Genomic DNA, 57671 nt, shown 5'->3' with positions numbered 1-57671 from the left:
TGAAGAACCGTATCCGGGAAGCTAGCTCCTAACTCGGATTTACTGCTTTACTGCTGATATTGCCCCTTTGGGACGAGGAATTATGGAAACATTAGCTTATCTTCATCTTTCGCTCTGGTACGAAACTGCTTCGCGTCCATCTCAGCTTGAGACACCGAGAACAAGCCAATCAAACAATGCAGAACAGTCCTTGCTTAAAAAGCATGGATGTGTTGAACGTAGTGCAGTTAATCAATGGCAACTGCTCCAGCCAGGCAACACGGTGTATGTGCTGATGCCTTAAAAGCAAAAAGGATGAACCTGAGTTCACCTTTTCTTAAAGCTTGAAATTATAAAGATGGCTACCCGTTGCAGTCGCTAGGAGAGAACGCGCTCCAGTCGTGGTGCTTCGCCTGCCTGGTCGAGCTGCTTAAATGAATTAAGTGCGAGGAAGCCAAAACCAACTTTGGCAACCAGATCAAGAATGGTGTAGGAAGCAGTTTCCACCGTGCTGCTGATTAAATTGAATCCTGTTCCGCCCAAGATCCAGATCACGGGGTAGATTAGCCACAGGATCAGATGTACGGTGATGAGTTTAGTGAAAACACGACGCGATCGAGGATGTTTTGCATTTGCCTGCGATCGATATTGATTAAACAGCATGTAGAACATGCCGATAAAAAATCCACAGCTCACGATGTACCAGATATAGCTGATAGGTTTGGGTGACATTGTGGCCACAAAGCCCGTGGCAATCATCAAAATATCTGCGCCAACCACTGCACCTGTGAATGCCAAACTGGTTCCGCCCAGATAAGTAACCGTAAGAATTTGCAATGGAGTTGAGAGAATCCAGGTGACGTATCTCACCCAATAGGTGGGACGATCGTAGACAATGCTCTGACCATGCCCTGTCCACATTGCAAGATACAGGACGGAAGCGATCGCCGCAATAAAAAAGTTAAGAGTAAAAAGAATACGCCATCGCTCATTCTGGGCATTGTGTGCGCCGAAGCCAAAGATCAATGCTCCCAGTGCCATCCCCAAACAGCCGATCGCAAACCAGATTTGATTCATATTTTCGATACTTTCCCTAGCCAAGTCTTTGTCTCTGATAGAAGAGACTCTAGACAGAAAATAAACGCAAAGCGTCTAACTGAGGAAGTATCTCGATCGCAGCAGAAAAAACAGTTCTCATTCTCAAAACTGCTCAGCTTCGCCTAGCTGCGAAAAAGACGAGAATATAGCGTTTCGTGATTCATACTGGCGATCGCTAAGCCCCAGCTACAGCAGAACAGAGAATCTGCTGAACTTTGGATAACGTCTTGAGCGGTCGATTCAATTGCTGGATACAAATCAAGCAACAGCTTTTGTCCCTGCGTTTGTCCGAGCGGAATGAGCCGAACTCCAGCATTGACTAGATTTGCGCTCCAGCTTTGGAGGTAGCCCAATACAGCAGAAAAGGCATCAATTTGCCAGTGGACAGCGGCGATCGAAAAGGCAGTTACAAAGTGATGGGGTTCTTTGATTTCAGCTAAAACTTCCCGGAATTGAGGATCAAGGTCGATCAGCAAGCGTGCAAGCGATCGTCCCATCTGCCAGCTTTGTTCGCGCAATTCTTCCGTTTCCCGAAACGCAGAAAGCCACTGATTCCAGTTGTTGAGCTGCTGGAGATCCTGCTGTTTCGCGCATTCATACATTTGATAAAGCACTGCACTTTCTACCCGCACCGCGCCATACTGCAATTCCTGCATGAGCCACGGTTGAAGCGTCGCTGCTCCTGTAATTTTTTCAGCCTGCACCAGCGTTTCTAGCCCTTCAGAATAGCTAAATGCGCCTACAGGCAAAGCAGGACTCACAAGCTGCAACAATCGCAGCAAAGGTTGAGATGAATGGGTGAACATGAGTGTTGAAGCAAGAGGGGAAGGAAAAAAGCAAAATCAGTGGGAATGAGCAGCCTGATGAGTGTGATGGGCAGCGTGATGTCCAGACTCTTGAGTATATGCGCCTGCCTCAGGCTGAAAGGGAACGACTTCCTCGGTGATATGCAGCCCCATACGCTGAATCAAATCTTTGAGGACGGGATCAGGGGCAAGACGTAGATAAGTTTCCGTCACCTCAAGCGCGATGTGTCGATTTCCCAGATGATAAGCAGCCCGCAGCAGTTCTAGAGGCGTATGCGCCCGCACGGTCATCACGGGCTCGGGCTTTGCAATAACCTGCACGATCGTCTCACCGTCTTCAGAGTAAAGCAGATCCCCGTTTTGCAGCACCGTTCCTCTAGCGAGCCGCAGATAAACGCCTTCGCCTTCTAGAGTTTGGAAATAGTAGCGCGATCGCGTTCGCTCTTCCGCAGTTAAGCTCAACATTAATTGAGGGACAGAAGAAGAAATAGCCTGAGACTCTTTAGAAATGCGGTGCGTCAAAACGATCGACATAGATTTGAGAATCGGAAATGTGCCAGGTTTGAGCCTGATTAGAGGATATTTGAGAAGTCTCAGGGCTCCTGCACTGCCCCCTAAATCCCCCATAAATGCGGGACTTTGAAATCAGCAGAATGCCCTTTCCCTACTACGGTATCTCTGATTCGATCGACTGTTGCTTACAGCAAGGTTAAGAATCATCAGACGCGATCGCAAACCTTCTTTAAGGTTCAAAGTCGCTCGAAATTAGAGGATTTAGGGGGCTGCAAAACCTTTCAGACCTATCCACAAACCTTCTGCACTAACGGAAGCTGACTAACCTTCTGCCACCAGTCCTTCAGCTTCGGAGTCTGAGCCGTCACTGTATCAAATTCAGGCGTGTTCGCAAAATAAACGAAAACTGGGATCAGGTGAAAATCAGCCAAAGTGAGTTCACTACCCATGAGATAGGGGCTACAAATCGCAATTGATTCGATCGCCTCCATTGCTTTCTTCGCAGGATCGATTCCCCCTTTCACCACCTCCTCATCCGTTTTGCCGCCCTGACTTGGCACAATGACCCGCTGAATGACGATCGATCGAATAGTTGGTCCATACAAATAGCTATCCACAATCGCCATGATTTGCCGCATTTTCGCCTTCTGGAGAAGATCAGACGGGCTAAATTTGCCGTTCGCGACAGCTTCATCGAGATATTCATTGATCGCGACTGTTTCGTACAGCGCAGTTCCGTCTATATCGAGTGTTGGAACTTTACCAAAAGGATTTTTCGCCAGGTATTCAGCCGCAGTGTTTTGACCGTCAAAAATTCCGACTTCCTTCAGGTCATAGTTCGCGCCTGCCTCTTCCAGCAAAAGCCGAACCGCACGAACATAAACACTAATCGGAGTTCCGTAAAGCGTGAGGGTTGCCATTATTAATCTCCAAGCGAATCACGATCCCATTTTTGGGATACAGCTTATCGCAAGCTACTTGCTACAGTTTGTATAAACCTCTGCCGAAAGACTTGTTGTGAGAAACGTGAAACCATCAAAAAAGCCCTGGAATCGACTGTAGGCGATCGACTACACCTGAAATAAACTGCGGCAATTGCTCATTCATACTGGGCACTCTATATCAGTTTCACTCAATGCCAATCCAATGCCGCAATCTCAACGAGGAGCTGGACAAAATGTCCGCCAGCTTGCAATCAGAAGAAGGATTAAGGCGATCGCTTCCTTTTCCTCAGCCGCTTTAGCCATTGCCTTTCCATTTCTTCTGGAGAGGCTTTTCGAAAATTTCCTGAAACAGATGTCCGCTCTGAATCCTACTCAAACTCAGCCCTCGCTAAATCTGCCACCAGCCCTTTACGCTCTCCTTATTGTGATCGCGATAGGCTCAATGGCAAACGGAATCTATCTGTGGAAGCGTGCTAATCATGCTGACCAGGGGGCTAAAGGTGAGGAAGACATGGCTCAAGCGATGCTTCCACTCCAGCAGGCAGGCTGGCAGATTGAGTACGGAATGCATTTAGGAAATCGACTAGGAGATGCTGACATCGTTTGCATTTCTCCTCAAAAAAAAGCTTTTGTCATTGATGTCAAATCGCATCGCGGCACAGTCATCACGGACGGAAAACAGCTCCAGCGTCAGATGGGAAAAATGACTTACCCGTTCGAGAAGGATTTCCTGACGCAGGCGACGAAGCAGGCTTTGCAGGTTAGGAAGAAAAAGAACCTGGGTTATGTAACTGCGATCGTCGCTTTCTCAAATGCAGAAGTTTCAATTCGATCGAACAAAGTCCAAAAAGTTTATGTAGTTGAGAAATCGAAACTCATTCCTTTATTACAATCTCTGGATAAATGATGGCTCGATCGCTAAAGGCGTTGGTAACACTTGGGTTAACTTTGTTCTGATGGTAACAGATAGAATGCTGGCAGGTTCGAGGTTAGGCTGGCTCAAGGGGAATGAGGGCGATTGCTTCCTCCCGCTAAGTAGCGTTCCCAGTCAGCTGTTGCGACAACTTTTGCAACACCACAAGCGGCTTTGATCAACCTGCCGCACCGGGGTTATTAGCCTGCACTATAGCTCTCTCTGCCCAGAAATAATTGCAATGGAGTTTACAAGCGAACGAGTAGCTTCTACACAGAGAGCCGCCTCTCGGAAAGTTGCATTCCGTTTGTGTTGAAGGGTAACAGCTAATTGATAAGCATCCTTAACATACTTCCGTAAAGCCTCTTTTGAACCGCCAGCTAATTCAACAGCAATATAGCTTTCAAGCATTCTTTTTGCATCAGTTTCACTTGGAGCCACCCCATCTAAAGAGGAATACTTCTCTGGGTCATATACTGCTTGCGCTAGAGATATGATTGTCTCTCGACATAGTAATCCTGCTGCTTGGTAATCCTCCTCATTATGAGCATTAGCTAATGCTCTTACTATTTTGTCTATATTGCGATCAACTCTAGCCCAACCTGTAGGCTCTAGGAGCTGTTGAGATTCTACTTGTTGCAGTAGAACTATTAAATTATCAACAAGTTGTTGATATAAATTAGAAATATATTCTCGCCGAGATCCATAAGTTGGCAAGCTCCCATCACTCCATTTGTTATACCAACTCCATAGATCTGAAAATGGATTAGGGTCTTGAAGACCCATCGTTTGTAATTTTGACATTACTGAAATTCTTCTTTCTTTGTATTCCTCATTTACTTCTTGGATACGTGAACCGCCAGTGGCAACATTAATCATCACAGCTTTTTGCTGATTAATGTTCTGTAAAAGGTCTTTTATCTCAGCACGGGTAAACTTTGTTACGCCAGGATTATTTACGGAGTTAATTCCGAGATGAGATGCCAAACTCAATAGGGTTTGATCATCCCCTCCTTCAATCATTTCAATAACGTAGCTGGTTTTGTCCCCATTCCATTGGTCTGCCCAAGGAAGCCCAAATTGTCGGAGTATTAAATCTATTAACGAATACTCTTCAGAGTCTAGGCTACGCGCAATTTCTGAAATTATTTTTATCCGGTTTGAGGGCTCCATTATCAACTTAGCCTACCAATATGCTTAACCTCTCAACTTATAAAATCATACCCATCCGCTAAAATACTTGCCATTTCTAATCTAAGGTTCGCAGACCCTACAGGGTATCCCTCAATATCTTTCTGGGCTTTACCCTATGCTTGCTCTGCGTAAGCTTACCTGTAAAAGGCGGGTGAATCAGGAAGAATGTATAGAGTCGCTACCCAAGAAGTTGCTGGATCAGGAAGTTCCAACAGAAAACTATAGCCCGATCACCTAATGATCGCCCTCATCATTCTTCATCCGGCACATACTCAATCAAATCAGACGGAGTACAGTCCAAAAACTTACAGAGTGCGTCTAGTGTTTCTGCGCCAATGCGCGGCATGATGTCCTGATTCTTTAAATGGGATACCGCATTTGGGTGAACGCCCATCAAGTCGGCTAAACGCTTATTCGTCATGCGTTGCCGAGCCATAATTTCCCTCAGTCGCCACCGGATTGTCAACGCTCTAAATCTCAAACAGGCACGATCGCTTCTAAAGGTCTAACCTTGTATATACAAGGTGACGTTGTGTGGTACAGTGCTCATAGCTAAAAACCAGTGCGTCCCCTGAGAAGTTCTGCACTGGCTCAAGCTCCATTGTTAATTTAGGAGACAACCTATTATGACTTATAGCGATCGCTTACGGAAGCGGTGGGCTGTCGTGCGCCTTTTGCCCCAGATGCGGCGAGTTGACGTGGGCTGGTTTTATCACTACTCCGATGCGGACGGCTACGCCAAAATTTTGCGTCGTCTTGATCCGGGATGCAAATTTGAAGTGGTGTTTGATGCCCTAGCAACTGAGCAGCAGGATCTTTATATCTAGTCCAGAAATAAAAAAACGGTAGCCCGATCGCCTGACCGAACTACCGTCCTTCAATTTAGCTTTTGTTAGCCTTCAAGACTCAACGACTATTCAACGGCTTGAGGCAACAGTTCGCGCTTCTCGCCCTGACGAACCTGCACCTGTCCGTCTTCGTTGATGTCCACCACTGCGGTGTCGCCGCCCTTGACCCGACCGGATAGAATTTCTTCTGCGAGCGAGTCTTCCAGCAAGCGCATGATTGCCCGACGTAGCGGACGTGCCCCATAGCTGGGGTTGTAGCCCTCTTCGATCAGACGCTCCATGAAGCGTTCGGTCACTTCGAGGGTAATGCCCTGCTCGGTGAGGCGACCCGTAACTTCCTTCAGCAGAATATTGGCAATCTGCTTGATTTCCTCTTTCTTGAGCTGACGGAAGACGATAATTTCATCCAGACGGTTCAAGAACTCAGGACGGAAGTACTGCTTCAGTTCTTCGTTCACCAGCGATCGAATGCGGTTGTAATTCGCTTCGTCCTGGCTTTCCGAAGTAAAGTCGAAGCCCAGACCACCGCCGCCCTTCTCAATCACCTTAGAACCAATGTTCGAGGTCATGATCAGCAGCGTGTTCTTGAAGTCCACTGTGCGTCCTTTCGCATCGGTCAGGCGACCGTCTTCCAGGATTTGCAGCAGCATGTTGAACACATCCGGATGCGCTTTCTCGATCTCGTCAAACAGAACGACGGTGTAGGGACGACGACGCACAGCCTCAGTCAATTGACCGCCTTCGTTATAGCCCACGTAGCCTGGAGGCGAACCAATCAGCTTAGAAACGGTGTGCCGCTCCATGTACTCCGACATATCCAGACGAATCATCGCTTCTTCAGAGCCGAAGAAGTAGGAAGCCAGCGTCTTCGCCAATTCAGTTTTACCTACCCCAGTTGGACCCGAGAAGATAAAGCTTGCGATCGGACGGTTGGGATTCTTCAGACCCACACGGGCACGACGGATAGCGCGAGAAATTGCCTTGACTGCCTCTTCCTGACCAACCATGCGCGTATGCAGGGTGTCTTCCATGTGCAGCAGCTTCTCGGATTCAGATTCCGTCAGCTTATTCACCGGAACACCTGTCCAGGAAGCAACAATGTGAGCGATATCCTCTTCATCCACAACCGGTGAATCATCACCTTCAGTGGAATCAGTCTTGCGGTTCTGAGCGATCGAGCGAATTTGCGCCTTAATTTCCATTTCCCGATCGCGCAGTTCGCCTGCCCGGTCAAAGTCCTGAGAACGCACCGCATCGTCTTTTTCTTTCAGAACTTGGCGCAGTTCTTTGTCGAGTTCCTTCGCGGCCGGGGGCAGCTGGGAGTTGATCAAACGAACGCGAGAGCCTGCCTCATCAATCAGGTCGATCGCCTTGTCCGGCAGATAGCGATCGGAGATGTAGCGGTCAGACAGCTTCGCGGCAGCTTCTAAGGCCAGGTCAGAAATTTTCAGCTTGTGGTGCTGCTCGTAGCGATCGCGCAGACCGTGAAGAATTTCAATCGTTTCATCAACCGTCGGTTCACCCACCATGACAGGCTGGAAACGGCGTTCCAGGGCAGCGTCCCGCTCGATGTGCTTGCGGTATTCGTCCAGTGTCGTCGCACCAATACACTGGAGTTCGCCCCGTGCCAAAGCAGGCTTCAGAATGTTGGCAGCATCGATCGCCCCTTCGGCTGCACCTGCTCCAATCAGGGTATGAACCTCGTCGATCACCAGGATGACGTTACCCGCTTGGCGGATCTCATCCATAATTTTCTTAAGACGTTCCTCAAATTCACCCCGATACTTGGTTCCTGCTACCAGCAAACCGATGTCTAGCGTGACGACACGCTTCTCTTCGAGGATATCGGGGATATCGTTGTTGGAAATGCGCTGTGCCAGACCTTCTGCAATCGCCGTTTTACCTACACCGGGTTCTCCAATCAACACCGGGTTGTTTTTGGTACGACGACCGAGGATCTGAATTACGCGCTCGATTTCTTTCTGGCGACCGACTACGGGATCGAGCTTGCCTTCGGCTGCCATTTGGGTCAGGTTGGAACCAAACTCGTCCAGGGTGGGAGTCTTGGTGCGTCCTTGACTTCCTCCGGCAGACACTTCGGCGGTTTCGCCCAGCATTCGAATGACTTGCGTCCGAACCTTGGACAAGTCAACGCCAAGGTTTTCCAGCACTCGTGCAGCAACCCCTTCGCCTTCGCGGATGAGTCCCAGCAGCAGATGCTCTGTACCAATGTAGTTGTGTCCAAGCTGTCGAGCTTCCTCAAGCGATAGCTCTAGAACCCGCTTAGCGCGAGGCGTGAAGGGAATCTCAACTGCGACGAAGCCGGAACCTCGACCAATGATTTTTTCAACTTCAATCCGGGCATCTTTAAGATTGACACCCATAGATTTCAGCACTTTGGCGGCGACGCCGGTCCCTTCTCCAATCAGACCCAGGAGGATCTGCTCTGTACCCACGAAGTTATGTCCCAGGCGACGGGCTTCTTCCTGGGCAAGCATAATCACCTTAATGGCTTTTTCTGTGAAGCGTTCAAACATGGCGTTCCTTTATCACCTGGTGCGTGCCGGTACGCTGATTTTAGCATAGGAAAATTCTCAAGCTGTCACTGATGAACAGCTCGTCCAAGGTAGGGATCTCCGAATCAAGCGGGCTGCTGATCCCCTGAAATCCTGATGGGTTAGCCGATGAAGAGAGAAAACTAAGAAGCTACCTCCAAAGGGGGATTTTTATTAAAAACAGCATCAAAAGTCAAGCGGAAAATTTAGGAAATTTCAGTAAAAGAGGTTTGCAGGGCAGGTTCTAGCGAAATTTCGTAGTTAGACTCTCGTAATCGATCGCGCACCTCCCGATCGCCCTCCTGAACCCACAGCCGAAACTCCGGTTTTTGCAGCCCGCTTCGCCACAAAATCAGCGCGTCTTCACCATCGGAGTAATACCTTTTGCGCCGCCCCACTTCTCGGAAGCCAAATTTCTCGTACAGCCGGATTGCTGCCGCATTTCCTGCCCGCACTTCCAGCGTTGCCCACTCCAAGCCACGTTTATTTGCCGAAACAAGGAGCGCGTAGAGAATTGCCTGGCCGAGTCCCAGTTGCCGATAAGCGGGATCGATCGCCAGAACGGTAATATGTGCTTCTTCAGCGATCGCCCACAGGCAGCCCAAGCCAATCAGGGAAGTTGAGGACTGCTGAGTTGAAGTTGGAAGTCCTGCATCACCCCCTAAATTCCCCATGCAGGGGGAGCTTTGAGATGGGGAAAGATTTTGATGGCTCAAAAGTCCTCCGCTCGGAAGGGGTTGGGGGGCGGGGCAATGCTCTGATTCAGCATCAAAACTCTCCCCTTCGATCGCCTCTTGCTTCAGAACCAGCAAATCGCTGTTTGGACTTTCAATTTCGCGACGGTAGCCTTCGATCGACCACAAACCACCTAGACAGCGGCGATCGAGTTCAACCACATCGGGTAACAGATCTTCAGTCAGCAGCTCTAACTTGAGGAAATTCACAAAGGTCTTTGAAAATCAGTTTCAGGATGCACAGCCCCCAATTGTACACTGAGTATTAGGTGAGGCAGGAACGCGAATCGACATTCAGCGATCTAAAGACTGCACCCCTTACCTTGGTAAGCAAGTTCAGCCAGGACTTTCAGGCAAGTTTCAGCGAGTTTAAGGATAGAGATATAGGAATGGTTTCAACTCCGACTGTCGAGGTTGTTCAATCCGGTCGTCAATATGTGATGACTGAGATTTCTAATAACGCCTCACCCAACCAATTTTTGCTGCCGTTGACGGCACGCGTGAATGAGCAAGACCATCTAGAGATTGGTGGCTGTGATGTTGTCAATCTAGTGAAACGCTTTGGCTCACCGCTTTATATTCTGGACGAAGAAACGCTCCGCACCGCTTGCCAGCAATATCGACAAGCCTTCCAAAAATACTATCCGGCAGAGTCGCTGGTGATCTACGCCTCGAAAGCCTGGAACTGTCTGGCAGTGAACGCGATCGTCGCTAGCGAAGGCTTAGGGATTGACGTGGTATCCGGCGGCGAACTGTACACAGCACTCAAAGCCGGATTGAAACCTGAGGTAACCTATTTCCACGGCAATAATAAGTCGATCGAAGAGCTTCAGTATGCGATCGAGTCAGGCTGTACGATCGTTGCTGACAACTGGCACGAACTCAAAACCCTGGTTGCCCTCAAGCCGAGCTCCTCAGTTCGAATCATGCTGAGGATTACGCCTGGTATTGAGTGCCATACGCACGAATACATCCGCACCGGGCACATCGACAGCAAATTTGGCTTTGACCCCGATCAGCTTGAATCTGTCTTTCAGTACATTAGCCAGCAGCCGGAGCTGAACTGTGTCGGCTTACACGCCCATATTGGCTCTCAGATTTTTGAAATCCAGCCCCACGGCGATCTGGGTAGCGTGATGGTACAGTGGATGAGCAAGGCGGCACAGTACGGCTTACCAGTTCAGGAACTCGACATCGGCGGCGGTTTGGGCATTCGCTACACAGAATCCGACGATCCGCCCAGCATTGATGAATGGGTAAAAGTGGTGTGTGAAGGCGTGGTGAAAGCTTGTGAAGCTCAAGGGGTGCCCTTGCCCAAGCTAATTGCTGAACCGGGGCGATCGCTGATTGGCTCTGCCTGCGTCACGGCTTATACGATCGGTAGTCAAAAAGTGATCCCAGGTATCCGAACATACGTTAGTGTGGATGGCGGGATGTCGGATAATCCACGTCCGATCACGTATCAGTCGATTTACCGGGCAGCAGTCGCAAACCGGATGTCTGCACTGATGACAGAGACGGTTAGGGTTGCAGGCAAACACTGTGAATCTGGGGATATTGTGATCAAGCAGGCAAGCTTGCCCGAAACTAAGGCAGGGGATGTGCTGGTTGTGATGGCGACTGGGGCATACAACTACAGCATGGCATCCAACTACAATCGGTTGCCTCGTCCGGCGGCAGTCCTGGTTAACCAGGGTGAAGCCAGCGTGATTCTGCAACGGGAAACTTATCAGGATTTAATCCGACAGGATTCCTTGCCAGAGAGATTAGTCTGTTCGAGAGATTAGTTTAAGCGAAATACAAGAATCAGGCTGAGGCATGAAAGACCCATGAAGTTTTTTCGCCTCACCCTCGTCTTTCCGGTTCCTAAGGTCACTTGGAGAAGGGTAAACCAGAATCAATCCGATGGGTTCTTTTTTGAGGCAATGGCTGACACACCTTAGCTGGGCTTGGTCCTTGCTGCTGCCCGTCATCGATGTTGGCTTGGTGCTGGTATTGACCTATATGATCCTGGTGATTATCGGCGAACGGCGAACGCTCTGGATGGTGCGCGGCTTGATCATTCTGATGCTGGCTTCTGCGCTGGGAAGTGCGCTGCGGCTACGGCTGCTCACTTTTGTGCTAGAAAAGCTGGTGATTGGCTCTGCGGTGGCAATGGCGTTAATTTTGCAGGGGGAGTTTCGCCGATCGCTCGAACAACTTGGGCGGGGTGAAGTCCTTCAGCTTATCCGTCCTGCAAAGGAAGCCGTTCCTAAGGCGGACAGCGTGATTGACGAAATTGTTGATGCGGTCAAAGAATTGTCTCAAAACCGAACCGGGGCACTGCTCATCTTGGAGACTAATGGGACGATCGACGAGCGCGATTTTTCTGTTCCGGGGGTGCGGCTCAATGCCGAAGTCTCTAAGGAACTGATCCAGACCATTTTTCAGACCTCGACGCTGCTCCATGACGGCGCGACCTTGATTCGTGGGTCGCGGGTCGTTGCGGCAGGCGTAATCTTGCCTATCTCGGAGCGAACGGCTTCGCGCCAGTTAGGCACTCGTCATCGAGCTGCAATGGGCATTACGGAAAGAGTCGAAAATTGCGTTTGCGTCGTTGTATCTGAAGAAACGGGGTCAATTTCCCTGGCAGAACGGGGTATCCTCAATCGACCCTTAACCAGCAGTAAACTGAGGGAGTTGCTCAGGCAGAAATTTTCTCAAACGGTCGATCGCGAAGTGGTCGCGCCGCAGTTGCGGAGCCTTGGTCGTCAACTCGGTACTCGAATCGCCGCGCTGGTTTCACGCCTGTTTCGCTTTTCATCATCGGCTTCACGGGAGAAAAAATGACGGCACAATCGATCACGGCACAACAGACCTACCTGCAAGTTTTACCGCCTGACCTTGATCGGGCACGGTTACCCAAGCACGTTGCGGTGATTATGGACGGTAACGGTCGCTGGGCAAAACAGCGCGGTCTGCCTCGAATCATGGGGCATCGGCGCGGAGTCGATACGCTGAAGGATTTGCTGCGCTGCTGTCGGGATTGGGGCGTTGAGGCACTCACCGCCTACGCCTTTTCCACGGAAAACTGGGGTCGCCCCCTGGAAGAAGTCGATTTTTTGATGACCCTATTTGAGCGAGTTCTGCGGCAAGAGCTGCGGGAAATGATGTCGGAGAACGTCCGCATCCAGTTTGTCGGCAATCTGCAAGCCCTGCCCTCCTCGCTTCAAGACGAGATTACGAAAGCAGTCGAAACAACCCGCAATAATCCGGGAATTCAGTTTACTGTTGCAACCAACTACGGCGGACGGCAGGAGATTCTTCAGGCTTGCCGATCGATCGCGACCAAAGTCCAGCAGGGCTTAATTGACCCTAGTGAAATCGACGAAGCCCTGTTTGAGCGACACCTCTACACCGCAGGCAACAGCGATCCCGATCTGCTGATCCGAACCAGTGGCGAGATGCGAATCAGTAACTTCTTACTGTGGCAGGTTGCTTACGCAGAACTGTACGTCACCGACACCCTGTGGCCCGACTTTAACCGGGCAGAGTTTCACCAGGCACTTTCGGCGTATCAACAGCGCGATCGGCGGTTTGGCAAGGTTTAATTTCCTTATAGCCGTTTAGGGACCGGAGAAGATGGCTTCATCGAGATCCTGACGGCTCAGGGAATATTTGAACGATCGCTGAATATCCCCTCCGTCTTGAGCAGCTTCCAGGTAGCGAACCAGCAGCGAATCGACCTCCATTGAAATTTCTGCTGTCCAGGCGGGCTGCTGAATATGCCAGCGGTGAATATCGTTTTCGTCCTGCTCACAGCCCTTTGACTGAAGCCAGGATTCGATATCGGGTAGAGGATGGTTGTAGAGTGGCGTATCGGCTGGAGGAAGTGCCATCGAATTAGCAATGGGAGTGAAGGTGAACAATTGTTAAGACTCTCTGTGATTTTATCGCAGTTCACTCCCCCTGTTGAAAAGCTGCCGATCGACTATCGGTGAAAGGCGATCGCCTACTTGCCTATTTCCTACTTGTTTATTTAAAGTAAATCAGCAGATTCAATCCGGGAATCGTCCGCGAAAGCGTCCAGAGCAGCAGCGCAAGATAAAGCAGTCCGAGGCTCCACTGATACCAGGCAAGGGTCGTAATCAGTCCGGGTACGTGTTCATCGCGTAGGCGGATGTCGTTGAATCCAAATCGCAGCAAATTATTTAAGCTGAAATCGAAGTAGTTGAGCCAACCCCAGCGACGTTTCCACAGGATAGGCATATAGCGTTCGCGAAAAAGCGGGTAGGCGGGGATCACGGGCAGTCTGCCGATGAGAAAGCGCAACTGGCGCAGGGTCGCATCTTCAACGAAATAGCTGACATCCATCAGGTCGTGGTAGCGTCCTTGCCAATAGATGAGCGCGACCAGGGCGAGCGGGATGGGCAAAGTCACCAATCCCAGACAAAATAGCGTCAGCATTGGCTGTTCGGCACTGCGAAACATGGCAACCAGTCCGCCGATCGTAATCACACTAAACCCGCTCAAAATCCACCCTACCTCGATCCGGTCAGGCAGAATCGGTTTGGGGTAGCGACGACGAACGCGATCAATCAGCCAAAATACCAGCCCAAAATAGGCAACTCCGACAATGCCCACGCCGAAGATTAGCCAGAAGCTCGTGCCATAGCGAGTTAGCAGTAGCAACAAACTCAGACCCAGCCACTTTAAGCCATCGCCCAGCCAGCCTGTTGCAGAAGAAAAACGTCCGACGCTAATGCGATCACGCACTTTAACATAGGTTGCCAGATCGACCGCTTCGAGGCGCAGCACATCGTTAATTGTGCGAAACGGCGTTTGGCTGCGGACCTGCAGAATTGCTTCTGCCTGTTTTGCTGAAAAGCCCGCCCGCTGAAGCTGCTCTGTGCTTGCTGTATTCAAATCCGTGCCCACAATGCGCTGCCAGATCTGGCGCGATCGAAGTTTTTGCGCCGTGTATTCGATCTGATTCGCATCGCTAATTTGCTGCATCTGACGAAAGTTTTGCACAAGGTTTCGCAGCAGCGTCTCGTTGCCTTGCAGCGTAGGGACGGACAGCACCGCTCCGATCTGTCCTGGATTTCCCAGGATCGAAGCATGGCGAGGATCAAATTGAAGGTCAGGCACATTCAGATGTACACCTGACGCAAAGTTTGCATCGCCAAAATCTGCCTGATCGAGGACACTGACTCCGCGCAAATTGACCGATCGATCAAACTGCGCCTGCCGGAAGCTGAGCAGTTTTTCGAACGTGGATTCGGTCAGAAAAAGGGCTTGAGCAAATTTGCTGCGATCGAAAAAAGCAGCACTCTGCCAGCGCGTCTGGGCAAAGTCGGCGTTTTGCTGCCACAGGGTTCGGGTAAAGTTTGCCGTCTGCTGAAAAACGGATTGGTGAAAGCTTCCGGTCGCTCGAAATTCGCTGTTTTGAAAGGTGACGCTCGCGCCAAACTGCACCTGATTTGCCCGCAGGCGATCGAACCAGAGAATGCTGCGAAAGCGAGCTTCACGCAGAAACAGGGCATTGCTCAAGGTGAGAGGCTGGCTAAATCGTGCCTCAGACCAATCAGTCTCTTGCTCAAACCTGGCTCCCTGAGCGTTGACCCGCCCCAAAAAGAAAGTGTTTGTAAAATTCACAAAGCCCTCGAACTGCGTCTGCACCAGATTGAGCGAACCGCGCAGCACCGTAATCTGCAAAGGCGGTAACTGAGTTTGAAGCAGCAATGATTGGGAAAGCTGGTTGACCTGAGACAGACGGCGACGATCGCGATTCAGCTGTGCCTGCTCCCGTTCGGTGAAAAAGGGCGGTAGGGTTTGCCCATACAAGGGCGTGCGAATTCCCAGATCACTCATCTTCAGTTCGCCCCGCACCAGGGAATAGCTCAAATCTAGCCCCAGAGGAAGGGTTGATCGCTGGAGCTGAGTTTGGATCAGGCGGTAAAACTGATCGCGAAACGTAGCATTTTCAGAACGCAAGTCGATCTCTAATCGCCGCAGATCGACCAGGCGAGTTCCCTCAGTTTCAGTAGGAGCTTTTAGCCGTTCCTGCAAAAGTTCGAGCGTCAGGGGGGTTCGCTGTAAGGTTTCCACAATCGACGTTGCAGGTAAGGGAACTGCCGCAGCCTGGTAAACCCCAATCCCGAACTGACCCCCCAGGAAACAGACGATCGCCAGCCCGAAAACGCAGAATTGTTGAATTGCCTTTTGGACAATTTTGAATCGAGCCGTCCTCCAATGTTGAGCCTTAACCAGAACAATTCCTCACGCACAAGAAACCCGCAAGAAATCAGTTTAACTCCGATCGATGAGCTGTTTTCCTTTGTGGGTAATCGCCTGCAATAATGACCGAGGGGAGCGCGTTGAAGAAAAACTTATGCCAGGCACTCAAACAAGAACAATCCAAGTTGGAATCGTCGGTACTGGATATGCAGCGACACGACGAGCAGAGGCGATTCAGGCAGACGATCGATCGCAGCTCATTACCATTGCTGGACACAAGCCTGATCAAATCGCCGCTTTTGCTCAAACCCACGGTGTTTCTGCTGTTAAGTCCTGGCAAAAGCTAGTGGAGCGATCGGATGTCGATCTGGTCGTGATTTGCTCTGCCAATTATGAGCATGAAAAAATTGTCCGGACTGCGCTGGAATACGGAAAGCACGTTGTGGTGGAATATCCGCTTGCGCTAGGGGCGATCGAAGCATTTGAGCTAATCAACCTGGCAAAGCGTCAGAACAAACTGCTGCACGTCGAGCACATCGAACTGCTGAGCGGCATTCACCAATCGATCAAGGCTGCCCTGCCCGAAGTCGGGATTCCTTTTCATGTCCGCTCTGCCAGCCTGATGTCGCAGCAGCCCGCTCCTGAGAAGTGGAGCTATCACCGAGAGCAGTTTGGCTTTCCGCTAGTCGGAGCCGTTTCGCGAATTCATCGCCTGACCGATCTTTTTGGCAAAGTGGCAACCGTGAGCTGTCAAACTCGCTTCTGGGATAGCTCTAAAGCCTCCGGCTATTTCTCTTCCTGCCTTTGCATTGCTCACCTGCGGTTTACTAGTGGACTGCTTGCCGAAGTGATTTACGGCAAAGGCGAAGCGATCTGGCAAACCGATCGCACCCTGACCATTCAAGGCGATCGAGGTGCGCTCACGATCGACGGCGAACAGGGAAAACTCACCACCGCAGCAGGCGATCGTTCACTGGAAGTTGGCAGTCGGCGCGGACTCTTTGCCAAAGATACTGCCCAGGTGCTGGATTATCTAACGATCGGGACCCCCATTTACGTCAGCCTGGACTCCAGCTTCTACGCGCTTCAAGTTGCAGATGCAGCAAGGCGATCAGCAGAAATCGGAGAAACGATCGAAGTGGAATAATTCGCTCCCCCGCTCACTGACTGACTCATCCACTCACTGACCCATCCACTCATCTACCCCCTACTTCGCATCCGTCACGCGCCAGCTCAACTTCAAATTGAGCCAGAAATTCCAGAACGTTACGGCAGCGATCGCCATCAGGTTTGCAATATAGCGATTGATTCCGAAGACGTTGAACAGCACATTCAGAATCAAAACGTTGAGAACCAGTCCAGATAAGCAAATCGCGTTGAATTTCAGAAACCGTTTCAGCCGCTTTTGCCAGCCGTGCTGATAGCTCGACAAATCGCCAAACGTCCAGCGATCGTTCCACAAAAAGTTATTCAGAATTGCGACCTCTGCCGCCAGGATTTTGCTGCGCGTCAGGTTCCAGCCCAGCATCGTTGGGTCGCTCAGCAAATACAGCATCGCCATATCGACAAAGACCCCGCTCAAACCGACCAGCCCAAAGCGCACAAATCGCTCGATCGGGAAGCGTTGCCGCAGCCGCCCAATTCTGCCCTGACTGGTTCGCAGCCGGACTAAGTGACCCACGTAATCCAGATACTGTCGCCAGGTGACTTTGCTTTCGCCCTCCTGCCGCTCCTGAAACACATAGCCCACTTCTGCCACTTCGCCGATCGTGCCTCGCCCTAGCACTTCAAGCAGAATCTTGTAGCCGATCGGACTCATCGGTCGTTCTGCAATTACCGATCGCCGCACGAGAAAGTACCCGCTCATCGGGTCAGACACTCGCCCCACCACATTTGGCAGCATCAGCAACCCTAACACCTGCGCTCCGCGTGACAAAAATCGGCGCGTCGGACTCCAATCACTCACGCCACCCCCGTCTACATGGCGGCTGGCAACCGCTAAATCTGCTCCTTCCTCAATTGCCTTAAGCAACTGATACAGCACTTCCGGCGGATGCTGCAAATCGCCATCGATCACGCCCAAAATTTCGCCTCGTGCCGCCTGCCAGCCGCGAATCACTGCCGTCGAAAGCCCTCGTTCCTGCTGTCGCCGCATCACTTGCAGCATCGGATAGGTTGCCATGAGGGACTGAGCAATTTCCCAGGTGCGATCGGGGCTGTCATCATCGACCAGGATAATCTCATAATCATTGCCCAGAACTGGATTGAGCAACCGGGTCAATTGCTGAACGATCGCTTCAACATTCGCCGCTTCTTTATAAGTCGGCACAATGAGCGAAAACTTGAGTTTTTGAGCACCCCCGATTAACCCGCCCTTATGCTTCTGCAAATTCTCGGATGCAGCAGGTTGAGCCGCAATACAAAGGACGCCAGTTGGAACGGGCAACAGCAATGAAGTTCCGATGATTTTCATGAGAAACCTACTTAAAACTCAAAACACCCTGACTCGACCCAACGAACTCAGAAAATCTACTCCTTTACTTTGGCTTGTCTGCTTGGCTTGTCTGTTTGGCTTTTCTGTTTGGCTTTTCTGTTTGCTGCAAGTTTAAGTGCTATGGCGAGGAAAACACAAATCTCGTAACGCTTCAAAGTTCTGGAGTAGCATTATGGCTCAAGAACTGATGGAGAAGCTCAATCGTGCTGAAGCTTTAATATTACAGGGGGAGCAACAACTGAAGCAGGCAGCTCTGGATTTTGGGGTGCAGTTTGCTCGGAACCTTCGTCAGGGTATTGAAACCTTGGTTAGGCAGTTGCGGGAGAGTTTAATGCACAGTGATAACGTCCGCATTAAACAATACGATGCTGACCTCCAGTCAAAATTAAACGAGCTAAATTAACAAATGCGTCAGCACAGCACACTAGATCTCCGAGGTCTCTGAGGCTGTTAGGAAATGAAGGAAAGATGACAGCTCTGATTGATCGCTTTTCGGGTATTTCTGCTCTGGTGTAATGGTGTCCTTTGTGACCGTGCAGGACGGTTCATAGCAGCAGGGCATCAAAGCGAGCGATGGGTTAAGTCTGAGTCGTCAAGCAGGCAAGCGCAATCTACGTCCTGAATTATGTCTCTCATTCGGTAGGGCACTTTGCTCCCTCCCATTGCGTCAGCCTTGATCACAAGCAGTGCCTTGCCCCCAGCCCTTAGTTCCTGAACAAACCCGATTCCGTCCCCGTAAAGATGACCGGAAACCGCAGGCAGTCAAACCATTCTCCATTCAACGGGCCGCTCGGCCATCAAGCATTCTATGCCTGGGTCAGCCTGGGCTTGTTGCTGCTGCTCACCATTGCCAGCGGCGTATTTGTTTATCAGGTCTCCCCGCTCCGAGACCCCGCCTTTCAACCCAATAGTGCCAATGCTGGGTCACTCATTCCGGGGGTGCGACAGGTGCAAGAGAGTTACTGGCTCTGGGGAGCAGCAGGGTTAGCAGGACTCTTGTCAACCAATCTTGTTCTATTACTATGGCAGTTGAGCCAGCCCTTCAATACAGTAGATATTGCTGGACAACAGCTGCGAGGGACAAAAGTAGTCCGGTGGATGGTATTGATTGTGATGCTTGGGACGTATGTAGGGCTAGGGCTTGTGCTATTCGCAGGGCTGTATTTTTTGTTTATGGGGTATTTGATAGGACAGTGGCTAGTTGATTAGGTCTTAGACAAGGGACAGCAAAGACAGGATAGTTCTAGAAAGGAAGCTTTGTATTTCCAGGACGACCCTCTGGCAAGGGCTAAAGACTTTATAAAAGCCCAGTTACAAGCAAAGGTTTCAGATACAGCCTGAAATTACTAAACAATAAACGGTCGCTTTTTGCAGATTTTGTTATGAAGCGACTAAAAGCTTTGTGCCAAGCGATACAAGTTTATATTCAACTTTTATATTCAACACTATTTTGGTTGAGATTTAGTTTGGGTCGATCGAAAATTATGGGATTGCAATATCACAAGGATTCCCAACAGAATCGCCGATTTTCAATACTCAAGATTTCTAATTTCGATTAATTTCTGAATTAGCAATTTGGCGATTGTATCTCTTGCTGAACTCGTTCTGTAACAAACCACACTGCACCGAATTAAACGCAAGGATTTGCAGCCGCCCTAGCGATTTAATCGGTTTGGGATGCCTTCGCAGCCGCCAGGAATCGTCGATCGCGTGGCTGACCCGCCCCAGGCACAGCAGTAATAGCGCTGCTCGGCTGACAACTGCTGAACCCCGGTGAAATCGGCTCCCTCCACGACAGCCCCCGTAAATTCACCTGTTTTGTAGTTGGGTAAATCGGTCAGCGATCGAGGCGTTGCTGTTTCTACCGAACCGTAGAATAAACGCACTCCGCGTAGATCGGCTTCAGACAGATTCGCCCCGCAAAGGATCGTTCGCGATAAGTTGACGCGCACCAGTTCACAGCGGCTCAGGTTTGCCCGAATTAAGTTAATGTCGCTGAGATCCACCCAGCGCAAATCCGTTCCTTCTAGATCGGCGTTTGCCAGCATTACCCCCAGATCGATTACGCGCACCCCCAACTCCCGATCTTCGGCATAGCTGCCCAGTCCATCCAGAATCGGACGACCCAATCGCCGATCGCGCTCTAGCGGGGTAAGCAACCTCGATCGCGACAAAAAGCGCAGCACTTTTGCTTTGCCGTTGGCATCAACACTGCTGAGAATAGCAGCCGTGCGTCCTTCAGCAATGGCTCGTTCCTGGGGCCAATCTTCGAGCAGCCCTTCTTCATCAAGCACCAGGTCAGAAACTCCCTGAAAATAAGTGTCGATCGTCTGCTGCTGCGTGATTAAATTTTGCTGAATCGTCAGATTTTTGGAAATCACATACTGCCGCCACGCTACGTAAACCGCCAGCAGTGCAATCAAGATTTGCCCGACGGCTCCGATTACTTCTCCCGCCGCTCCCACCGCATCCCAGTTAAGCTGGCTGAGGAATTCGCTCAGCCGATCGGCTCCACCCGTGAGGTAAACAAAGCCGATCACGGCTGCAATCAGTCCCACAATGCCGATCGAGAGGGTGCGCTGCTGCGGAGAAAGCAGTTCGATCAGGACATCTGCGGTTGCCACCCACAGTACACGCAGCGAAACCAGAAGCGCGACGGTTGCCCCAGAAAATCCCAGCCAAAAGGCGTTGAACCATAGCCCTGCAACCATCAAACTGACCGCGATCGTAATAATTAGCCCTAAGGGAGGCTGAACCTGACCGCGCCGGGCGATCGACAGCGAGATGGGCATTGCAGAAGCTTCATTGAGCAGCAGGGCATCGGGCATCAAAGCGTCTACCGGAGCAGGCTGACGAGCCGATATACTCGAAGCCTGGACGACTTGCCGCTCTAACCCTGGTTGCCCTGACACAGCAGAGGCTTGATCTTCTGATTGAGCTGGATTGCTGGAAGAATTGAAAATTGAAGGCATGAATCGCAGTTATTCACCACAGCTATGGATTACAGAGGCAGACCGCAGAGCAACCCTTGCTGACCGCTGACTTGCCGACCACTGATAGGACTCAACTTATAGGATAGCCGCGACTTCTGAGCAAAATAATCTTGCTTCTCGCCGAAATTCTTGCAGTAAAGTTCTTCAAATTCAAAGCATGGCAATAGAATAAGTTACTTAGCTGCTGCACTGGACTGAGATCATCCTCAGCAGGTATCGCTGAAGCGAGATGAATCAGCAGATGGTAAGGGCAGAGCAACTGATCGGGAGGAGTGAAGCAGATGTCCAATTTAGAAAGCTCTTGGGAAGAGACGGTTGTGAAGCTAGCGCGGGCGGGCAATTTGCGAGCAGTCGCATTCTGGTTGAACCGCGATCTGGTAGCGCAGGGGATTTGTGTCCAGGCGACGACCAATCAGCCCGGACATCTCACCCTACAAATTCTCTGCCGTCAAGCTCCCGATCGCGATCGCTTAGTTCACTTTATTGGTGAGCGGTTGAGCCAGCTTTATTCCCCTGTGATTCAATCGGTTCACTTTAAGGTGCAGCTTGTCGGCTCGGCAGAAATACTCTGGACCCAAACCGCCCATCTTGCCCCCGTTTCTCCTTTCCCAAATGTGGCAGAACCAATAGGGACAGAGACAAGGCTGACAGCCCAAGCAGCCGATCGTGGGACAGTTCCCCAGGCGGGACATCGCTCCACAGTTCTCCAAGCGGGACATCAAGATGTGAATTCCTTGCAGCCTGTGCCGATCGCGGTTGCTGCCTCGACTGCTTCAAACGTTGCCTTACAAGACTCTGTGGCTCCAGTTTCAGAGCAAATGCCTGCGGTTGCTGCCGCTTCTGTTGCTGCTTCTGGCAGTATGCCTGCCACGATCGCCTTTCAGCCCACGGTGCCGAAAACCCAACCGGGAACGAAGCCGGAAACGAAGCCGGGAGCATCGTCTAAACCAAAATCGCTCAAGCGAAAAACGGCTCACTGGCTGAAGCACAGTCAGCAGCAAATGCAGCAGAGCGGTCGTCAGCTTCGGCAGACTACTGAGCAATCGATCCAGTGGTTTCAGCGGCAAAAACCGCGCCAAAAGGCAGTCATTTTAGGCGGTTCTGCGATCGCAGCGTTTTTGCTGGGCTGTGGCTTTGAGCTATTGCGCTATCAAGTGACTCTCTTTACTGCCAAAAGCCAAAATCCCGAAGCGGCGGCAGGAGCTCGCTATGAGGGCATGGTAAAAACGGCGCTCGAGCAAGTTCCGGTGGTTCAGCTGCCAGCTGCGAATGCCAGTGATCCCGCCATTACTCTGCTGTTTAGCAATGCTGTCACGCTCACTTCAGCCTCAGGTCAGTCAGGCATCGCCGCGCAGCAAAACGTCGATATGCTGATTTCCAGTCTCAATGCGCCTTTAGCTGGTTTAGCTGGAACTGCTGCTCAAACCGAGCATTCTGCCAATTCTTCTACAAATCCTTCTGTAGCTCCTTCGGTCAGTCCTTTGACCAGTCCTTCTGAGACTACGCCTGAAGCTGCGACTCAACCAGCGATTGAGTTTGACCAATCTGCTTCAGCCGATTCAGCCGGAGCCTTTGGACCTTTTCCTCAAGCAATGACGGATGGTTCTGACTTGTCTGAATCAGATTTATCCGAATCTTCATCCGAAGCAGACCTATCCGAATCCTCGATCGATTCTGCAGAAACAGATTCAGTTGCAGAACCGCCTCCTATCAATTTGCCGCCACTGACACTGCAACAGCTCCAGGCAAATCGGGTCAATGTAGTCAACCTGGCAAGCAACCCGCTCATTCAATCCGGCGGCGACGCGCTCAACGAGACAATCAAATCGCTCAGCCAAGCCAGCATCTATCCGATCGGGGCAGGAGCCAATCAGCAAAGTGCCCGTCGTCCGCAAATTTTTTCGATCAAGGGTAAGCGGATCGCTTATCTAGGCTATTCCGATGTCAGCCTGCAAACTGCGGCACAGAATGCTGCTGGACTCAACACCAGCGTTAATGAACAGGTTGAAGCAGACATCAAATCAATTCGCAATCAGGTGGACTGGGTCGTCGTCAGCTATCACTGGAACCAGAATTTGCGATCGTACCCGGAAGACTGGCAAATCAATATCACCCATGCCGCGATCGACCATGGAGCAGATCTGGTCGTTGGCTACCATCCGACGGTGACGCAAGGGGCAGAAGTTTACGGCGGACGGGCGATCGTTTATTCGCTGGGTTCCCTGCTCGACCCGTATCAAGCGCAGGATGCCGAGCCGCTGAACCAGCAGTACGAAACCCTTGCCCTCAAGCTCAGCCTTCAGGAGCAGCAGATGCAGCTTGAACTCCTGCCTGTGCGCGTCAGCGGCGGACAAACCGAAGTTCTCACTGCCGAAGCCGGAACCTCGATCCTGGATTACCTCAAGCAAGCCTCCAGCCTATTTCGTCAGCCGTTGAGATCGCCCACAACGCTAGATGCCCGAATTCGCCTGACCCTTCCTGCCGCGCCCAACTCCGATAAGCCCTTTTCCGAACCCTTCACCGTAGACCCGACCCAACCCTAGCGCGTAAGCTTAGTAATTGTTATGGCTTTTTCGATCGAGCAACGCCAGTTTCTCACCTGCATTCTCACCGACGAGGCAACCTCAACTCGCCTGGAAGTCGTGCCCGAACGGGGCGGAATCATCACACGCTGGCAAGTGCAGGGGCAAGACATTCTCTATTTAGACGAAGCGCGTTTTGCCGATCCCAGCCTCAGCGTCCGGGGCGGAATTCCCATTTTGTTTCCCATTTGCGGTAACTTGCCCAACAACACCTACACCCATCAAGGCAAGTCCTACTTAATGAAACAGCATGGCTTCGCCCGCGACCTGCCCTGGACAGTGGTTAACCCTTCCCCAGCTGACGCAATCCAGCTTGTGCTAAGCAGCAGTAACCTGACTCGATCGCAGTACCCGTTTGACTTCGAGTTACGGTTTACCTATCGCCTTCTGCCCAATCGCCTGCGGATCGAGCAGCAGATTACCAGCCGTTCCGCTGAACCGATGCCCTTCTCGATCGGCTTTCATCCCTATTTTCCAGTCAATGACAAGGCTCAGCTTCAGTTCGAGATTCCGGCGATCGCGTATCAGGATCAGCAGACTCAAACCGTGCATCCGTTTTCAGGACAGTTTGATTTCGATCGCGATGAAATTGACGTTGCCTTTCGCCAGATTTCTCGCGAGTCTGCAAGCGTTGCCGATGCTGCCCGTCGAATTGACCTGACCCTCGCTTACGATCCCCTGTTTTCCACGCTGGTTTTCTGGACGGTCAAAGGAAAAGACTATTACTGTCTCGAACCCTGGAGTGCCCCACGCAACGCGCTAAACACCAGAGACTCGTTGACGCTGCTGCCACCGTGCGATCGACTAGAGACAGCGATCGAGCTATCCGTCGCGTTTCGATAGATGCTCTGCTCGAAGGCTGCTCTGCCCCTCAAAGGCTGTACCTTGAAAACACCTCGAAAGTACGTTTCAGAAGCGATGTTCAGAAAGTTCGCTCATCTTCAGGCATTTCTCTAAATGGTGCGACTGATAAAGTCGTCTCATGTGGGGCATGAGGGGCAGATGTTTAATCTTCCAGCATTGGATTCGGAGGCGGAACATGTTCATGGGCATTGGAACTTAGATTCGATGGTAGTAATGACGATTCGTGAGGCGGATACTTTATTGCTGCTTAGAATCGCGTGTTTCGTAATCCGCCCCAAGGGAGGAAATTATTTCAGGCGCAGTGTAAGCGCGAGTAAATTCCTCCAAGGGCTTAACATGATGATTTTCGCTACCCGTTAAATGGGGGAATTTCCAGAAAAATTAATTGCCCCCAACCCAGCCAGCTCAAACTGGATACAGCGTTTTTCACTCCCGTAAGGTACGGGGAGTGCAGGGGCTATGCCCCATTTTTTGTACTTCAATCGCCTGAACAAGGCTGTAAGCATCGGCTGAAACGAATCCAAAACCTCAAGATTTGTTGCTGTCTGCCCTCAAGCGAATGAGTTAACGCGCTGCTGCGAGGCTGCCCCTGGGGGTGCTGGCAGATCCGCCAGTGATCTCGCTGCGAGAGATGTCATTCCCAGGATGGAGAGAGTACCATAGGTCAGGAAGTAGTGCTCAGAGAGGATCGCTAAGATCTCGCTAAGATCATTGCCTGGATCGCTTCGATCACGATCGTCATTCGATCGATTGGCAAATCAATCGGCGATCGCCGGAGTAATCTCAGTCTGAGTAATTCAACTTGGTTTCTAGGAGGCTGACTTTGTCCTTTTCTACTGACGACTTTGCTAAAGCCCTCGAACAACACGACTATCAGTTTCAGAGAGGTCAGGTCGTGCGGGGCAAAGTAGCGGGCTACGATTCAGACGGAGCCTATATTGATATTGGCGGCAAATCGGCTGCATTTCTACCGATCGAAGAAGCCTCCCTTAAGCGCGTGACTAACCTGCCTGAATTTCTTCCCGAAGGCGAGGAGCGCGAGTACCTGATCATCCGTGAGCAAAACGACGACGGGCAAGTAACGCTATCGCTGCGCCAGTTTGAAATCAAGCAAGCTTGGACAAGACTGCAAGCCCTGCAAGAAGATCAGCAAACAACGCAGGCAAGAGTCAGCGGCATTAATAAAGGCGGCGTGACCGCAGAAGTTCAGGGCATTCGCGGGTTTATTCCCCGATCGCATCTGGTCGAGCGCGATAATCTAGAAGCTCTGATCGGCAAAGCCTTAAACGTTGCAGTGCTCGAAGTAGACCCCGATCGCCGCCGTTTGGTGCTGTCGCAGCGCATGGCCTCCCAGGCAGTCAGCCTCAGCCAGCTTACGATCGGTCAACTTATCGAGGGCAAGGTCGTCAGCATGAAGCCCTTTGGAGTCTTTGTTGAATTTGACGGCACCACAGGCTTGCTTCACATCAACCAAATCAGCAAAAACTATATTGCGGACCTGAACCAGGTCTTTGAAATCGGACAGCCCATTAAAGCCCTCATTATCGATCTGGATGCGGTGAAGCGGCGAATTTCGCTTTCCACCAAGGTGCTGGAAAACTACCCTGGCGAAATGCTAGAAAAGCTGCCTGAAGTCATGGCAGAAGCCGAAACCAGAGCCGAAAAAGCTCGAAAGGCGATCGATCAGCGTGGGGTTGAGTAAAGGTTGAGGGAAGGGGAGTAATCATTCATCTACTCCCTTACTCCCCCCTACTCCTCGCTCAGCTTCAGCTCATGCAAATTCCACAGCGAACCGCCGAGCGCAGAAAACTTCACGCCTTCGATTTCGTTTCGGACTGCGGAGAGGGCAAGTGGATTGACCAGATATACCATTGGCACGTATTGCTGAACCAGCTTTTGAATTTCGGCGTAGATGGCTTTGCGTTTGTCGTCGTTTAGTTCCTGGCTTCCCTTGACATAGAGCTGTCCGATTTCGGCTTCCCAGTCTGCCACGACTCGTTCTTCGAGCGGCGTTTTTCCTTCACCCGGTTTCTGGTTAAACAGGTGAAGCTGTCCATCGGGCGACCAAACATTTCGACCGCCATCGGGTTCAATTCCTGCGCCGCCCAAGCCCATGATCATCGTGTCCCAGTCCAGGCTGTCTGTCATTTGGCCAACCAACGTGTTAAAGGCGACTGGCTGAAAATCGACCTGAATCCCAATTTTTGACAAGTCTTGCTTAATTTGAGAACCGCTGGCTTCACGAATTTTGTTGCCCGCATTGGTAGACATGGTAAAGCGCACCCGATTGCCGTCTGCATCAAGAAGCTGTCCCTGGGCGTTGTATTTGAATCCGGCACGCTGCAACAGAGCCTTTGCCTGCTCGATGTTGTACTCGTAGGTGGGCAATCCTTTTTCAGGCGGAAGATAGTAAGGACTCTGGATATAAATCGGCGAATTTTGCGGAACGCCCAAACCCTGATAGATATTGTTGATCATCGTGGGGCGATCGATCGCCTGAGCCACTGCCTGCCGAAACTCCAGCGTATTAAACCAGCGTGACTTGATTGGGTTAACGAGGGGTTTACCGTTACGTTTGCCCTGATTGAGATTGAATGCCATGAAAAGGGAGCTGAGAGCAGGACCCCCCTCATAAATTGTGAAATCGCCCCGGTTTTCTTCGCGTTTGATCAGTCGGAAATAATCTGGGGTGACCGCAGCCGTATCCAAACCGCCCGACCGAAACTGGGTCAACTGAGCATCGGTCGATTCCACAATCTGGATCACAAACTGATCGATATACGGCTGAGGATTGCCCTGAGCATCTTTGCGCCAGTAGTTGGGATTGCGATCGAAGATCAGGCGCTCTCCCACCCGATAACTCGTGAGTTTGTAAGCACCGCTGCCTACAATTTCCGCAGGATTGGTACCCGTGCCCCAGGTCGAAAGAAACTTGGGCTGGTTGTTTCCATCCAGAGTCGAAACAGACTCGGCTAGAACGTGCTTGGGCAGGATTTCTACACCGCCCGCAAACCGCAAAATCGGCGCAAAGGGTTCGGGAACAGTGAATCGAACGCGGCGATCGTCTACTTTCTCAACCGTCGGAAATTTGCCCTGTTCGCCCACTCGCAGAATATCTGCTGAGCTGCTGGGAATTTTGGGATTAAACAGCACATCGTTAAACGTGAACAGCACATCATCTACTGTGAGCGGTGTGCTATCCGACCACTTTAGCCCCTCGCGCAGGGTAAAGGTAATTTGCTTCTGGTTAGGCGAAATTTCCCAGCTTTCCGCTAATCCAGGCTCCAGATCCCCGTTCAAGCCGTTGGTAGACAGCAAGCTGTCTAGAATCAGCCCAAAAACACTGGTGGTTTCCTGACTGGTCACGGGGTTAAATGTCTTGGGTTCGCTTAGTTCACTGATGACTAACCGGGGCACGCTGGCTGCCTGCGATCGTAGTTCGCTCGGATTACAGGACGACAGCCCGATCGCCATAATCAGCACCAGCCCGATTACCCCCTGGGGAAACCTGCTTCGCATCGCCAAAAAGCGTCGCCCAAGCTGAGCAATTTCAGAAGAGATTCCAGAAATTATTCCTGCACGCATTGCATTGACCCCACTCTGTCTCTCGATCATAAAAGATTCGAGCATCAGCGATTTGAGGAAATGGAGCGTGAGCAATTTTTGCGGCTAAACAATCTTTGGAGGATGTTTGAGGCGTACTCAAGATCCTGTACTCAAGATCCTAGAGTGCGAGCCAGAAGAAGCCCGACTCGATCGGATAGCCTACTGCTTTCCAGGCAGGTAACCCACCCTGAAGCTCAGACACATTGAGGTATCCCGCAGTTCGCAAAATCGCTGCTGCCTCTGCGGCTTCTTCGTTTATATCGCTGTACACGTAAATGTCCCGCGTCCGTTCCAGGCTGGTCAGTACCCGATCGAGTAATTCTTCAAGCGGCATATTTATCGCGCCGAGCAAATGGCTAAGCTGAAACGCCGATCGATCGCGGACATCAATAATCGTCAGGGCAGGCTCGCCCCAATCTAATCGGGCTTTCAGGTCATAAACACGAGACTTGGCTTGCAGCGGTGACGGAGTTGGAATAATGCCGAAAAGAAGATTCATACAGGCAGGAGGTAAGGAGCAAGGTTTCCTGCACTGTAACAATTCTTCTTAATTCGTGCAAAATTTTGTGAGGAAAGCTTTACTAAAAGCACTGTTTATGAAACAACAGCTTAGGTATTCATCGATCGTTTTCCAGCCGATCGCTAATTTTGCCGCGCACCGCAGAGATCGCCACCGTTCGGGGAGATGCCAGATAGTTGTGCGCCGTGGGGTCACCACTACGTCCTTTAAAGTTACGGTTGGTGGCGTAAATGCCTGTTTCCTGTTTACCTAACACGCCGAATCCAGCATTGATACAGGCTCCGCAGCCCGATTTCAGAATTTGCGCGCCTGCCTGTTCTAGAATTTGCAGATCTCCTGATGCTTTTGCCTGCTGACGAATTTGTTGCGATGCGGGAACCACAAACAAGCTGACACCGGGGGCAACTTTGCGTCCCTTCAAAACGGCAGCTGCCTGCTGCAAATCGTGGAACTTACCGCCCGTACAGGAACCGATAAAGGCGCGGGTGATGGACACATCCGACAGTTCGCTGATGCTGATCACGCGATCGGGCTTGGGTGGACAGGCAATTTGCGGTTCCAGGTTCGAAAGATCAAAAGAATAAACGCGATCGTACTGGGCATCTGGATCGGCTGTGATTTCGAGAAACTCCGTTTGTCCTCGATCGCGCAGATAAGCACGGGTGGTTTCATCAACCGCCATCAAGCCACACATTGCGCCACACTCGATCACCATATTGGCTAGAGTCATGCGTTCATCGATCGCAAGCGCATCGACAATACTGCCGCAAAACTCCATTACTTTACCCACTGCCCCATCGCAGCCAATCTGCCCCAGAATAAACAGCATGATATCTTTCGCGCTGACGTGATCCGGCAGGGTTCCCGACAGATCAAACCGCAGCGTTCCCGGGACGCGTAGCCACAAATCGCCCATTGCGAACAGGTTTGCCATATCCGTTGTGCCCACGCCCGTCGAAAAGCAGCCAAACGCGCCGTAGGTGCAACTATGGGAATCAGTTCCGGCGATCACCATACCCGGGCGAATCAAACCCTGTTCGGGCAGAAGCACATGACAAATTCCCGCCGCTTCACCAGGAGAAACCACATCAAACAAGCGGCAATTCTGGGCTTGGGCAAACTGCACCATCTGCTTGTGCATTTGAATCGCGCCTGCATCCGATCGAATGTCGTTGATCTGGATAAAGTGATCCGCAACAAACACAATCCGATTCGCATCCCAGACTTTTGCATCTGCGCCAAATTCCTGATAAAAGCGTTCTCCAACCGTAGCGGCGATCGCATCGTGCGACATTGCCAGATCGACTGTTGCAAATATCACTTCTCCAGGCTGCACAAATTCATTGCCTGAAGCGCGTGCCAGCAGTTTTTCTGCCATTGTCATCGGGCGGGGCGGGGTTTGGCTGGGGGGAAGGGTAATTTTTCCGGCGCGGCGGCGTTCATTGAAGGAGGAGAGTCCGCCGGAGTGGGTGATGGATTGAATCAGGGGAGCGGGGGTGGATGAGGAAGTGAGGGAATGGAGGGATGGGGAGAGGAATTCGAGGGGAAGCCCGATGTTGATGCTGTTGCGGTAAAAGATTTCGGCGAAGGAGCGGGCACGGACTTTTTGGATCCCTGCGGCTTGGATGGCGATCGGGGCAAACTCGCGGCTGGAGCCACAGCCAAAGTTGTCGCCTGCTTCAATGATGTCGTATTCCATCAGTTTGCCTTCGCCGATCAGGTGTTCAAAGGCATAGCGTTTCAGGTGGTCAGGTTCGCCGTTTGTGCCGCGCTTAGCGGGGATAATGTCATCGGTGTTGATGTCGCTGCCGAGGTAGAGAATGCGGGGGGAGGGTTCTTGCTGATTCATAGATGGATTGATTTAATCGCTTTTCAAGTCAATTTTTAGTTTATTGATTGGCTTAAAAACTAACGTTTGACTGTGGCTAATAGGTGCTGCATATTTGCCTGATTTTACAGTTCAATACCCTTTCGATCGGCTCTAGTTCACTGTCAGTTAAATTTCTGCCCAAATTTGGATTACGGGCAGATAGAACAAATCGAGCAAATCCGGCTGGCATCCGATAATCAAGATCATTCAGAGATGTTTGTCGAGTACAACAGGGTAAAGTAACGGACAAGTTTTCGAATAGATTTTTGTAGGCTTCATCCATTGCATCTTGCCACCAGTCCGTTGCTAGCTCACTACCGCAAAATGGACAAGACACCTGCTCAAAGTTTTCTCCCTGATCGATGAAGTGGGCTGTATCATAAACAGAAATTTCGATCTCCACTCCTGCCGGAAGTAAACGGGAGAATTCTTCCAGCGCTACGGATTAGTTTTGCGCTGGGATATAGTATGGATCTTCTGGAATCAATCGAAGATAGTCAACTGTCATCGTTGAATTTCCTGCAAACAGCTCTGAAATATTATTTCACTGCTATCTAATCCCCCACCATCATCTCAATCAATCGAACTCATCATCTCCAAAAACCGATCGACAAACTCCTGCGTATTCACAAATTTATCCTCCGATCGCGTCATTAAATCAGCCGTGCGGTATCCCTGCGCCAGTAATTCTTCCTGAGTTTGCATTAGACAATTGGCGGCTTCAATTTCGCCCCATTGCCGCAGCATGAGTTCAACGCTAGCGATCGTGCCCATTGGATTCACAATGCCCTTGCCTACGAGATCGGGGGCGGTTCCGTGGATGGGTTCATACAGTCCAGATCCAGCGGCGTTAAGGCTCGCTGATCCGAGCACTCCGATCGACCCGGTCAGCACTGCGCCCAAATCGCTGAGAATATCACCAAACAAATTGCCTGCCAAAATCACGTCAAACTGCTGCGGGTTCATCACGATTTGCATTGCCAGCGTATCCACCAGCATTGGCTCGATCGTCACCTCGGGAAAGGCGGCGGCTTCACTCTGCACCAGACGAGTCCAGGGAAGGTGCGGTAAGGCGTTTTCTTTGTGGGCGATCGTGAGATGGCAACGGCGATTTTGCGCCTGCTTTAGCGCAACTCTAGCAACCCGCCGGATCTCTCGATCCCAATACTGCATCGTGTGATAGCCGTAGGAGCCTCGCTGGTCGATACCGCGCCCGGATGCCCCAAAATAAATGCCGCTCACCAATTCCCGCACAAACAGCAAATCCACATTGTCCAGCTTTTCGGGTTTGAGGGGCGATCGCTCCCGCAAATGAACTGAAGGACGCACCGGACGCAAATTAGCAAAAAAATCGAAGCGTTTTCGCAGTTCCAACAACCCACCCTGAGTCACTGCCCCAAACAAGATGCCGTCTTTGCCTTCGCAGAGCTGAGCTGTTGCTTCTGGGAAAAAATTGCCGTGCTGCTGTTGCGCGGGTTCACCGATCAGCCCCCGATCGATCGCCACGGTAAAGCCAAACTGCTGAGCTGCTTGCTGCAGAATCACCAGCGATGCTTCCACCACTTCTGGACCGACTCCTTCTCCGGGCAATGCCGCAATTTGATAGTGTTTCATCCGCCTTTCAATTGTCTTTCAGGTATTTTTTGCAGGGATCTTTTGATTATTTTTCAATTTTCAGAAATAAATGTTCGTCATTCTAAAAAACTAATCATTGTTAATTTAAGCAAGCTGATCGATCGCCTGCGCCAGTTGCTCGATCGTGTATCGAATTTGCGCTTCGGAGTGAAGGCAGGTGACAAAGAAACGCAAACGCGACGCATGATAAGGCACAGAGGGATAGACCATTGGCTGCACATCAATACCGCGCTCAGCTAAGAGATGGGAAAGTTGAACAGCTTTATAGGGTTCGCCCACAATCACGGGAATCACAGGTGAACTGTGGCTTGCGCCCGTATTTAATTGATGCTGCTGTGCCAATTGCAGGAAAAGCTGCGATCGCTGATGCAGTTTTGTAACGCGATCGGGTTCCTTCTGAAGCACCTGGAGTGCTGCTAATGCTGCCGCCGTATTTGCCGGAGACATCCCAACGCTAAAGACAAATCCGGGAGCGGTGTATTTCAGATATTCAATCAGTGCTTTACAGCCTGCAATATAGCCACCGCAGCTTGCAAACGATTTGCTCAGCGTCCCCATCCACAAATCGACCGCATTGGGCACGATGTTGAAGTGTTCACCAATGCCGCCCCCACGCCGCCCCAATACCCCGATCGAATGCGCTTCATCGACCATCAAAAACGTTTTGAATCGCTGCTTCAAGGCAACAATTTCAGGAAGCGGCGCGAGATCGCCATCAGTACTGTAAATTCCCTCAACGACAATCAGCACTTTTTCGTAGCGATGCCGATGCTGAATCAGCTGCTGTTCGAGCGATCGCACATCGTTATGGGCAAACTCGATCGCCGTTGCACCCGAAAGATTGCAGCCTTCGCGCAGGCTATTGTGGCTTAATGCGTCATACAAAATCAGATCGCGACTGCCCAACAGATGCCCGATCGTCGTTACATTCGTGGCATGACCGCCCACATACACAATGCAGTCTTCTGTGCCCAGAAAGCGGGCGATCGTTTGCTCAAGCTCCCGATGAATCGGACGTTCGCCTGCCACCACACGACTTGCAGAAACCGATGTGCCATAGCGATCGATCGCTGCCTTTGCCGCCTCAGAAACGATCGGATCGCCAGACATCCCGATATAGTTATAGCTGGCATAGCTGATGAATTCACGACCATTGAGCCGCGTCGTTTCCCGCGCAATTCCCTCGTAAATCTTGAAGAATGGATTGCCGAGCTGCTCCACTCGTGCCAGATCGTGTTTCAGATTGATATACTCCGGCATCTGAGCAAACTGATAAAACTCAACCGGAAGCGATTCTAAATCAACATTAATTTCAGCAATTTCAGCATTAATTTCAGTATCGTTCCGGGGTTCATTTGAATTTGATTGTGTTTCGCTCGTCTGCCGACTGTTATGAATTTCTAAATTATCGATTTCTAAATTATCTGAAGTATCAGAAATACCATTTCCTGAGCGGTCAACCGAGCCAATTGCTTTTTGCTCGATCGCATCCTGATAGGCAGAATTCGATCGCCCGCCTACGGAGAGCTTTCCAGAATCTGACGCTATCTCTGAACCGTTTGAACGATTTGTCTGAAGTTCTTGCTCTAACTCAATAAAGCCGTTCCGCTGGGCTAAGCTTTCCACCGTGTCAGCGCGATGAACCGCTGCCGAAGGCATTGCCTGAACGGCTACTCGATCGTCCTCTCCTAAAAGCGTGAGCAGATAGGCAGACAGAGCGGCGATCGTGGCATAGTCAAACAGAACCGAGGATGAAATTGTGCAATTCAATGTTTTTTGCAGGCGATTGTTAAACTCTACTGCCATCAGCGAGTCCATACCCAAATCGGCAAAATTATCGCTGAATCCGATCGCATCCGCTGTACTGAATCCCAATACTTTTGCCAGTTCTGCTTGCAGATGGGCTTGCAATTGTTCCAAAGAGCGGGGTGCTTCAGAAGCTGCGGCAGCAGGAACGGCGCTTACACTTTCCGCAATATCTTCTGATTGCTGGTTAATAAACTGCGATTTTGATAATTCTTGATCAGGGTTCGTGAACGTCCTGGAGGATGTCTCGGATAATGTCCCGGATAACATCCCAGATAAGGTCTTCACTGACCTCTCGGAGGAGATTTTTAATAATGGCTGAGCGAATGCCTCCAGGAACGGTGGAACGTTAACCTGACGTGCCAGAAATACTGACCAGTCTACAGGCAACACCCCCACCTGAGCCGATGCGAAGCAGTTCCCTTTCTGAGGTGATCGCATCCGCAGCAGCGTTTCGAGCAGTGTTATTCCCCGATCGCTTGGAATCAGAGCCATTCCCTGCGCGGCCAATCGCTGCTGATCGCGTTCTTCTAGCCGAGCTGCCATGCCCACTTCTGCCCAGGCTCCCCAGTTGATGCTGAGTCCCGGTAAACCGAGCTGACGACGATAGTGCATTAACCCATCAATCGCTGCATTTGCCGCCGCATAGCTGCCCTGACCGGGTGAGCCAAACAGAGAAGCGATCGACGAAAAGCAAACAAAGAAATCGAGCGACAGCGATCGGCTTGCTTGATGCAAATGCCACGCTCCCGCTACTTTGGGAGCCATTACCTGAACAAATCTTGTCCAGGTGAGATTTTGCAGCATCCCGTCATCCAGGATTCCTGCCGCATGAATGATGCCTCGTAGAGGAGCCGGATGCTCCGCCTGATAAGGCAAAAGCAACTGCTCGATCGCCTCGAACCGGGTGATATCCACCTGGGCAATTGTGATCGATGCGCCGTGAGCCTGCATTTGCTCGATTGCCTGCTGTGCCTCCGGCGAGGGTGGTTTGCGTCCCGCTAAAAGCAAGTGCGTTGCGCCGTGATCGATCAAGCCCTGGGCTGTTTTGAGTCCAAGTGCGCCGAGTCCGCCTGTGATCAGATAAGTGCAGTTTGGAAAAACAATCGGCTGACCTGGGGAAAGGGGCGGCAGCGTGATCACAACTCTTCCAATATGCTTTGCCTGTGCCATATAGCGAAAAGCATCTGCCGCTTGCTCGATCGGAAAAACAGTATGCGGCAACGGGTTTAACTTGCCTGACTCAAATTTGGGCAGCAGCGATTTCAGCATCGATCGAATCACAGCCGGATTTTCCTGCCCCACAGTCCACAGATCAAACGGGAGATAAACGACATCCGATCGGGTCTGCTGCACTTGTTCTGCCGTCCAGATGCCCAGCTTGCCGATCTCAACAAATCGCCCACCCGCCGCGAGCACCGACAAACTTGGCTCGATGAACGCTCCGCTGAGGCTATTCAGCACCACATCCACGCCCTGTCCATCAGTGAGGTGCATCACCATTTCGGCAAAGTCGATCGTGCGGGAATTCATGATGTGCTGCACGCCTAAAGACCGGAGAAAATCCCATTTCCCCGGACTCGCAGTCGCGTAAACCGTTGCGCCTACCTGCTGAGCAATCTGAATTGCCGCCTGACCCACACCGCCCGCCGCTGCATGAATCAAAACCCGTTGACCCCGCTTGAGCTTTGCCAGATGCTGCAAGCCGTACTGAGCGGTGAGGAAAGTTGTGGGCAGGGTTGCCGCTTCCGCAAACGTGAGCCGCTTCGGTTTTAGAATCACAAACTGCGCCTTCACCGTGACAAACTGCGCCAAACTGCCGAGTGCCTGCGCTGCAATCACTTCATCCCCCACCTGCAAGCCGCGCACTCCTGCCCCGACTGCCACAATTCGCCCCACACATTCGCCGCCAAACGGAACCACCGCCGCTTCTGCATAGCCCATTTCTTGCAGCACGGGTTGCAGCATTCCCAGTGCGTTGAGAACATCACGGAAGTTCACCCCTGCCGCAAAGACCTGAATCTCGACCTCGCCTCGCTGAGGAAATCGCCGCTCACTGGGCATCAGTGCCAGGTCATCCAGCACACCATAGGCAGAAATTCCCAGCCGCAAAGGAGTTTCTGGCATCGGGGTCTGAGTCGCGATCGATCGCACCAGTCGAGCAACATAACGTTGCTCCTGCCGATAGGCGATCTGGTCCTCACCGTCCGGTTGCTGCAATTCCTCGACCAGTTGAGCCAGCGTTGCATCCGAAGGTTGACTGCCTAGGTCGATGCAGGTGCAGTGCAGTTCTGGCTGCTCTAAGCGAATCGTCCGTGCCAAGCCCCAAAGCGAACTGTGTGCTGCATTAAGCCCGATTGAGTGTGAATCCATGCTTCCAGACGGGGAACTGTCTGGTATTGCCTGCGTTGCCTGCGTAATCAGCCAAAGTCGCGAGCGGGAAGGCATCGCTTGCAGCAGGTTCAGAGCTGTGCCACAGCCCATCGCCTGCTCATCGAGCCAGGGCTGCCCAGAAGGGGAGCCAGAACAGGAGCCATTCAAGCTCCAGAGATGCACAATGCCACAAGACCCGATCGAATTGGCGGGACCCAGTTCGCGCATTAGCTGTTGAAACTGCTCCGGGCAAACGGGATCGATCGCATACTGGTCTGCTTTAATCCGGCGATTGCCGTCCCCCGCCCAAACCAACACCGATCGATCGCCCTGCTGCTTCAGCAAATCGGCTAATTTCTCACCCACGCCGCGATCGTCTGCAAAGATAATCCACAGTCGATCGCCGGAACGTGTTAATTCAAGCGCATGATGATCCTGTGGCTGCCAGACCAGCTCATAGAGCCAGTTTTGTGATTCATCGGATTTGTGCGGCACTTGCAGCAGTTTTTGCAGGGTCGTATCGCTTACCGCTTGCAGCGTCAGCCCTTCGATCGTCGCGAGATTTTCGCCGATCGCACTGAATAGCATCAGATTTGCTTTGAGTGAATGCGGGCGACTCTGGTTCGTTTTAGACGGAGCCAAATCAGCAGCCTGAAGCTCAACCCAGCACCAGATAGAGCGATCCGAGGCTAAATTCTGGCTCAATTCTGTATGGAAATCCGTATGGGAAGGAGCGTTTGCCTCCCGATCGAACCCATTCTGGGGGAAACCGAGCCGATGAGGCTGACGTTCAAAGCCCTCCAACCCTGGGGAATTTAGCCCTGAAGAATTTAGCCCTGAGGAATTTAGGGGGCTTTCCAAAATTCGATCGATCGATCGAGCAAGCGTCAGACGATCGATCCCCACCGGCAAATAGACCGACAAATTGAGGGTGGACCGAACTTGAGCCACTGCCGCACCGACCGTCTGAAAACAGGCATCCCACACGACCGGATGGAGAGAATAAGGGGATGCGTCCAGACCTGCCGGGAGCTGGATTCGACTCCAGGCAACATTTTGCTGCTGCCAGAGCTGCTGAATTGCCTGAAAAGACTTTCCATAGTGAAGATGCTGCTGCCGAAGCTGCTGGTAATAGGTGTTGGACGATAAGCCTTCGCGCTGCTGAAGCTGCTGAATGTCCTGCCAGAACTGGAGCGATCGGTTCAGTTTTTCCGCCTGCTGAACGGCTCGAATTTTGCCTGTCGCGTAACGTTGGCGATCGCCTGGCTGCAAAGCAGAATTTCCACTGCAAATCTGAAACCGCTTTCCGTTTCCTGATTCATCCGAAAGCACGATCGTCTGAATTTCAACTTTGCCACCCGCATCACCGGCAGGAAAGAGAAGCGGCTGTTCGATCGCCAGAGACTCGATGCAAATTTGCCCACCCGAAAGCGTTTGAGCGGCAGCTGCCAGCGCAATTTCGACATAGCCTGCTGCGGGGAAAATGATTTGGTTAGCAATGCGGTGATCTTGCAGGTAATCGGGCTGATGGGGGGCGATCGTCGCTGCAAATCGCGCTTCTGCTGAATTCGCTGAAAGAAGCTGACCCAGCAAAGGATGATTGCATTTGGGGTGAACGAAATTTACATTGTCTGCATTGTCTGCATTGTCTGCACGATTCGTTCCCCTAGCCTCCCCATCATGAGGAGAACCGAGCCGTTGATTTTGCAGTTCTTCGTAGCGGTAATCGTTCTGGCTCTGCGGCTGAAAGGTTCCTGGCAACACCGCTTCGTCCCACCAGTATCGCTGTCGCTGAAACGGGTAAGTGGGTAAATGAAGAACCTGCCGTTCTTCTGCGCGATCGAATGCTGCCCAGTTTACCGAGAATCCCATCGCGGCGATCGCACCCAGGCTAAGCAGCAAAACCGTCCAGTCTGACTGACGCGGATCAAGGCTAGGCAACCACTGGACATCAGACGACGACACACAGGTTCGTCCCATCCCGCACAAGATCGGCTTCGCCCCAATTTCTAGAAAGGTGCGATAGTTTTGCTGATACAGGGTCGCCAAGCCTGCCGCAAACTGCACGGGCTGACGGATATGCTCACACCAGTAGTCCGGCGTCGCGATTTCTGCACCGACCAAACGACCTGTGACATTCGAGACGATCGCCCTGTGCGGTGGATGATAAACGATCGTTTCCGCAACCTGGCAAAACTGGGCGATCATTGGCTCCATCAACGGCGAATGAAACGCATGGGACACCTTGAGCCGCGTGGTTTTGATGCCCTGAAGCTCAAACTCGATCGCTAGTAAATCGATCACCTCTTGCTCACCGGAAATCACCGTACTTTGAGGGCCATTGATCGCTGCGATCGAGACAAATTCTGAACCACAAACAGACTGCATCAGCGATCGAACCGTTGACGCTTCTGCCGCCACCGAAATCATCCCGCCATTTAGGGGTAACGCTTGCATTAGCCGACCCCGTGCCGCAATCAGCCTTAAGCCATCCTCCAGGCAAAACACCCCCGCCACGCAAGCCGCTACATACTCACCCACGCTGTGACCCATAACCGCATGGGGTTCAATCCCCCAGGACAGCCAGAGCTGCGCCAAAGCATATTCCAAGGCAAAAATCGCCGGCTGGGTGTAGGCAGTTTGATTCAGTAAATCAGCAAAGTCCTCTTCGTAAAGAAGCGATCGCAGTGATACAAAACCATTCTTCCTATCAGGTAATCGATCTAGCTCGCTCTGCAAAATTACGCCACATCGATCGATCGCCGCTCTAAAAACGGGTTCTGTTTCGTAAAGCTGACGACCCATGCCGCCATACTGCGAACCCTGCCCGGTAAACAAAAATGCCAGGGGCGCGGGCGATGCGGTGGCGTAGCTCACTCCGGCAACGGGCTGTTGACGCGAGAAAGCCGCTAACTGCTGCTGAAGCTGGGACAAAGATTCAGTCATCACCGCTAAACGGTGGGAGAAGCGCGATCGTTTGGCGTTTGCTGTGTAGCAGAGATTAGCCAGATCCACGTCTGAACGATCGGCAATCCACTGGGCATAGCGTTGGGACAAATCCCGGAGTGCCTTTTCCGTTTTGGCAGAAAGGGTAAGCAAATGCAGCGGACGTTGGGCAGAGCCGGAATTCGCTGGACTAAGCGAAGCAGAAGGAGCTGCCTCCACAACGACATGGGCATTGGTGCCGCCAAAGCCAAAGGAATTCACACCTGCCAGCAGCGGCAATTCTGAAGACCAGGAGGTCAGTTCAGTCTGGACGCGCAGCGGTAGGCGATCGAAGGGAATCTGCGGATTGGGTGTTTTGAAATGCAGACTGGGCGGAATTAGCCCATGCTTGATTGCCAGCGCAACTTTGATTAAGCCTGCAACGCCTGCTGCAGTTTCCGTGTGTCCGATGTTGCTTTTGACCGAGCCGATCGCACAGGGCTGATTCATCGCTCGTCCTTTGGTCAGCACCGCGCTCAGTGCTTGAAGCTCGATCGGGTCGCCCAACTTGGTTCCGGTTCCGTGTGCCTCGACGTACTGCACCGCTGCCGGAGAAACACCCGCCCGCCGATACGCCGATCGCAGCACCGCCTCTTGCGCCGTGGGATTAGGAGCCGCCATGCCCTGACTGAAGCCATCCTGATTAACCGCACTGCCGCGAATCGTCGCATAAATCGGATCGCGATCGGCAAGTGCCCGAGACAGCGGCTTCAGCACCACAATGCCCGCTCCTTCGCTTCGCACATAGCCATCCGCGCTGGCATCAAAACTCTTGCAGCGACCGCTCGACGACATAAAGCCCCCTTTCGAGAAGCCGATCGTCACTGTGGGCAAAATCAGCACATTTACCCCACCTGCCAGAGCAAGGGTCGATTCTCCTGTCCAGAGGCTTTGACAGGCAAGATGAACCGCCACCAGCGAAGAGGAACAAGCCGTATCGATCGCCAGACTTGGACCTTTGAAGTCAAACAAATAAGAAATTCGATTTGCCGCGATGCAGTTGCCCGTGCCTGTTGTCGCATAGGGATCGTTAATCGGCTGCTGCCACAGCATGATCGAGTAATCGTGTGTGCCAATGCCGATAAACACTCCTGTTTCTGACCCGCGGAGTTGTTCTGGAACTTGTCCTCCATCTTCCAGTGCCTCCCATGCCACCTCCAGCAAGAGCCGCTGCTGTGGGTCCATCGTGGCAACTTCACGGGGCGCAATGCCAAAAAACTGCGGATCAAAGCGATCGATTTGCTCTAGAAAGCCGCCCCAGCGGGTATTCGTCTTGCCCGGTTCACTCAACTCTGGACTGTAGAACTGCTGCACATCCCAGCGATCGGGCGGAACTTCAGTGACTGCATCCTTCCCGGCTTGCATAAGCTGCCAAAAGGCTTCAGGATGGTTAGCTCCCGGATAGCGACATCCGAGTCCGATAATAGCGATGGGTTCCAAAGGCATATGTGACAGGCGATCGATCCGATCCAGTTCAGGACAATCCAGACAAAGTCAACAGGCAAGGTTAACAGACAAAGTCGTTAACAAACAAAGTTAACCGGCAAGGTTAACAGACTAAAGTCAACAGGCAAAGCAAGCAACAGTCGTTCATTGAATGTTTACCTGAAAACTAACGATCTCGCAATTGGGCAGCTCAAATTCAAAAAAGCCCAGTGAATAAACAAAGACCGGGCAAACAGCATTTCATCTGAATTTTAGGAAAGACCATTTCTCATGAGATACAGGAAAGCTTCTACTTCTTCGGCTTGTGGCTGAGCCTCGATCGCCCCAGCTCTGATGGTGGTGAGTGAACCAACTGCACTGGCGTAGCGAACGATTTGATGCGCTCGATCGGGGTCAGCTAACGCCTCCATACCCTGAACGCAAAGCTGATGCACCAGTCCTGCCACAAAGCCATCCCCGGCTCCGGTGGTTTCTTCAACTTCGACTGAAAAAGCAGGAACCTGTTCCACATTGCCGCTGAACCAATATTCGCATCCCGCTTCGCCTGCGGTGATTAATACGCCCTTGAGGTGGGGAAAGCGTTCAGCAACGATCGCCGCACGGTCTGTATTCAAAAGCCATTCCGCTTCTTCGATCGAAAGCTTGAGCAGATCTGCCTGCCGCATCACATCCAAAATTAGCAATTTCGCAGCAGCGTGATCCTGCCAGAACACAGGTCGCCAGTTGACATCTAGCACCATGTGAACGGATTGCGCTTTTGCTAAAGCAATCGCTCGTTCAAAGGCAGCGCGGCTTTCAGGATAGGCAAATCCGATCGTACCGCACACGAGAAACTGAGCCCCTTCAAATAAGTCGATTGGCAATAATTCTGCTTTCAGCCGCGTATCGGCAAAGTCTGTCGTTTCTCCACCCCGAAATCCAGCAAAGGTTCGGTCGCCCGTGTTCGATCGCAGGACATCGATTTGTCGGGTGGGAGCCGTCGCGTGTCGCTGAATTCCTCGCAGATCGACGCCGATTTGCTCCAGAATTTCTACAAGCTGTTCGCCCGGGACGTCTTCTCCAATGCAGGCAATTAGCGCAGCAGGCGTTCCCAGCTTCACCAGCCCACAGGCAACGTTAGCGGGCGCACCCCCTGCATAGGAAGTCCAGGATTTCACCGCGTTCACAGAATCTGCCGGATGATCGGCAATACAGTCCCACAGCATTTCGCCCAAACAAAGCACTTGTGGCGCATTGGTCATCTTAATTCGCTGCCTCCTGAAGCTGAACCGCAACCCGATCGCCAAATTCCGGGTCGAGGTTGGCAAGCCGCAATAGCTGGAGATATTCCTGCAGCGTCAGTCCGGCTGCGTCGATTTTGCTTACGGCATCAGCAGCAATTTCGCGCTGCATTTGAAGCGATTCGCCATTGGTTTCTACACCCTGAAGTTCGTCCTCTCGCTGCTCGATCAGCGTTGTCACCTGCAAATATGCCTGCACAAACTGATTCAGCTTCTCGCTCGAAATATTTTCCACCCCAGAAGGCGATCGATTCGTCGGAGCAGTCACCTCGGTTAGAGCAGGCAAGTCCTGACTCCAGGCAGCCATCGGGTAACTTAGCCACAGCAGGGCGATCGTCGTTAGATTCAAAACCAGATTTGCAAGATAAGGCAGCCAGCGTTTCATGGTTTTCCCAGAAATTTCCCCAGAAATTTTCCCAAAAGGGTGTAAGAAGTCGCAGAGGTTTTACATTGCCCGCTAAGACCTCTGAGGAAAGCGGTTTGGCTAAGCAATCGTGATTCAAACATCCGCTATGAATCCTTGCTTAAAAACTGCACGAGCGGCAGAAAAACCAGCTTTAAGTCGGATCGGCTGACAACCAGCGTGGGATAGGATTGCTGGCTGTAGTCCTGCCCTACCCGAAGCGGGAAGATCGGAGCAGACTGAAGCGGAACCCACACGCCACCCGCTGCCTGAACGATCGCCCATACTGCGGCAATATCCCAGATTTTAGGAGTCGCTTCCACGCCGCCCAGCGTCACTCCGGTGGCAACGGTGAGCAGATTATAGCTTGCGACGCCCAACATGCGAATTTTGCAGGGCATGGGCTGTTGCAGCACCGCTGTACTACGGGCACAGAGGCTAAAGAACTGATTCCCAGACGGATCGGCTGCGCTGGCATGAATCGGCTGATGGTTCAAATAGGCTCCCGCTGGACCCGTCAGTCCCGAATCGCCATACCAGAACCCGTGAAACGCATCGCGCAGCGTCGGGACATAAACGTGCCCAAAGACGGGCGTGCCTTTGTAGAGCAAACCGAGCGAGATCGCCCAAAGGGGAATGCCGCGTGTGAAGTTCGTTGTGCCATCGATCGGGTCAATCACCCAGCACCAATCCCGATCCGGCAACCGATGCTCAACTTCTTCGCTCAAAACGCCATGATCAGGAAAAGCTTGCTGAAGTGCCTCTCTCAGTGCCTTATCTGCCCAACGATCGGCTTGCGTCACCAAACTGCCGTCGCTTTTTTCCTGTGCCCCGATCCGCCCGAAATCCTGCAACAGCTTTGATCCAATTTCTGCCGTGGTCGCTTCAGCAACGGCGACAATCTGTTCCCAGTTCATGAATCCAGCTCCGTTTCCAGCACCCGCGCAACCGCCGATCGCGCTTCGGTTTGAAATTCTTTCACGTCCACTCGGTTCAGGAGAACGATTGCCACGCCCATTCCCAGCACAGGCATGAGAAACACCAATCCGTACGCCAGCATCGGTACACCAAACAGCGATCGTCCGATGTCGAGCACAGCTCCACCTGCCACCGTTGCCGTCGCTCTGGCAAGTGCCTGCGACAGCCCCCAGGCTCCGATAAAGGTTCCCGCCGTTTCCGCCGCCGTCAGATCCAGCATCAGGCTCAGCGCGCCCGTCGTCGTGACCCCTGAAGCCAACCCAAACAGCAGTAGCGTTCCCTTCAGCATTCCGGGGTTAGTCGTGAAGCCCGCCAAAATCAGCAGCACAAACGAAGCTGCCACCAGTCCACAGCCAATCCGCGTTGTTTGCTGTTTCCCCAAGCGGGGCACGATGAAAAATCCGGTCAGGCTCAGCCCAAACAGCGTTCCCAGTCCCCAAAAGGCATTGAGCTGCGTGGTCTGGGCGATCGACATCCCAAACACTTCCCCCCCGTAAGGCTCCAGCACAGGTTCCTGAAAGAACAGGCTGAGGGTCATCATCAGCAAAAACACAAAAAATAGCCCGGTCTGACGGCTGGCAGTTAACACCTTGAGAGCACGCCCCAGCGTAATCTGATCTTCGCGATCGACCATTGCCGATCGAATTCCATAGCGAGAATACTTGCGTTCCACACCCACCGTCGCCACCACTGCCAGTCCCACTACGATCGCAGGCACTACCAAAAAAATACGATTGATTGCCGCCTGCACTACATCAAGCGGCGTGTCTAGATCGATCGTCCGCAGCAGCCGCGCCGTAATAATCGCCCCGATGATAATGCCTACCATCAGCATCGACCAGACCACACCGACCAGCTTCGATCGGTTATCTTCGTCTGAGATATCGACTAGCAGTGCGGCAAAGGGCGTTGAACTAAAGCTAATCGCCACCCCGTACAGCGCAAACACCAGAGCCAGCAGCCCGACCCAGGCGATCGTCATTCCACTCCAGCCCACCGCCTGAAGACTCGCTCCTAATTGCCAGACTACCTGCACCGCCAGAAACGAAGCGATCGCAAACAGAGTTGCCCCAATCCAGACATAGCCCGTTCGATGATACCCCCCGATCGGCTTGGCATCCGACATCTGCCCAAACAGCACCCGCACCGGAGACACAAATTGATTCATTGCGATTGTCCCCGCCACAATCGTCGCCGGAATCGCCAGCTCTTTGATCATGACCCGGTTCAGCACCCCCAGCGTCAGCAGAGACATGATCCCCAGCCCCATCTGAAATAAGCCCAGCCGAAACATCGTCAGCAGGCTTAACCTCGGCAGCGATCGCGGGCTAGCAAAGGACGAATCACCAGAAAACTTATCGAATGCCATAGCGTTACAGAAGAACGAGGAACAGGAGAACAATGGTCAGGAAAAACGGTCAGGATATTGCAGTGAATCTTGACCTGCTCTATCTCTATTTAACGATAAGCCCCCACCTCGTTACCCCGCCCAAAATCCAGCCACTCTTCACACTCCTACACCTACCCGCGACACTCCCTCACCTATTACCCATCCACCCCCTCTAGCTGCTATACCTCGCCCATCGAATAAACGCTGTCACGACATACAGCACGATCGCCGAACCCACGATCGCCGGAATAATCAAAACCCCCTCAATCTGCCAGTAAAGAAAGTCAAAATTAATTCCAAACTGCTGCCGCAGCAGCGCAAATCCACGCTCTCCCAGCCAAACCCCAGCCAACCCAACCAAGATCAGCCCTGCTAACCCACCTGGAATCCGTCGGGGAAGCAGCAGATCTGCCGCTGCCGCACAGCCGATCGCAATGATCAGCTTGATGAGCAAATGCAAAATGTCCATCGCTTGTTCCTCTGCATCAACAGCATATTTGCCAAACACACAAATCAAAGCAGGTCAACCGTAAGCGAGGGAACCCGCTATTTTCTTTTTCGCTGATGCAGCAGAAGTTGTACAGAGGGCGATCGATAAAATTACACAAATCGGGAATTCAAGCAGCTCAATTACTGCCCTAACTCTTGCGATCGGCGACAGGCAGCCCGCACCGCCTCAATCAAAGCCGAACGAATGCCCGCCTGTTCAAGCTGAGCAATACCCGCGATCGTCGTACCGCCCGGACTAGTGACCTGATCCTTCAGTTCTGCCGGATGCATCCCTGTGGTTTGCAGTAGCTCTGTTGTTCCGCGTACGGTTTGAATTGCCAGCTGAGTCGCGATCGATCGCGGCAACCCGACCGCAACGCCTCCGTCAATCAAAGCTTCAATCATCACCGCCACATAGCCCGGACCCGATCCAGACAATCCCGTTACGGCATCCATCAGCGACTCTGGCACTTCTACGACTTCGCCGACTGCAGCAAAAATTTGTCTGGCTTGCTGAAGGTGAGCAGGCTGGGTATGTTCTCCACCAGCGATCGCCGTCATGCCCATGCCGACTGTTGCAGGGGTGTTCGGCATGGCACGAATCACAGGTTGCCTAGGAAAGGCCGTTTCCAGACGGGTAAGCGGAACCCCTGCCAGAATCGACAAAATCACCTGTGGCTGCGGCGACGGCTTCAGGCTAGCGGTAACGGTTTCAAATACTTGGGGCTTGATCGCCAGCAGAATGATCGAGGCAGCATCGACGATCGACTGATTGTCGGCAGTTACCCCCACACCATACTTTGTTTGAAGAAACTCGCGACGCTGCGGCTGCGGTTCACTCACCAGCACTGCGGAGGGCTGATAAAGTTTTTGCACTAAAAGACGGGATAACAAGGCTTCCCCCATTACCCCGCCGCCAATAATACCAAATTGAACAGACAATTGGATGCCTCTAACGTTTATAACAGGTCAGAAAAATTATCCCACCTTCTCTCGTCTGGCTAAATACCGTCTGTTGCAACAGTGGAACCTATGCCATGCGAACCTGCTCAGTCGTCCAGGCAGGCGTGGGAGCCATCGGGCGGGCAGCGCGAGGTTGAGGCATTCCTCCGGTCAGATCATTCGTGCCGCCGACCTGCGTGCTCACCTGAACACAATTCGGCGTAAACAGAAAAATGCTTTCGCCAATTCGCTCTTGATGACCGTCGATCGCGTAGGTTCCGCCTGCAACAAAATCGACTGCCCGCTGTGCCTGATCGGGGTCCATGATCGCCAGATTCAGCACCACCGATTTGCGCTCGCGCAGTGCCCGAATTGCCTGAGGCATTTCCTCAAACGTGCGCGGCTCCATTACCACTACCTCAGACATTCCGTTCGTTGCACCGGGCATTCCAATCACGTTACTCATGGCAGAACTAACTCCTTCATTAGATAGACGTTCACGAATTCGCCGCCGTCTCGGTTCTTCTTCCTGGACAGGCTGAGGATGCTCTTCCTGATAAAGGTTACGGTATTCTTCGCCTTCTACCTCGGTGTACTCATAGTCATACTCATCACTCGGCTCATTCAACCCTACAAAATCCTTCAGCTTTGCGAAGATGCTATTCACTGTCCACTCTCCATCACAACTAGAGTTTTAGCTTAAAAAAGGGCAAAAATTTAAGTTGCCTTATTAAGAACTTGAACAATCGAGCCCCAGACTACTCACAGAAAAAACTAATTTAGTTAACGCCACTCACAGCCCAATGAATGACAAATCAAAATAATAAGTGACAGGCAGTATTAATCTTAATGAAAACTTGCTAACGAATCAGCTTCTTGGAATTTCTCATTGGAATTTCTCAATTGACTTTACCTAGCAATTCTCATTTACTTAAGTCACCTTTTTATCCAATTTGAGTCAACAGTATAACCTAATTTTTGAAACTAGCTGCCAAATTCCAGGGAAGCAAAACCTGATTGAACCTTATTCATACTACTTTGCTAGAAACAACTAACCATACGCTTCAGAATAAGTCAATGAATTCCTTGGGTTGAACTTGAAAACGTTTCCAGTTGACTGGCTCAAGTCAAGAGCAATCAAAAACTTGATTATATTTATCACAAATATTGCCCGGCTAGAATACTGAATTAAGTGATTCATCAAATCATGTAAGAAGTAAGCAATTAGACATCATTGAACGTCAGAAGGCTTGGAGCGTGAGGTTATTTCCCTAGGAGGGCAAAATCTGATCCTTAACTTGTCCCAATCGTGAATTAGAACCGCTTGCTTACGGATGACGACACTTTCAGTAAATCGCTAAATCAATCGGGATAACTCCCAGATTCACTTGTTGCTAAGCAAGGTTCAATATAAAACATTTGACCGTCAAATCAAATCCTCAAAATCAAAAGGAATTCTTAAGAAACCTCAGAGATCTAGAACAAACGGTGAGTGATCAGCAATTGCCCATTGTTAGTGAACTGCCAGTATCGATCGCAAATCATCGCACTTACAGTCCGGCTTTTGTTAAAACTCCTGTTCAAACGATCGCCTCGCAGTTCTCCCGGGGGAGACGGCTAGACAACCTTCACCGACCACTTCAAATTGACCCCAGATCACTAACTAACACCATCTATCTATTACCATTCATAGCGTTCTCTTGCTTTTTTAGCCTGCTTGGTACTCCACCCGTAGAGTTTAGCCTATTTTGACTCAAACGATCACGGAGTTGGAAAAATTTATTAGCCAAAGCCAAGGAGCCGTCTTTTTTAGCCGTTAAACTCAGCACTCAAGCCTACAGGAGAGAGCCAAGCCGTCGAATGCCACCGAATCGAGAAATATAATACTCTGTTCCGCCCGATAGACTGCACTCCTCCGATAAATCTTAAACTCTGGTAAAGATAACATCCTACTCTAGGTGGGAACCGCAATCAGATTGATGCAGAAGGCTCCGTTTTCGTCTGAGATGCTCGATCGCCAAATAGGGTTTTTCCCAATCGGATCATGGTTGATCCCGCCTGAATTGCCAGAGGGTAATCGTCCGACATCCCCATCGACAGTTCCTTCATTTGCAGGTGAGACCAGCCTTGCTGCCTGATTCGCTCTGCCAGTTCACGAGCGCGATCGAAGACTGCCTGGGTTTCGGCGGCCTGCAGCCCATAAGGCGGAATGACCATTAGCCCCTGAATCTCCAGGTGACGGCACTGATCAAGCTGAGGCAGGTCTGCCAACAATTCTGAAACAGTCCAGCCAAATTTGCTGGGATCAGGCAGCAGCTTGACTTGCAGACAAACTTTAGGCAGCACAGCCTGTTGTTCTGCCGCAAGCTGATCAAGCCGCTGAGCCAGCTTCAAACTATCGATCGAATGAATCCACTGAAACTGCTGTAGCGCTTTGGCAGCTTTATTAGCTTGGAGATGTCCAATTAAATGCCAGGTCACGCCGGGCAAATCCTGAAGGGCTGCCTTTTTGGATGCGGCTTCCTGAATCCGGCTTTCTCCAAAATCTCGCACCCCTGCTTCATACGCCTGCCGGATTGCAGCGATCGAAACCTGCTTTGTCACGGCAATCAATCGAACGTTTGCAGGAAGGGTCTGACGAATCTCGGTAAGCCGAGCTGCAATAGAGTTCACGGGTGGATTAGAAGACACTATTGAAACGTTTGTTGATGAATAGCTTGCACTTTGCTGTGTTCGCCGGATTGTCCTGTTCGGCGCAGTTCGCGCAGTCGTCCTTCTACTAAAATTCGGGCATCGCTCCGACCAAGCGGCTCAAATTGAATGCCCTGAGCTGTAGTGGCAACCAGAAAAAATAGACGTTGGGCATAAAGCGTTGAAAACAGTTCCCGATTGTCATCAATTACACAGATGCGAAACAGCAAGCCGAAGGTTGGATGATTCAAGTAAGTTTCACTGCTCATCCGATTTTCAAAAGATTGGGAACTGGCAGAATCGGGCATTGCTGTATAGGATTTAGCAGATAAACAGGAAGTCTACAAAATACAAAAGAAAATGCAAAAGTTGGCAAGGTGAATACTACCCTTTACAGAAAAGAGCTTCCAACATTTATTCATTAACTTTATGTGAAAATGTGCTATCCCGCTACAGCAATCCAGTCCTTCTTCTGGATAAATTTCTATCCCTCAAGCTGTAGAGGCAGGGCTCTGCTTCAAGGTTTTAACCCTAAATAAGAGTGAAAAAATAAAAGGAATGAACAACAGTAAAAACGGCTAACTGCCGATCGCAAATCGAGCAATCCAGAACACGACAATGCCACCCAAGGCGAGCCAGTCTAAACTGCCCAGCTTAAACTGATGCCACTGCACCTGATGGCGATCGGGCGAAGTAAACCCCCGCACCTGCATCGCACTGGCAATTTGTTCGGCACGAACCAGCAAGTTATCTACCAGCTTTTCGGCAACCGTCGTCCAAACCTGAGTCGAACCCCGAAAACCGAGCTTTTTCCAATTAATGGCTCTGGTTCGAATCGATCGCACCAGGTTTTGCACTTCCTCCAGCACCAGCGGAATAAACCGCAGTGAGAGCGTCAGCGTCAGCACAATTTCGGTAACAGGGACATTAAAGCGACGCAAGGGCTGCATCAAATCTTCCAGTCCCGCTGTAATCTCTTCCGGCGCAGTAGTCAGCAGATAAAGATTCGTACTGTAAATCAGGACAAACATAAACGTCCCAACGCGCACCGCCAGTTCAACCGATCGTCGCGTCACGCGAATATTGCCCCGCTCAAACAGCACATACCGATAATCGGTCGGCTGAGGCAGCGGATCGACGCGAGGAACAGTCTGGGCAGCACCAGAAGCCGCATTGCCCGCAGGCTGAGGCAGTCCATCAGCAGGCAACCGATTTTGATTGGGAACGGTCAATCCGTCGGGCGCAAATAACGTTACTGCAAACAGCAGCACACTAAAAAACAGCACAAGTCCAATTTGCCGCTTCCAGACGCGAAAGGGCAGCCGGGTTGCCAGCGTAAACAGCAGCAGCCAGCCTACCAGCGAAAGCCGCCACCACGGGTTTGCCGATATCGGAGTCAGCATGAGAGTGAGCAGCCACCCTAGCTTAACTCTGGCATCAATGCGGTGAAGCCAGGTGATCGGCTGTTCCAGATAGAGTCCGATGGGCAGCGATCGAAGTAAATCCATAGCTTCAGCTTTGCGTTCAGAAAATCGTTAAACTCTCGTAGCTCGGTTCGCCGTGTTCCGCTCGACTTCTCGCACCTTCTTACCGCGCCAAAACAGCCGAATCGGAGAGCCTGTAAAGCCCAACTGCTGCCGAAACTGCCGTTCAACATAGCGGCGATAGTTTTCATTAAACAGCTTAGGGTCGTTGACAAATAGGGCGATCGAGGGCGGTTGGCTACTCACCTGCGTGCCGTAATAAATTCTGCCCTGTTTGCCCTGGCGCGTGGTCGGAGGGGTATGCCAACGTAGTGCTTCTTCTAGCACTTCGTTAATCACAGACGTACTGACCCGCCGCTGGTGCTGCTCGGCTGCGGTATTCACCAGCTCTAAAATTTTCTCTACGCGCTGTCCGCTCTGGGCACTAACGAAGATTATTTCTGCCCACTCCAGAAAGTGCAGCCGCTCTTTAATTTGCCGATCGTATTCATAGATCGTGTGGGAATCTTTTTCGATCGCGTCCCATTTGTTCACCACCAGAATGCAGGCGCGTCCTTCTTCTTCGATCCGTCCAGCGAGCTTCTGATCTTGCTCGGTCACACCGTCCAGCGCATCAATCACGAGCAGCACGACATCTGCCCGTCGAATCGCTTTGAACGATCGGTTAATCCCAAAAAATTCAGGACCGTAATCAACGTTCTTCTTTTTACGAATGCCTGCGGTGTCAATCAAGCGATAGCGTTTTCCGCCCCGCTCTACAACCATATCGATCGCATCCCGCGTTGTGCCAGAGATCGGACTGACAATTGCCCGATTTTCACCCACAAATGCATTCAGCAAACTCGACTTGCCCACATTTGGACGACCAACGATCGCCACCCGGATTTCTGCTTCCTCTTCCAGTTCATCCTTCGGAGGCAAATAGGGCAGCAGGCTATCCAGCAGTTCGCCCGTGCCGTTGCCATGAATGCCCGATACCGGAAAGGGTTCGCCCAGCCCCAATGCCCAAAACTCTGCCGCCTGTGCCAGCCCTTGTTCGACTGACTCACATTTATTCACCGTCAGCAAAACCGGAACCGACTGCTGCCGCAACCAGTCCGCGATCGACTCATCCGCCGCAGTTAAGCCCGCTTGTCCATCGACTACAAAAATGGCAGCACTGGCTTCGGTCAGGGCAGCTTCTGCCTGTTCCCGAATCAGCGGCAGAAATTCAGTGTCATCGTCAAACACGAGTCCGCCCGTATCTACCACCAGAAATTCACGATCGTTCCAAAAGGCAGGGCGATAGGTCCGATCACGGGTTACGCCAGGTTCATCATGGACGATCGCATCCATCGCGCCCGTCAGACGGTTCACGATCGTTGATTTGCCCACATTTGGGCGACCAATCACAGCAACAACAGGTAAGGGCATGGCAAGGGTGCGGGCGGTTAACCCGAAGAATCCAAAACTCCATTGTAACGAGATTGCTAGGATAACGAGAGGTCGAGTTTTCCGTCTCAGCGAGTCACTTCTCGAACCGCCGTCTGTGCCTCTCGCTTTAGCCCTTTTGCAATCCGAAATAGCTCCTGCCCAGTGTGCAGATAGTGGTCGTCGTAGCTGGAGATAAATCGCTCCAGTTCGTCTAGACCGTCTCCCACCTGATTGAGGCAGTAATAAAGGTGCGCTGCTACCCCTGCCACATTAGGCGGATTCGGCAGAGAACGAAACAATCGCTGTGCCTGCTGCAATTCTTGGCGGCAGTTCTCCAGATAATCCTGAAATTCCTCCAGCAATTCATCATCAAACGGATCGGCTGCCAGGTCATCAATCTGATCCTGAAGCGAACTCAAAATCCGATTCAGCATCCGGTTCACAGGCTGATAAACCCGCTTGAGCCAAAGTTGCAGTTCAGCATCGCTATCTCGTCCGGTCTGTCGCTTCTGATACTCCCGTTGAGCAGCAGCAGCCCGCTGGTGCCGCTGAGTCTCAGCATGGGGATCAAAATGAACTGCCTGCCCATAGGAAAGGTGGCGATCGTAAGACTGCCGCTGGCGGGGATCGCTCAACACTTCATAGGCGGCGTTAATTTTAGCGATCCGATCGTGCCCTGAAGCATCAGGATTCGTATCGGGATGAAATTGTTTTGCCAGCCGACGATAAGCTTGCTTAATTTCTGCCTGACTTGCCAAGGGGCTCAGCTCAAGCGTGTCGTAGTGATTAACCTCTGCCATATCCTCATTTTATCGATTCGCTGCACCCCGTTAACGCTTCCCAAGGAACGATTCCCCCTTCAGAAAGCGGCAGCAATCAATTCAGACACAGGGCAGATGTTTTTGTTTTACCCCACCTTCCCAGCCGCAGCGAGTTCCGGGTCCTGGAAGAGCGGAGTACTAAGATAGCGTTCGCCAAAGCTGGGCTGTACCATCACAATCAGCTTGCCTGCGTTCTCAGGACGACAGCCAATTTTAATCGCTGCGGCAAGGGCTGCCCCGCTAGAAATGCCCGACAAGAGCCCTTCTTCTCTTGCCATTCGCCGTCCATAAGCGATCGCTTCCTCATCGCCGATTGTGATAACTTCATCAATCAGGTCTGTCCGAAGCACTTGGGGAATAAAGCCTGCACCAATCCCCTGAATTTTATGGGGACCCGGTCTGCCGCCTGAGAGAATAGGACTATTCTGTGGCTCTACGGCGATCGTCTGAAACGAAGGCTTCTTCTGCTTCAGCACTTCCGAAACCCCAGTAATCGTTCCTCCAGTTCCTACCCCTGCAACCAAAAAATCAACTTGCCCGTCCGTGTCTTCCCAAATCTCCAGTGCAGTCGTATTGCGATGAATTTCTGGGTTTGCCGGATTGCTAAACTGTTGCAGCATGTAAGCATCTGGCATCGAATGAACGATTTGCTGTGCCCGCTGAATACAGCCTGCCATACCCTCAATTCCTGGAGTTAGCTCCAGCTCTGCCCCATATGCCCGCAGCATTGCTCGTCGCTCCGAGCTCATCGTCTCCGGCATAGTCAGGATCAACCGATACCCTTTTGCAGCGGCTGCCATTGCCAGCGCGATTCCAGTATTGCCTGAGGTCGGCTCCACTAAAACCGTTTTCCCCGGCTTAATTAAATTCTCCCGCTCTGCCGCCTCGATCATGCTAATGCCAATGCGATCTTTGACTGAGGCAGAAGGGTTCATTCCCTCCAGTTTCACCACAATTTGTGCAACACAGCCCTCATCCTGCGGAATGCGGTTTAACTGAACCAGCGGAGTTCGACCAATCAACTCTGTAATATTCTTAGCGATACGCATAAATTTCGTGGGATAGCAACGGTAGGAGCGAAAAACCAGAAACATGCCCAGTAGCTGCTAAAGCTAGCATGCTCTATTCACAGCTTGAGTTATCGATTGCTTTATCATCAACTCGCCTTAAACCCGGACAACTAGAAGTTAGCAGACATTAACTAGATATAGTACATAAAGTCAAGCTGCCGCCTAGAGTCTCGTTTCTCGGCAATGTCCTGTAGAGTGTACTTTTGCAGCACAGCATAAGCTGCTTGACCTGCTTCATGCCAAACTTCTCGAATCACCATTCCTTCAACAGATTTAGGCTCACGGGTTAACTCAGCATCATGAGTATCAATTCCTTCGATACAGTTCACAACCTCAAGTAAAGTAATCTTCCAAGGCTCACGCGCAAGCAGATATCCTCCTCGTGCGCCTCGCTGACTGCGAACCAGATTTGCACGTCTTAAAACCGCTAGAAGCTGCTCTAGATAGCGATCGGGGATATTCTGCTCAGCAGCAATCTGTCGAATTTGAAGCGGTTCACCGCTGCTGTAATGTGCAGTAAGCTCCAGAAGTGCCAACAGGGCATATTCACTTTTACAAGAGAGTTCCACGGCAAACATTGAGAGGGGTTCCTCTCCAGTATATCCCGGTTCTCCAGTCGGGTTTGTAGAGTTAGAGGAAACGCCCCAATTAATTTAGCAATCGTTTGATGTAGAGCGATCGCAGAACACTCATCTTCTGAAGCTGCGCCGCAGTTCCGTAAAGGCCTTATTAGGAAGAACGCACAAGATGTTAATGAAATAGCCTCTACAAAATTGCTCCCAAATTAAAAAGCCCAAGCCTCGTTAAGAAGCTTGAGCCGATCAATTTAGAGTAGGGACAGGAAAGAAATTTTGCTATCTCCGTCTCAGTCCCGTCACTCGCAATCTAGAAGGTGAACGTGGTTCTAACAACCCCTGCGATCGAATCGCTGTTGTCATCATCGTTACCCGGGTTGGTCAACCAAACGATACCGGGCGTGATCGCAATGTTGCTGTTGAGACGGAAGCGATAGAAGCCTTCCACAGCAAACGGAGTATCCTGATTGCGAACATCCGACAGAGTTCCGAAAGTACCGTCTCCGAAACCTCCTGCATAAAGGGGTGCACCAGCCAGAATACCCAGCAGGTTGCCGCGACCGCCCAAGTCACGAATTGCCAGAGTGCCCTGGTAGCTCCACACATCATAATCACCGCGATTGATAGCGCGAATCGGCGCATAGGCAACACCGCCGCCCAGTTCAAAGTCACCAAACTTGAAGTTAACCTGTGCTCCGTAGACGTTTGCCACTTCAGGACGGTCTGCATTGAGGAAGCCGAAACCTTCACCCAAGTAGGTGTTGGCATACATCAAACCCAGGTCAACGAAATCGCTCAGGAAGGTCAGCTGACCCATGAAAGAGCCATCGCCGTTGAACAGACCTGCACCGGATTCAGAATCTTCAGCTTCGTCAGCCGCGTAGCTCAAATCCAAGGACAAGTTCTCACTCAGTTCAAAGAACAAGCCAAGACCTGTACCACCTGTGACCAGAGCGTACTGGCGCGGTGCACCAAAGTTGGTCAACGAACCAGAACCACTGCTATCAAATGGGCTGATCGTGCTGGTTACATAGTCAGAGTCACTGGTTGCGTTAGCGCCCAACAGCACCGTAAGGCGATCGCCCAGCGGAAACTGATAGAACAACTGGTTCAGCACGATGTCATTGTCTTCACCTTCTGTACCACTACCAAACGACCAGTTTAAGTCGCCTAGACCAGCCTGAAGGGAATCGTAGCTTGAGAAGTCACGAGCTTGCAGACGAGTCCGCAGCAAGTCTTCGCCTGTAAAACTAGTATCAAAGTTCAAGCGAACTCGATAACCAGCATTTGCCTGATCATCGAACTCTTCATCGTCGTAGTCGATGGGCACAGCAGCCGCAAAGATAACTTCACCGTTCAGCTTTGTCGTGGTCGAGAACTGATTTGCTTCCAGCTCAGAAGTACGCGATTCCAGCGCATCCACGCGACCACGAAGGGTAGACAGCTCAGCCTGGAACTCGTCCTGCAGGCGACGCAGGGTTGCCAGGTCTTCCTTAGTTGCGAGGTCAGCCGTACTGGAGGCAATTAACTCGCTGATGCGATCCAGACAGGCGTTTAAACCAGCAGCAAACTCAAAACGGGTCAGAGCACGCTGACCTCTGTAGGTTCCATCGGGATAACCTGCAATACAGCCGTAACGCTCGACTAGAGACTGGAGAGCCTGGAATGCCCAATCAGTCGGTTGAACATCAGAGAGCTGAGAAATAGACGTAACTTGAGCCTGAGTTGTAGAAACTTCGTTACCGTACTGAACGATCTCATCCAGCGATGCAACACTGGTTTCAGCAGAAGCAGCAACCGGAGCAGCTTGAGCAATCTGGAGAGGTTCAGCAGGAGCAACTTCAGCAACCGGAGTTTCAGCAACCGGAGCAACTTCAGCAACCGGAGTTTCAGTAACCGAAGCTTCAGCAGTCGGAGCGGCAGCAATAGGAGCCGTCGCATCAATTTGTAGTGTCGTGCTAGCAGCCGAAGCAGTATTCAACAGCGCATCAGCACCAGCCTGGGATTCTGCCGCATAAGCAGAAGACGAAACTAGAAGGGCCGCGCCCAGAAAAGCAGGCGTAGCAACAAGATAGTTCAGCTTTAGAACTTTGGATAGCATTGTTTGAGTCCTCACACCTAAACCTAAAGTGACTTTAGATTCCACACCTATCATTTTGACGTACCCCTCCGTATTAATCACGGCGGATTCTGGGTTCAAGCAGCAATTGCGGACATCGCCCGTTTAACATTACTTCGCCCAATGGACAACGTCTTACCCAACCGAAACATTGGCTTTAGAATCTTACTTCTCGTAAGCCAAACACTGATATCGTATCACGGTTGAATCGATTCAGCTATTCGCCTATTCTCTCTGCTCTTAAACAGCTAGTTCTTAAACAGAGGCGGCACACATCACAACCTTAATGAACGTGAGACTCGTTGCAACCAGATTAAGGTTTGCAAAAATCTCAGACCTAATGTTGCTTTACCCACTAAAGTTAGCTGACCTGATGAATGAATTGAATCTCTCGTGTGACAGTTCGATCGATCGGACAATTCATCTTGCGATTTGCAAACATGTTATCTGCAAACATCAGTGCCGCTAAGGGATAGACAAAGCCCCTCAAAAAAAAGTTCCCAAAAAACTATCCGCTCTCACTAGATAGCAGGTTCAAAATTTCCTTTCGGATCTTTCTCATTGCTGAAAGTGAGAGCGGTGTAGCGGGTCATAGGTTAAAAGCGAACTGCCGGAAGGAACTCCAATCAGTGTGCGCTCTTGAAACTAAGCTTCAGGAAGTTACCTGATTCTTAGAGAACAGCTCCGGCGCGCAGCCAGCTTGTCTTAACCTGATGACCCAGGCGTTTACTACTATCTTGCATGGGCATCACCTCCTTATTCCCTAAACGGTTGTTGAGAAGTTAGAGCTTTAAGCTCGGTGTTACCACCTATCAACTACATTAGCACAGGGAAATCGATTGTGTGAAAATTTCAGCAAAAAGCTCCTACCCGAAGGCAGGAGCTAACTCAACACTTATTCCCTTGATTACCAGATGATTATCGGGTTAGAGAGCGTTACCACGGGGCAGTACCTCTTCGGGGAATACAAATTGTTCGTGCGGCTGATCCTGAGGTGCCATCCAAGCCCGGATGCCCTCGTTCAGCAGAATGTTCTTCG

45 protein-coding genes and 1 pseudogene are annotated in these 57671 nt (G+C 51.4%); 12 read left to right on the top strand and 34 right to left on the bottom strand.

Features of this window, described 5'->3' with window-relative positions:
- Positions 1 to 82: 82 nt before the first annotated feature.
- Positions 83 to 283, top strand: a complete 201-nt coding sequence (locus NDA02_RS22230) for a hypothetical protein (protein WP_190793542.1) — start codon at positions 83 to 85, stop codon at positions 281 to 283.
- A gap of 74 nt (positions 284 to 357) precedes the next feature.
- Here the strand turns inward: NDA02_RS22230 and NDA02_RS22225 are convergent, their stop codons facing one another.
- The 4 genes from NDA02_RS22225 to NDA02_RS22210 all read right to left on the bottom strand — a co-directional run bounded on the left by NDA02_RS22225 (position 358) and on the right by NDA02_RS22210 (position 3316).
- Positions 358 to 1056, bottom strand: coding sequence for a microbial rhodopsin family protein (locus NDA02_RS22225; RefSeq protein WP_190793541.1), 699 nt, complete (start codon positions 1054 to 1056; stop codon positions 358 to 360).
- Between the two features lie 143 nt (positions 1057 to 1199).
- Positions 1200 to 1883, bottom strand: coding sequence for an urease accessory protein UreF (locus NDA02_RS22220; protein WP_190793540.1), 684 nt, complete (start codon positions 1881 to 1883; stop codon positions 1200 to 1202).
- A gap of 36 nt (positions 1884 to 1919) precedes the next feature.
- Positions 1920 to 2417, bottom strand: a complete 498-nt coding sequence (gene ureE, locus NDA02_RS22215) for an urease accessory protein UreE (protein ID WP_190793539.1) — start codon at positions 2415 to 2417, stop codon at positions 1920 to 1922.
- A gap of 266 nt (positions 2418 to 2683) precedes the next feature.
- A complete protein-coding gene (locus NDA02_RS22210) occupies positions 2684 to 3316 on the bottom strand; it encodes a glutathione S-transferase family protein (protein WP_190793538.1) in 633 nt (210 codons plus the stop codon).
- Between the two features lie 226 nt (positions 3317 to 3542).
- On the opposite strand from NDA02_RS22210, the gene NDA02_RS22205 reads away from it, so the two are divergent.
- Positions 3543 to 4247 (top strand): nuclease-related domain-containing protein, encoded by a 705-nt coding sequence (locus tag NDA02_RS22205; protein WP_190793537.1) that lies wholly within the window; start codon positions 3543 to 3545, stop codon positions 4245 to 4247.
- A 216-nt stretch (positions 4248 to 4463) separates the two neighbouring features.
- Here NDA02_RS22205 and NDA02_RS22200 read toward each other — a convergent pair whose 3' ends face one another.
- Together NDA02_RS22200 and NDA02_RS22195 are read right to left on the bottom strand one after the other, a co-directional pair.
- Entirely contained in the window at positions 4464 to 5426 is a 963-nt protein-coding gene (locus tag NDA02_RS22200; protein ID WP_190793536.1) for a hypothetical protein, read from the bottom strand.
- A 271-nt stretch (positions 5427 to 5697) separates the two neighbouring features.
- Positions 5698 to 5913 carry a helix-turn-helix domain-containing protein gene (locus NDA02_RS22195; RefSeq protein ID WP_277879248.1) on the bottom strand — a complete coding sequence of 72 codons (216 nt, stop codon included), beginning with the start codon at positions 5911 to 5913 and terminating at the stop codon, positions 5698 to 5700.
- A gap of 160 nt (positions 5914 to 6073) precedes the next feature.
- On the opposite strand from NDA02_RS22195, the gene NDA02_RS22190 reads away from it, so the two are divergent.
- Positions 6074 to 6274 carry a hypothetical protein gene (locus NDA02_RS22190; protein WP_348255917.1) on the top strand — a complete coding sequence of 67 codons (201 nt, stop codon included), beginning with the start codon at positions 6074 to 6076 and terminating at the stop codon, positions 6272 to 6274.
- Positions 6275 to 6360: 86 nt separating this feature from the next.
- Here NDA02_RS22190 and NDA02_RS22185 read toward each other — a convergent pair whose 3' ends face one another.
- Entirely contained in the window at positions 6361 to 8832 is a 2472-nt protein-coding gene (locus tag NDA02_RS22185) for an ATP-dependent Clp protease ATP-binding subunit (protein WP_190793533.1), read from the bottom strand.
- A 224-nt stretch (positions 8833 to 9056) separates the two neighbouring features.
- On the bottom strand, positions 9057 to 9794 hold the full coding sequence (rimI, locus tag NDA02_RS22180; protein ID WP_347277909.1) for a ribosomal protein S18-alanine N-acetyltransferase: 738 nt from the start codon (positions 9792 to 9794) through the stop codon (positions 9057 to 9059).
- A 179-nt stretch (positions 9795 to 9973) separates the two neighbouring features.
- Between rimI and lysA the strand changes: the two genes are divergently transcribed.
- The 3 genes from lysA (at position 9974) to uppS (ending at position 13174) form a co-directional block, all read left to right on the top strand.
- A complete protein-coding gene (gene lysA / locus NDA02_RS22175; RefSeq protein ID WP_190793532.1) occupies positions 9974 to 11371 on the top strand; it encodes a diaminopimelate decarboxylase in 1398 nt (465 codons plus the stop codon).
- Positions 11372 to 11489: 118 nt separating this feature from the next.
- The gene (gene cdaA, locus NDA02_RS22170) at positions 11490 to 12413 is read left to right on the top strand and encodes a diadenylate cyclase CdaA (protein ID WP_190793531.1); all 924 of its coding nucleotides are present in this window, start codon (positions 11490 to 11492) and stop codon (positions 12411 to 12413) included.
- Between the two features lie 11 nt (positions 12414 to 12424).
- Positions 12425 to 13174, top strand: a complete 750-nt coding sequence (uppS, locus tag NDA02_RS22165; protein ID WP_190793546.1) for a polyprenyl diphosphate synthase — start codon at positions 12425 to 12427, stop codon at positions 13172 to 13174.
- Between the two features lie 15 nt (positions 13175 to 13189).
- On the opposite strand, the gene NDA02_RS22160 is transcribed toward uppS, so the two are convergent.
- Together NDA02_RS22160 and NDA02_RS22155 are read right to left on the bottom strand one after the other, a co-directional pair.
- Entirely contained in the window at positions 13190 to 13462 is a 273-nt protein-coding gene (locus tag NDA02_RS22160) for a DUF3143 domain-containing protein (RefSeq protein WP_190793530.1), read from the bottom strand.
- Between the two features lie 136 nt (positions 13463 to 13598).
- Positions 13599 to 15674, bottom strand: a complete 2076-nt coding sequence (locus NDA02_RS22155) for a pentapeptide repeat-containing protein (protein WP_348255914.1) — start codon at positions 15672 to 15674, stop codon at positions 13599 to 13601.
- A 283-nt stretch (positions 15675 to 15957) separates the two neighbouring features.
- On the opposite strand from NDA02_RS22155, the gene NDA02_RS22150 reads away from it, so the two are divergent.
- Positions 15958 to 16950, top strand: coding sequence for a Gfo/Idh/MocA family oxidoreductase (locus NDA02_RS22150; RefSeq protein WP_348255912.1), 993 nt, complete (start codon positions 15958 to 15960; stop codon positions 16948 to 16950).
- A 60-nt stretch (positions 16951 to 17010) separates the two neighbouring features.
- On the opposite strand, the gene NDA02_RS22145 is transcribed toward NDA02_RS22150, so the two are convergent.
- A complete protein-coding gene (locus NDA02_RS22145; RefSeq protein WP_190793528.1) occupies positions 17011 to 18276 on the bottom strand; it encodes a glycosyltransferase in 1266 nt (421 codons plus the stop codon).
- A 193-nt stretch (positions 18277 to 18469) separates the two neighbouring features.
- On the opposite strand from NDA02_RS22145, the gene NDA02_RS22140 reads away from it, so the two are divergent.
- Together NDA02_RS22140 and NDA02_RS22135 are read left to right on the top strand one after the other, a co-directional pair.
- Positions 18470 to 18700: a hypothetical protein gene (locus NDA02_RS22140; protein ID WP_190793527.1), complete on the top strand. Its 231-nt coding sequence runs from the start codon at positions 18470 to 18472 to the stop codon at positions 18698 to 18700.
- A gap of 338 nt (positions 18701 to 19038) precedes the next feature.
- Entirely contained in the window at positions 19039 to 19506 is a 468-nt protein-coding gene (locus NDA02_RS22135; RefSeq protein WP_348255910.1) for a hypothetical protein, read from the top strand.
- Positions 19507 to 19952: 446 nt separating this feature from the next.
- Here the strand turns inward: NDA02_RS22135 and NDA02_RS22130 are convergent, their stop codons facing one another.
- The gene (locus NDA02_RS22130; protein WP_348255908.1) at positions 19953 to 21269 is read right to left on the bottom strand and encodes a pentapeptide repeat-containing protein; all 1317 of its coding nucleotides are present in this window, start codon (positions 21267 to 21269) and stop codon (positions 19953 to 19955) included.
- Positions 21270 to 21571: 302 nt separating this feature from the next.
- On the opposite strand from NDA02_RS22130, the gene NDA02_RS22125 reads away from it, so the two are divergent.
- The 3 genes from NDA02_RS22125 (at position 21572) to NDA02_RS22115 (ending at position 26438) form a co-directional block, all read left to right on the top strand.
- A complete protein-coding gene (locus NDA02_RS22125) occupies positions 21572 to 23833 on the top strand; it encodes a CapA family protein (RefSeq protein WP_348255906.1) in 2262 nt (753 codons plus the stop codon).
- Between the two features lie 21 nt (positions 23834 to 23854).
- The gene (locus tag NDA02_RS22120; RefSeq protein ID WP_190791584.1) at positions 23855 to 24715 is read left to right on the top strand and encodes an aldose epimerase; all 861 of its coding nucleotides are present in this window, start codon (positions 23855 to 23857) and stop codon (positions 24713 to 24715) included.
- An 844-nt stretch (positions 24716 to 25559) separates the two neighbouring features.
- The gene (locus NDA02_RS22115) at positions 25560 to 26438 is read left to right on the top strand and encodes a S1 RNA-binding domain-containing protein (protein WP_199296501.1); all 879 of its coding nucleotides are present in this window, start codon (positions 25560 to 25562) and stop codon (positions 26436 to 26438) included.
- A gap of 47 nt (positions 26439 to 26485) precedes the next feature.
- On the opposite strand, the gene NDA02_RS22110 is transcribed toward NDA02_RS22115, so the two are convergent.
- The 22 genes and pseudogenes from NDA02_RS22110 to NDA02_RS22005 all read right to left on the bottom strand — a co-directional run.
- Positions 26486 to 28255, bottom strand: a complete 1770-nt coding sequence (locus tag NDA02_RS22110) for an ABC transporter substrate-binding protein (protein WP_199296502.1) — start codon at positions 28253 to 28255, stop codon at positions 26486 to 26488.
- Between the two features lie 205 nt (positions 28256 to 28460).
- Complete coding sequence (locus NDA02_RS22105) at positions 28461 to 28841, bottom strand: rhodanese-like domain-containing protein (RefSeq protein WP_190791571.1); 381 nt, start codon at positions 28839 to 28841, stop codon at positions 28461 to 28463.
- Between the two features lie 118 nt (positions 28842 to 28959).
- Entirely contained in the window at positions 28960 to 30711 is a 1752-nt protein-coding gene (locus NDA02_RS22100; protein ID WP_348248579.1) for an aconitase/3-isopropylmalate dehydratase large subunit family protein, read from the bottom strand.
- A gap of 76 nt (positions 30712 to 30787) precedes the next feature.
- Positions 30788 to 31135, bottom strand: coding sequence for a hypothetical protein (locus NDA02_RS22095; RefSeq protein ID WP_348255905.1), 348 nt, complete (start codon positions 31133 to 31135; stop codon positions 30788 to 30790).
- Between the two features lie 170 nt (positions 31136 to 31305).
- A complete protein-coding gene (locus NDA02_RS22090; RefSeq protein ID WP_190791573.1) occupies positions 31306 to 32346 on the bottom strand; it encodes an isocitrate/isopropylmalate family dehydrogenase in 1041 nt (346 codons plus the stop codon).
- Between the two features lie 105 nt (positions 32347 to 32451).
- Complete coding sequence (locus tag NDA02_RS22085; RefSeq protein WP_348255903.1) at positions 32452 to 40977, bottom strand: aminotransferase class I/II-fold pyridoxal phosphate-dependent enzyme; 8526 nt, start codon at positions 40975 to 40977, stop codon at positions 32452 to 32454.
- A gap of 251 nt (positions 40978 to 41228) precedes the next feature.
- Positions 41229 to 42218 carry a carbohydrate kinase gene (locus NDA02_RS22080; RefSeq protein ID WP_190791574.1) on the bottom strand — a complete coding sequence of 330 codons (990 nt, stop codon included), beginning with the start codon at positions 42216 to 42218 and terminating at the stop codon, positions 41229 to 41231.
- Between the two features lies 1 nt (position 42219).
- The gene (locus tag NDA02_RS22075) at positions 42220 to 42642 is read right to left on the bottom strand and encodes a DUF4168 domain-containing protein (protein WP_242067286.1); all 423 of its coding nucleotides are present in this window, start codon (positions 42640 to 42642) and stop codon (positions 42220 to 42222) included.
- Positions 42643 to 42767: 125 nt separating this feature from the next.
- On the bottom strand, positions 42768 to 43577 hold the full coding sequence (locus tag NDA02_RS22070; protein WP_190791575.1) for an inositol monophosphatase family protein: 810 nt from the start codon (positions 43575 to 43577) through the stop codon (positions 42768 to 42770).
- On the bottom strand, positions 43574 to 45007 hold the full coding sequence (locus NDA02_RS22065) for a BCD family MFS transporter (RefSeq protein ID WP_190791576.1): 1434 nt from the start codon (positions 45005 to 45007) through the stop codon (positions 43574 to 43576). The genes NDA02_RS22070 and NDA02_RS22065 overlap by 4 nt, the downstream gene beginning before the upstream one ends.
- A gap of 193 nt (positions 45008 to 45200) precedes the next feature.
- Positions 45201 to 45497 (bottom strand): hypothetical protein, encoded by a 297-nt coding sequence (locus NDA02_RS22060; protein WP_190791577.1) that lies wholly within the window; start codon positions 45495 to 45497, stop codon positions 45201 to 45203.
- A gap of 161 nt (positions 45498 to 45658) precedes the next feature.
- A complete protein-coding gene (gene proC / locus NDA02_RS22055) occupies positions 45659 to 46459 on the bottom strand; it encodes a pyrroline-5-carboxylate reductase (protein ID WP_190791578.1) in 801 nt (266 codons plus the stop codon).
- Positions 46460 to 46547: 88 nt separating this feature from the next.
- Positions 46548 to 47126 (bottom strand): cell division protein SepF, encoded by a 579-nt coding sequence (locus NDA02_RS22050; RefSeq protein ID WP_190791579.1) that lies wholly within the window; start codon positions 47124 to 47126, stop codon positions 46548 to 46550.
- A gap of 1304 nt (positions 47127 to 48430) precedes the next feature.
- Entirely contained in the window at positions 48431 to 49132 is a 702-nt protein-coding gene (locus NDA02_RS22045; protein ID WP_190789719.1) for a YggS family pyridoxal phosphate-dependent enzyme, read from the bottom strand.
- Positions 49133 to 49149: 17 nt separating this feature from the next.
- Positions 49150 to 49419, bottom strand: coding sequence for a transcriptional coactivator PipX (gene pipX / locus NDA02_RS22040; RefSeq protein ID WP_190789720.1), 270 nt, complete (start codon positions 49417 to 49419; stop codon positions 49150 to 49152).
- A gap of 309 nt (positions 49420 to 49728) precedes the next feature.
- Positions 49729 to 50658 carry an energy-coupling factor transporter transmembrane protein EcfT gene (locus NDA02_RS22035; protein ID WP_190789718.1) on the bottom strand — a complete coding sequence of 310 codons (930 nt, stop codon included), beginning with the start codon at positions 50656 to 50658 and terminating at the stop codon, positions 49729 to 49731.
- 27 nt (positions 50659 to 50685) lie between these two features.
- Complete coding sequence (der, locus tag NDA02_RS22030; protein WP_190789717.1) at positions 50686 to 52047, bottom strand: ribosome biogenesis GTPase Der; 1362 nt, start codon at positions 52045 to 52047, stop codon at positions 50686 to 50688.
- 86 nt (positions 52048 to 52133) lie between these two features.
- Complete coding sequence (locus tag NDA02_RS22025) at positions 52134 to 52847, bottom strand: DnaJ domain-containing protein (RefSeq protein WP_190789716.1); 714 nt, start codon at positions 52845 to 52847, stop codon at positions 52134 to 52136.
- A gap of 107 nt (positions 52848 to 52954) precedes the next feature.
- Entirely contained in the window at positions 52955 to 53917 is a 963-nt protein-coding gene (gene cysK, locus NDA02_RS22020) for a cysteine synthase A (protein ID WP_348255900.1), read from the bottom strand.
- 152 nt (positions 53918 to 54069) lie between these two features.
- Complete coding sequence (locus tag NDA02_RS22015; RefSeq protein ID WP_190793111.1) at positions 54070 to 54507, bottom strand: Rrf2 family transcriptional regulator; 438 nt, start codon at positions 54505 to 54507, stop codon at positions 54070 to 54072.
- Positions 54508 to 54823: 316 nt separating this feature from the next.
- Positions 54824 to 56614, bottom strand: coding sequence for an iron uptake porin (locus NDA02_RS22010; protein ID WP_190793112.1), 1791 nt, complete (start codon positions 56612 to 56614; stop codon positions 54824 to 54826).
- 944 nt (positions 56615 to 57558) lie between these two features.
- Positions 57559 to 57671: pseudogene (locus NDA02_RS22005) on the bottom strand (photosystem II D2 protein (photosystem q(a) protein)); the annotation flags it as partial.

It is taken from the genome of Leptolyngbya sp. ST-U4, from assembly GCF_039962215.1.
In the GTDB taxonomy this organism is placed as follows: domain Bacteria; phylum Cyanobacteriota; class Cyanobacteriia; order Elainellales; family Elainellaceae; genus Leptolyngbya_A.
The sequence above is the reverse complement of the archived record's forward strand: the minus strand, read 5'-3'. Positions and strand labels throughout refer to the sequence as shown.

Bases quoted from the DNA above. Each gene is read 5' to 3' on its own strand.
- NDA02_RS22070 (WP_190791575.1), bottom strand. From the start codon at position 43,577: ATGAACTGGGAACAGATTGTCGCCGTTGCTGAAGCGACCACGGCAGAA.
- NDA02_RS22105 (WP_190791571.1), bottom strand. From the start codon at position 28,841: ATGAATCTTCTTTTCGGCATTATTCCAACTCCGTCACCGCTGCAAGCC.
- ureE (WP_190793539.1), bottom strand. From the start codon at position 2,417: ATGTCGATCGTTTTGACGCACCGCATTTCTAAAGAGTCTCAGGCTATT.
- NDA02_RS22230 (WP_190793542.1), top strand. From the start codon at position 83: ATGGAAACATTAGCTTATCTTCATCTTTCGCTCTGGTACGAAACTGCT.
- NDA02_RS22200 (WP_190793536.1), bottom strand. From the start codon at position 5,426: ATGGAGCCCTCAAACCGGATAAAAATAATTTCAGAAATTGCGCGTAGC.
- der (WP_190789717.1), bottom strand. From the start codon at position 52,047: ATGCCCTTACCTGTTGTTGCTGTGATTGGTCGCCCAAATGTGGGCAAA.
- NDA02_RS22110 (WP_199296502.1), bottom strand. From the start codon at position 28,255: ATGCGAAGCAGGTTTCCCCAGGGGGTAATCGGGCTGGTGCTGATTATG.
- pipX (WP_190789720.1), bottom strand. From the start codon at position 49,419: ATGAGCAGTGAAACTTACTTGAATCATCCAACCTTCGGCTTGCTGTTT.
- cysK (WP_348255900.1), bottom strand. From the start codon at position 53,917: ATGCGTATCGCTAAGAATATTACAGAGTTGATTGGTCGAACTCCGCTG.
- NDA02_RS22100 (WP_348248579.1), bottom strand. From the start codon at position 30,711: ATGAATCAGCAAGAACCCTCCCCCCGCATTCTCTACCTCGGCAGCGAC.
- NDA02_RS22145 (WP_190793528.1), bottom strand. From the start codon at position 18,276: ATGAAAATCATCGGAACTTCATTGCTGTTGCCCGTTCCAACTGGCGTC.
- NDA02_RS22205 (WP_190793537.1), top strand. From the start codon at position 3,543: ATGCCGCAATCTCAACGAGGAGCTGGACAAAATGTCCGCCAGCTTGCA.
- NDA02_RS22150 (WP_348255912.1), top strand. From the start codon at position 15,958: ATGCCAGGCACTCAAACAAGAACAATCCAAGTTGGAATCGTCGGTACT.
- NDA02_RS22065 (WP_190791576.1), bottom strand. From the start codon at position 45,007: ATGGCATTCGATAAGTTTTCTGGTGATTCGTCCTTTGCTAGCCCGCGA.
- NDA02_RS22125 (WP_348255906.1), top strand. From the start codon at position 21,572: ATGTCCAATTTAGAAAGCTCTTGGGAAGAGACGGTTGTGAAGCTAGCG.
- NDA02_RS22220 (WP_190793540.1), bottom strand. From the start codon at position 1,883: ATGTTCACCCATTCATCTCAACCTTTGCTGCGATTGTTGCAGCTTGTG.
- NDA02_RS22190 (WP_348255917.1), top strand. From the start codon at position 6,074: ATGACTTATAGCGATCGCTTACGGAAGCGGTGGGCTGTCGTGCGCCTT.
- NDA02_RS22085 (WP_348255903.1), bottom strand. From the start codon at position 40,977: ATGCCTTTGGAACCCATCGCTATTATCGGACTCGGATGTCGCTATCCG.
- NDA02_RS22225 (WP_190793541.1), bottom strand. From the start codon at position 1,056: ATGAATCAAATCTGGTTTGCGATCGGCTGTTTGGGGATGGCACTGGGA.
- cdaA (WP_190793531.1), top strand. From the start codon at position 11,490: ATGGGTTCTTTTTTGAGGCAATGGCTGACACACCTTAGCTGGGCTTGG.
- NDA02_RS22010 (WP_190793112.1), bottom strand. From the start codon at position 56,614: ATGCTATCCAAAGTTCTAAAGCTGAACTATCTTGTTGCTACGCCTGCT.
- NDA02_RS22080 (WP_190791574.1), bottom strand. From the start codon at position 42,218: ATGACCAATGCGCCACAAGTGCTTTGTTTGGGCGAAATGCTGTGGGAC.
- NDA02_RS22025 (WP_190789716.1), bottom strand. From the start codon at position 52,847: ATGGCAGAGGTTAATCACTACGACACGCTTGAGCTGAGCCCCTTGGCA.
- NDA02_RS22140 (WP_190793527.1), top strand. From the start codon at position 18,470: ATGGCTCAAGAACTGATGGAGAAGCTCAATCGTGCTGAAGCTTTAATA.
- NDA02_RS22060 (WP_190791577.1), bottom strand. From the start codon at position 45,497: ATGGACATTTTGCATTTGCTCATCAAGCTGATCATTGCGATCGGCTGT.
- NDA02_RS22135 (WP_348255910.1), top strand. From the start codon at position 19,039: ATGACCGGAAACCGCAGGCAGTCAAACCATTCTCCATTCAACGGGCCG.
- NDA02_RS22130 (WP_348255908.1), bottom strand. From the start codon at position 21,269: ATGCCTTCAATTTTCAATTCTTCCAGCAATCCAGCTCAATCAGAAGAT.
- NDA02_RS22090 (WP_190791573.1), bottom strand. From the start codon at position 32,346: ATGAAACACTATCAAATTGCGGCATTGCCCGGAGAAGGAGTCGGTCCA.
- NDA02_RS22210 (WP_190793538.1), bottom strand. From the start codon at position 3,316: ATGGCAACCCTCACGCTTTACGGAACTCCGATTAGTGTTTATGTTCGT.
- NDA02_RS22160 (WP_190793530.1), bottom strand. From the start codon at position 13,462: ATGGCACTTCCTCCAGCCGATACGCCACTCTACAACCATCCTCTACCC.
- NDA02_RS22075 (WP_242067286.1), bottom strand. From the start codon at position 42,642: ATGAAACGCTGGCTGCCTTATCTTGCAAATCTGGTTTTGAATCTAACG.
- NDA02_RS22185 (WP_190793533.1), bottom strand. From the start codon at position 8,832: ATGTTTGAACGCTTCACAGAAAAAGCCATTAAGGTGATTATGCTTGCC.
- NDA02_RS22035 (WP_190789718.1), bottom strand. From the start codon at position 50,658: ATGGATTTACTTCGATCGCTGCCCATCGGACTCTATCTGGAACAGCCG.
- NDA02_RS22120 (WP_190791584.1), top strand. From the start codon at position 23,855: ATGGCTTTTTCGATCGAGCAACGCCAGTTTCTCACCTGCATTCTCACC.
- lysA (WP_190793532.1), top strand. From the start codon at position 9,974: ATGGTTTCAACTCCGACTGTCGAGGTTGTTCAATCCGGTCGTCAATAT.